Here is a 56,636-nt window from a genome sequence, read left to right as displayed (position 1 = left end):
CCTGCGGGCCGTGAGATGCCTCTTCGGTGGCACCGGAGCCTCCTCGTCCCAACTGCCCTGCGTTCGTACCTCATTCGGGGGTCAGAATACGGCAGCGGGTTGCATCTTCCTAAAGTTAGGAAATACCGTCAGTGACGCACCGCGCACTCTGCGGAACGCCGGGACTCCGGAAGCGCACCGCTCCGTCACGCCACGACGGCTGCGGCAATGCCACCGCCCGCACCCTCAACTCCCCAACCCCCGAACGGAGTCACCCATGCCCGAAATCGGAACCGCAACCGAACCCTGGGAGTACGTCCTCCACATCCCCAACGACCCCCGAGCCGTCACCATCAGCCGCCGCACCCTCCGCCTGATCCTGACGATGCACGGCCTGACCGCTCTCCTGGACACCGCCGAACTGCTGGCGACGGAGCTGATGGCCAACGCCGTACTGCACACCAAGGGTCCGGCCGCCCTGCGCGTCCGCTGGAGGGACGGCGCGTTGTGGCTCGGCGCATGGGACACCGACCCCGAACCGCCCCGGCCGACCGGACGGTTGGCGGAGCTGACCGAGGCGGAGGAGGGCCGGGGCCTGGCCCTGGTGCGGGCCAACACCCCCGTGTGGGGCTGGCAGCCGTCGTCCCGGTTCGGTCATCGCGGCAAGTACGTGTGGTGCGAACTTTCGGCCGCGTAGCTCGTTGATGACGTCGTATCGGAAGGAGAGCCGATGGTCACCTCGTCGCACGAGGCGCTGCACAGGATCTTCCAGAAGGATCCCGCGCTGCTCACCCGCGCCCTGGAGCGTGTGTTGCACGTGCCCTTCCCCGAGCCGCACGAGTTCGCCGCCATGAACGTGGACCTCACGGAGATCGAGCCGGTCGAGCGGCGCGTGGACACGCTGTTGCGGGCGGAGGCCGACGAGGGGACGTATCTCCTGGTCGTCGAGTCGCAGGGCGAGAGGGACGACCGCAAGCGCCGCAGTTGGCCGTACTACCTCAGCTACCTGTACGCGAAGTACCGCTACGAGCCGGTGCTGATCGTGACCACCCAGAGCAGTGCCACGGCCCGCTGGGCGGCGGAGCCCATTCGTCTCGGGGTGCGGAGCCGCCCCTCGATGACGGTACGGCCACTGGTGCTGGGCCCGGACAACGTACCGGTGATCGCGGACGAGGTGGAGGTGGCGCGGGACGTCACCCTCGCGGTGTTCTCGGCGATCACGCATGGTAAAGGCACGGATGCCGCTGCGATACTGGAACCACTCGCGACGGTCCTGAAGACCGAGGACCCCGAAAGCGCGATGGTGTACGCGGAGCTGGTCGAGTCAGGCCTGGTCGACGCCCAGGCGAAGAAGGTTTGGAAGGAGCTCATGATGCCGGTGAACTACTTCTTCAAGAACCCGGTCGCGGTGGCGCTGCGAGAGGAGGGGCGAGAGGAGGAACGGATCGCGGAGCGGATCGCGAGTGTGCTGCGCACCCTGGACCGGCGCGACATCGAGGTACCGGACTCCGTCCGGCTGCGGGTGAGTAGCTGCACCGACCCCGACCTGCTTCAGGTCTGGGTGGACCGGGCCTACGACGTCACCGACGCGGCCGACCTGTTCGACGACGAAGCCTGACACGACGTCACTCGGAGTCCCCCTCCCCCAACCGCTCCACATCCACCGGCGGAGCCACCGGCCGCAACCACAGCCACACCAGGAAGAACACCCCCAGCGCCAGCATCCCAAGCCCCGTCCACAGGTTGATGTTCACCCCCTCCGCCTTGTCGATCTCGGCGTCGGAGGCGGTGATGCCGGTGAGGGTGATGATGATGCCGTAGACGACGAAGAGGCCGCCGATGATGCGGCGGATGTCGAAGAGGCGGGCCGCGGTCGCGGACTTGCCCTCCAGTTCGGTGACTTCGCGTTGGACGTCGCGCTCGGAGTACTCGGACATGGTGGACCCTCCAGTGGTCAGGATGCGGTCAGAACGAGAACGGGATGTAGCAGGCCGCGGCCAGGACGACCGCGCCCCAGCCCAGCAGGGCCGGCCGGCGGTACCAGGCGTCGTCGCCCGCGGCGGGGGGCTCCTCCATGCCGGGGGAGCGGGTGCCGTAGACCAGGCCCTGGAGGTCCTCCTCCGGCTTCGGCGCGGTGAAGAGCGAGACCGCCACCATCACGACCGCGCCCGCCACGAAGCCCGCGATCGCGGAGACGAAGTTGGCGCCCTGGTCGGAGGGGATGGCGATGACGTCCTGCTTGTAGAGGACGAAGTAGTTGATCATCGCGGCGGTGGTGCCCGCGAGCAGGCCCCAGAAGCCGGACTTCACCGACGCGCGCCGCCAGAACATGCCGACGATGAAGACGACGAACATCGGCACATTGAAGAAGGAGAACAGCGTCTGGAGGTAACTCATGATGTTCGAGAAGGAGGACGCCAGGAAGGCCGTGCCGATGGAGGCCAGGACACCGATCGCCGTGATGACGCGGCCGAAGCGCACGTAGTACGCGTCCTCCCGGCCCCGTACCGCGTACCTCGCCCAGATGTCGTTGGTGAAGACCGTGTTGAAGGACGACACGTTCGCCGCCATGCCCGCCATGAACGCGGCAAGGAGACCCGTCACCGCGATGCCCAGGACGCCGTTCGGGAGCAGCGCCTCCATCAGGTACGGGATCGCGTCGTTGTACTGGAGGTCGGACCCGGCCGTGCCGATCTTCGGGACCAGGACCGCCGCCACCAGGCCGGGGATCATCACCAGGAAGACGATGAAGATCTTCGGGAAGGCGGCGATCAGCGGGGTGCGCTGGGCGGCCGAGAGGTTCCTGGCGGACAGCGCGCGCTGCACCTCCGCGAAGTTCGTCGTCCAGTAGCCGAAGGAGAGCACGAACCCCAGCCCCAGGACGATCGTCAGCCAGTTCGCGCCGAGCGGGTTGTCGCTGCCGATGCCGGTGCCGCCCCAGGCCGTCACGAAGTCGGGGCCCCGGGTCTCGGTCAACGAATCCGACAGGCCGTCCCAGCCGCCCACCTTCTTCAGGCCGAGCACCGTGATCGGGATCAGCGCGGCGAGGATCACGAAGAACTGGAGCACCTCGTTGTAGATCGCCGAGGAGAGACCGCCGAGGGTGATGTACGCCAGCACGAAGAACCCCGCGACGACGATCGACACCCACTCCGGCCAGCCCAGCAGCGCCTCGACGACGATGGCGAGGGCGTACAGGTTCACCCCGGCGATGAGGATCGCGGCGAAGGCGAACAGGATCGAGCTCAGCAGGTGCGCGCCCCGGTCGAAGCGCAACAGCAGGAACTCGGGCACGGACCGGACCTTGCTGCCGTAGTAGAACGGCATCATCACCAGGCCGAGGAAGACCATGGCCGGGATGGCGCCGATCCAGTACCAGTGGGTGGTGTAGACGCCGTACTGCGCGCTGTTGGCGGCCATCCCGAGGATCTCGGTGGCGCCCAGGTTGGCCGCGATGAACGCGAGGCCCGTCACCCAGGCGGGCAGGGAGCGCCCGGAGAGGAAGAAGTCGAGGCTCGTCTTCACCGACCGCCGGGCGGCGAAACCGATGCCGAGGACGACGACGAAATAGATCGCCAGGATCGTGTAGTCCAGCCAGTCGGTGGGGAGCCGTAGCTCGGCGGCCGTGTAGGTGGGGGTCTGCATGCGGCGCTCACTCCACTTTGGTGTTCTTTGTTTGATTGTGGTGGTGACGGGCGGGGGAGCTTGTGCTTTGATGTGTTCGGTTCTGTTTGGTACAAGCTGGCTTGATCGCTTGATGCGGTAACGATGGGGAGCTCGGCGTGAAGAAGACCTCGACCCGACTGGCCGACGGTCGTGAGCTGATCTACTACGACCTGCGCGACGACAACGTGCGCGACGCGGTGGACAAGCGGCCACTGGAGCGCACCGTCACCACTTCGGAGGTACGCCGGGACCCGCTCCTCGGCGACTCGGTGGCGATCGCCTCGCACCGCCAGGGCCGCACCTACCACCCGCCGGCGAACGAGTGCCCGCTCTGCCCCTCCGAGGGCGACCGGCTCAGCGAGATCCCGGACTCGTCGTACGACGTCGTCGTGTTCGAGAACCGCTTCCCGTCGCTGGCCGGTGACTCCGGCCGCTGCGAGGTCGTCTGCTTCACCTCGGACCACAGCGCGTCCTTCGCCGACCTCACCGAGGAGCAGGCGCGGCTGGTGCTGGAGGCGTGGACGGACCGTACGGCCGAGCTGTCGCATCTCCCCTCCGTCGAGCAGGTCTTCTGCTTCGAGAACCGCGGCGCCGAGATCGGCGTGACGCTCGGCCACCCACACGGCCAGATCTACGCCTACCCCTTCACCACTCCCCGTACCGCCCTGATGCTGCGTTCGCTCGCCGCCCACAAGGACGCCACCGGCGGCGAGAACCTCTTCGACGCCGTACTGGAGAGCGAACTGGCGGGCGAACGGGTGGTCCTGGAGACCGAGCACTGGGTCGCCTTCGTGCCGTTCGCGGCGCACTGGCCGTACGAGATCCACCTCTACCCGAAGCGCCGCGTGCCCGACCTGCTGGCCCTCGACGAGGACGCGCGCACAGAATTCCCCCAGGTCTATCTGGAACTCTTGAAGCGCTTCGACCGGATCTTCGGTGAGGGCGAGCCTCCGACGCCGTACATCGCGGCCTGGCACCAGGCCCCGTTCGGCGCGCTGGAGGAGTTCGAGGGTGTGGTCCGTGAGGACTTCGCACTCCACCTCGAGCTTTTCACCATCCGCCGAACCTCCGGCAAGCTGAAGTTCCTCGCGGGTTCCGAGTCCGGCATGAACGTGTTCATCAACGACGTGCCGCCGGAGCGCGCGGCCGAGCGACTGCGAGAGGTAGCGAGTTCATGAGCGGTAAGTACCTGGTCACGGGTGGTGCGGGTTACGTCGGCAGCGTGGTCGCCCAGCATCTGCTGGAGGCGGGCCACGAGGTCGTCGTCCTCGACAACCTCTCGACGGGCTTCCGCGAGGGCGTGCCGGCCGGGGCGTCCTTCATCGAGGGCGACATCCGCGACGCCGCCAAGTGGCTGGACGGCTCCTTCGACGCCGTGCTCCACTTCGCCGCGTTCTCGCAGGTCGGCGAGTCGGTCGTCAAGCCCGAGAAGTACTGGGACAACAACGTCGGCGGCACAATGGCCCTGCTGGCCGCGATGCGCGAGGCGGGCGTCCGCAAGCTCGTCTTCTCCTCCACGGCGGCGACGTACGGCGAGCCGGAGACGACCCCCATCGTGGAGTCGGCCCCGACGAAGCCGACCAACCCGTACGGCGCCTCGAAGCTCGCCGTCGACCACATGATCACCGGTGAGGCGGCCGCTCACGGCCTCGGAGCGGTCTCTCTCCGCTACTTCAACGTGGCAGGCGCGTACGGCGACTGCGGTGAGCGCCATGACCCCGAGTCGCACCTGATCCCGCTGGTCCTCCAGGTCGCCCAGGGCAGGCGCGACGCGATCTCGGTGTTCGGTGACGACTACCCGACCCCGGACGGCACCTGCATCCGCGACTACATCCACGTCGCGGACCTCGCGGAGGCCCACCTGCTGGCGGTCGAGGCGGCCACGCCGGGCGAACACCTCATCTGCAACCTCGGCAACGGCAACGGCTTCTCGGTCCGCGAGGTCATCGAAACCGTCCGCAAGGTGACGGGCCACCCCATCCCGGAGGTCGTGGCCCCGCGCCGCGGCGGCGACCCGGCGGTGCTCGTCGCGTCCGCGCAGGCCGCCCGCGAGCGGCTCGGCTGGAACCCGTCCCGCGCGGATCTCGCGGGCATCGTCGCCGACGCGTGGGAATTCGCGCAGCGGCAGGCCAAGTAACAGGGCCGACTGGGCCACGTAGCTGGGCCAGGTAACTTGCTGGCGCAGCCAGTTCGGTAAGTACGAAAGGTCAGGGACAAAGGGATGAGCGAGGCCGAGGCCGTAGAGGTCGCTGTCGCCCAGCGGTTCGAGGAGCTGTACGGGGCGGCACCGGAGGGAGTGTGGGCGGCGCCGGGCCGGGTGAACCTGATCGGCGAGCACACCGACTACAACGACGGTTTCGTCATGCCCTTCGCCCTCCCGCACACCACGGTCGCGGCGGTCTCGCGCCGCGAGGACGGCGTACTGCGCCTGCACTCGTCCGACGTCGAGGGCGGGGTCGTGGAGCTGACGCTCGACGCCCTGGCCCCCGAGTCGGACCGGAACTGGACGGCGTACCCGGCGGGCGTCGTCTGGGCCCTGGCCGAGGCCGGCCACGCGGTGACGGGTGCGGACGTGCACGTGTCCTCCACGGTCCCGACGGGCGCGGGCCTGTCCTCGTCGGCGGCGCTGGAAGTCGTCGTGGCCCTGGCCCTGAACGACCTGTTCGCGCTGGACCTGAAGGGCTGGCAGCTGGCCCGCCTGTGCCAGCGCGCGGAGAACGTCTACGTCGGCGCCCCCACCGGCATCATGGACCAGACGGCGTCGGCATGCTGCGAGGCGGGCCACGCCCTGTTCCTCGACACCCGGGACCTCTCCCAGAAGCAGATCCCCTTCGACCTGGCCGCCGAGGGCATGCAGCTCCTCGTCGTCGACACCCAGGTCAAGCACTCCCACAGCGAGGGCGAGTACGGCAAGCGCCGCGCCGGCTGCGAGAAGGGCGCGGCGCTGCTGGGCGTCGACGCGCTGCGGGACGTCGCCTACGACGACCTCGACGCGGCCCTGGCCCGCCTCGGCGACGAGGAGGAGGTCCGCCGCCTGGTCCGCCACATCGTGACGGAGAACCACCGGGTGGAGAAGGTCGTCGCGCTCCTGGAGTCGGGCGAGACCCGGGCCATCGGCCCCGTCCTGAACGAGGGCCACGCCTCCCTCCGCGACGACTTCCGCATCTCCTGCCCGGAGTTGGACCTCGTCGTCGACACGGCCCTGAGCGCGGGCGCGATCGGCGCCCGCATGACCGGCGGCGGCTTCGGCGGCTCAGCGATCGTCCTGGTCGACGCGACGGACGCGGACACGGTCACCAAGGCGGTCGAGGAGGCCTTCGCGGCCGCCGACTTCACGGCCCCGCGGGTGTTCGTGGCGGTGCCTTCGGCGGGGGCGCGGCGGGTTTCCTGAACGGTTGAGGGGGCGGCGGCATCGGGGATTGCCCTGACGTCGTCGCCTTGTTCCGCTGGGAGACAGCGTTGCGTCGCGAAGGTAGTCACCCTGGAGGGTGAATCTTGTGGCATGAATGGCCTACAAGGTGAACCCTGTGGGATCATCGGCGCATGACTGAGATCGCGATCAGCGCCGCCCGCTCCCAGCTCGGTGACCTCGTCCGCCGCGCCGCTCACGGCCGCGAGACCATCGCCCTCACCGACCACGGGCACGTGGCCGCGCTCCTCGTCTCACCGCAGGTGATAGAGGATCTCGAAGACGCCCTCGCGGTCGCGGACTACGAGCGACGCAAGGCGGAGGGGACGCTTGAACCCGGCATCCCCATGGCGGAGGTTCGTAAGCGACTGGGGCTCGAACCACAGTGACCTACGAGATCACCTTTGAGCCGCACGCCCTCAACGCCGCAGCACGATTCCTGGAGGAGGACCCGAGCGGCCTCGCCTTGCTCCTGGACACCATCGACAAGCTGGCCGATGATCCTCGGCCAGCGGGGTCGACCGCCTACGGCCCCCGCACCCGCCGCCTGCGCGTCGGCCAATACCGGGTCCTGTACGTCATCGACGACGACGTGATCCGCATCCTTGTCACGCATTTGGGGCGTACACCGTAGTCGGCTCGCGGGGAGTCTCGGTGCTCCCCGCCTCACCCCAACCGCTTAGTCAACGTGTACTCCGTGATCCCCGGCGGATAGTCCGGGATCACGCACACCACCTCGTAGCCGTGCCGTCGGTAGAAGTCGGGGGCCTGGAAGTCCCAGGTTTCCAGGCGGGCGGTGCGGCAGCCGCGTTCCGTGGTGGCCAGGTGTTCGGCCTTCGACAGCAGCCGGGAGCCCAGTCCCGCGCCCCGGCGGGGTTCGTCGATCCACAGGTACGTCACGTGGAGCCAGGTCGCCCAGGTGTGGCCTACCAGGCCACCCGCCAACGCGCCCGACTCGTCCAAGGCCCAGACGTGGAGGGGGAGTTCGCGTTCGTCGGGGGTGCCGCGGAGGGCGCGGAGGACGGGGGAGGCCGCCGTGTTTGTGGCGCGGAGTCGGGAACGCAGCAATTGGCTTCGTTCTCTGTCGACTTCTGTCTCCATACGAAACATGAGGCACACCATAAACGCGCCGGCCAACCAGTTCTGCAAATGGGCTTCCGCTCCCGCCCCCCGGCCGTACTCTGATGAACAGCACCGGTGGGGGCCGGTGCTGATCAGGGGGCGAGACAGTCGGGTACGGCGCCCGGAGTGGGGGTAGCAGATCCAGCACGGCGGCGGCCGTGCGGCTGCGGCAACCCCGTCCCAGGTGTAAACCGGGGAGCGCTCCGGGCGGCGTACCCGCGCCGGTCGTCCCCCGACCAGTGGGGGTATCAGTGGTACGCATCCGAGTCCTGGTCGTCGACGACCACCGCATCTTCGCCGAGTCGCTCGCCGCGGCCCTCGCCGCCGAGCCCGACGTCGACGTGTCCGCGGCCGGCAGCGGCCCCGCCGCGCTGCGCTGCCTGGAACGCGCGGCGGCGGAGGGCCGCAAGTACGACGTACTGCTGGTCGACGCCGACCTCGGGGGCCACGCCCCCGGCGCGCGTCCGGCCGCCGTACCCGTACCCGCGCCTGTCGCCGCCGTGCCGGGGCAGGAAGGCGGGGACGACGGGCTCGTCGACGGCATATCGCTCGTCGCGGGCGTGCGCTCGGGGCAGCCGAGCGTACGGATCGTCGTCCTCGCGGAGAAGGACGATCCGCGCCGGGCCGCCCTCGCGCTCCAGGCCGGTGCCTCGGGATGGGTCGCCAAGGACTGTTCGCTGTCGCGGCTGCTCACCGTGATCCGCGGTGTCCTGCGGGACGAGACGCATCTGCCGCCCGCGCTTCTCACCGGCGTACTGCGGGAGTTGACGGCCGCCCGCAAGCACCGCACGGAGAGTGAGCGGCTGGTTGAGTCCCTCACTCCACGTGAGCGGGAAGTGCTTCGGTGCATGGTCGCGGGGCTGGGGCGCAAGGCCGTCGCCGAGCGCCTGTTCCTCTCGCCCCACACCGTCCGCACGCATATGCAGAACGTCCTCGGGAAGCTCGGCGTGCACTCCACCCTCGCCGCCGTCGCGCTCGCGCGCCGCGCCGGGGTCGGGCCCGTCGACCTAGCCGGGGATGTTGTCGAACGGGGCGGTCAACTGGCGTAGCAGGCCCGCGAGTTCACCTCGCTGCGCGCTGGACAGCTCGCCCAGGATCGCCCGTTCCTGGTCGAGGAGCCCGGCGAGCGCCTGGTCCGCCCGGTCCCGGCCCTCCTCCGTCAGCCGGACGAGCACGCCCCGCCGGTCCGACGGGTCGGGCAACCGCTCCACCAGGCCCTTCTTCGCCAGCCGGTCGATACGGTTCGTCATCGTGCCCGAGGTCACCAGCGTCTGCGTGAGCAACTGCCCCGGGGAGAGCTGATACGGGTTCCCGGCGCGCCTCAGCGCCGTCAGCACGTCGAACTCCCACGGCTCCAGCTGGTGCTCGGCGAACGCCAGCCTGCGCGCACGGTCCAGATGCCGGGCCAGCCTGCTCACCCGGCTGAGTACTTCCAGCGGCTCCACGTCGAGGTCGGGGCGCTCCCGGCGCCACGCTGCGACCAGCCGATCGACCTCGTCCTCCATGACGATCAGTGTAGTGGTTGTGTCGATGTGAAGTCTCTTGACATCAAGTCTCTTGACATCGAGGTATGTGGCTACGACAGTGGGGGCATCCGGAGGAGTTGTTGAGACCGGAGGAGTTGTCGAGAAATGAGGAGCGGGAGTCAGTCATGTCCGTCAGCCCCGCCTGGGACCCCCAGCAGTACCTGCGTCACGCCGGCCACCGTGCCCGCGCCTTCGTCGACCTGCTCGCCCGCGTGCCCGACCCGCCCGTGGAGCGCCCCCGGATCGCCGACCTCGGCTGCGGCCCCGGCAACGTCACCCGGCTGCTCGCCGACCGCTGGCCCGGCGCGCACATCACCGGGTACGACAACTCGCCCGAGATGCTCGACAAGGCCCACGCGGATCACGAGGGGCCCACACCGGGCGGCGGCCGGATCGACTTCGCCCCGGCCGACGTCCGCACCTGGGCGCCCTCGGAGCCGTACGACCTGATCATCAGCAACGCCACCCTCCAGTGGGTCCCGGGGCACGTCGACCGGTTCGGTGCCTGGGTGGACGCGCTGGCCGCCGGCGGAACGTTCGCCTTCCAGGTCCCCGGCAACTTCGACTCGCCCAGCCACCGCCTCATGCGCGAACTCGCCCATTCCGACCGCTGGAAGGACCGCCTCGACGGCACCCTCCGCCACGGCGACGCGATCCACACACCCGCCGCCTACCTCGCCGCCCTCGCCGATCTCGGCTGCGAGGTGGACGCCTGGGAGACGACGTACATCCATCTCCTCCAGGGCGAGGACCCGGTCCTCGACTGGGTGAAGGGCACCGGTCTGCGCCCTGTCCTCGCCGAACTCGGCCCGGACGCCGACCCGTTCGTCGCCGACTACCGGGCCGCACTGCGCGAGGCCTACCCGCCCACCACCCACGGCACCCCGTTCCCGTTCCGCCGCATCTTCGTCGTCGCCCGCAAGCCGGGGGCGAACCGGTGATCGCCGCACTCGACCACGCCCAGCTCGCCGCCCCGCCGGGGTCGGAGGGGCGGTTGCGGACGTACTACGTGGACGTTCTCGGGATGGTCGAGATCCCCAAGCCGCCGGCACTCGCCGCGCGGGGCGGTTGCTGGTTCCGGGCGGGGGAGGCCGTTCTGCACCTCGGGATCGAGGAGGGCTTCCGGCCCGCGAAGAAGGCCCATCCGGGGCTGCGGGTGCGGGGGATCGAGGCGTACGCCGCCCGGCTCGCCGGGTGTGGGGCGGCCGTGACCTGGGACGACGGGCTTCCGGGATGCCGACGTTTCTACTCCGAGGATCCCGTGGGGAACCGGCTGGAGTTCCTGGAGCCGGGCTGAGCCGGGGTTGGGGCGAGCCGGGGTGAGCCGGGCTGAGTCCGGGCCGGCGTCCGGAATCGAGGTTGTGCAGAATCTTGACGGCGGATAGAGGTACGCCTACCTTCGCGGTGTCACTCCCTCGTTCCCCCATCGCTCCAGGGAGACCCGCATGCCCCCGTCCCCCTCCCCGGCCGCACTCCCCAACCCCGCCGAGCAGGCCGAACAGGCCGCGCGCACACGGCAGTTGCGTCGTGTAGCGCTCTCCGGGCTGCTCGGCACGGCCGTCGAGTTCTACGACTTCCTCGTCTACGGCACGGTCGCCGCGCTCGTCTTCGGTGAACTCTTCTTCCCGGGCGCCGACCCGGCCGTCGGCACCATCGCAGCGTTCGGAACCTTCGCCGCCGGTTACGTCGCCCGCCCCCTCGGCGGCGTGATCTTCGGTCACTTCGGCGACCGGCTCGGGCGGAAGTCGATGCTGTTGCTGACCATGGGCCTGATGGGTGGCGCCAGCTTTCTCATCGGGCTGCTGCCCACCTACGACACCATCGGTGTGTGGGCGCCCGTCCTGCTGATCACCCTGCGCGTGCTCCAGGGCATCGCCATCGGCGGTGAGTGGGGCGGCGCCACGCTCATGGTCGTCGAGCACGCCGGGGAGAAGCGGCGCGGACTGTGGTCCAGCTTCACGCAGATGGGAGCGCCGCTCGGCTCCCTGCTCTCCTCGGTCGTCGTCACCCTCGTCGTCGCCATGCCCAGGGACGAGTTCGCGGCGTGGGGCTGGCGCGTGCCGTTCCTGCTCAGCGTCGTACTGCTCGGCGTCGGGCTGTTCGTCCGGCTGAAGGTCGTCGAGAGCCCCCTGTTCGCCAAGGTCAAGCGGGACCGGGCCGAGGCAAGGATGCCGCTCGTCGACGTACTGCGCCGGCCGCGCGCCCTCGCCCTCGCCGCCTGCGTCGGCATCGGCGCCTTCACCGCGCAGTCCCTGCTGACCAGTTACCTCATCGCGTACGCCACCGGCATCGGCTACCCCCGGCCGCAGGTCCTCACCGCGCTCACCGTCTCCGCGTCCGTCGCCCTCGTCGTCCTGCCCTGCGCGTCCGCCCTCTCCGACCGCATCGGCCGCCGCCCCGTCGTCCTCGGCGGAGCCCTCGCCTCCGCCGCGCTCGCCTTCCCCGTCCTCGCCCTGGTCGACTCCAAGTCGCCCGGGCTGCTCATCCTCGCGGTCGTCCTGGGCCACGGCATCGCCCAGTCCGTGATGTACGGGCCGCTGGGCGCGCTGCTCACCGAGATGTTCGGCACGAAGGTTCGCTACACCGGGGCCTCGCTGGGGTATCAGCTCGCCACGCTGATCGGTGCGGGGTTCTCGCCGATGATCGCCGGGAGCCTGGTGGCTGCCAACGGGGGGTCCAGTACGCCGATCTCGCTGCTGGTGTGCGGAGGTGCGGCGATCACCGCGGTGACCGTGTGGTTCGTACGGGAGACGCATCGGGACTCGTTGGGGGACGGGGTCCTTCGGGAGGGGGTTGCCACCAAGGAAGGGGTGGGCTTGTAAGGCGGTCGGCTACGGGCGCGCGGGGGCTTGTCGCTCCCCCACTCTCGGCTTCGCTCGAGCGGGGGGACCCCCATCGCGGCGGAGCCGCATATCGGCACCGCCCCGGGCCCCTTACGGGGCGCGGGGCGCCCCGTCGTACGTACTCTTACCGCTGTGGAGGACCAGATCCTGGACGTCGACGCCGTGGACGCGCCGCAGCCGCGGCCGCAGTCACTCGTGCTCTCCTTCTTCGGCAACCACGTGCTGGACCGGGGGGAGGGCGACCTGGGGGTCTACTCGGGGAGCATCATCGATGTGCTCGGGCGGGTCGGCACGGGGGAGCAGGCGGTGCGGTCGACGCTGACCCGGATGGTGAACCGGGGGCTGCTGCGGCGCCAGCGCGAGGGACGGAAGATGTACTTCGGGCTCACCCCGCACGCGTCCGACATCCTGCGCGACGGCGGCCGGCGTATCTGGAGCATCGGCGCGGTCAACGAGGACTGGGACGGCACCTGGACCCTCCTCGGCTTCTCGCTCCCCGAGTCCTGGCAGCGGCAACGGCACGATCTGCGCTCCCGGCTCACCTGGTCCGGGTTCGGGGCGCTGTACAGCGGGCTGTGGATCGCACCGGGGCGGGTGGACGTCCGGGAGATCGTCTCGGAACTGGGGCTCGACGCCCACGTGAAGGTGTTCCACGCGCGCGCCGACGAGTTCACCGACATCGGCCTGATGATCCGCGAGAGCTGGGACCTGGAGGCCCTCGCCGCCCGCTACGTCGCCTTCGACAAGCGCTGGACCACCGCGACCCTAGGGGGTGGTGTGAAGGTCCCGCACAGCACCCCCGGCGCCCGGCACGCTCCCCCACTCTCGGCTTCGCTCGAGCGGGGGGACCCCCATCAAGGGCCTTCGTCCGGCACGCCGAGGGCACGCACCGAACACCGCGGGCACCGCACGGGACCTTCACACCACCCCCTAGCCTCCGCCGACCCCATCGCCACCCGACTGCGCCTGGTCGCCGAATGGCTGCGCATCATCCGCACCGACCCCCGCCTCCCCGTACAGCACCTGCCGACGGAGTGGCCCGCGCGCCAGGCCCAGGAGACGTTCCGCCGTATCGCGGAGGAGACGGCCGGACCGGCGGGGCGGATGGCGGCGGAGGTTCTGGAGACCACACCGCTCCGGCCGTGAGTCACTCGAAAGGCCGCCGCTAAACGGAGTCTGATATTCCGACCTCTGGAACGCCTTCTTGACCTCTCTTGACCCCTCTTGGCGACTCCTGGTGCGGGAGTGGCTGATATTGTTCTTTGGCTTTCCTTTGTGAGAGCTATATTCTCGGTTCACTTTTTGTTGCCCTCGGCGTTCCGTCCGGGGAAGTGGGGGAGTGGGGCTGTGACCAGGGGGGATCCTGGTCGGTGAGTAGCTGTTTGGTTGTACGGCGCGCTTCACAAGTTTTGTGATGCGTGTCACTTAGGCTTTCCGTCGTCCGACTGGGATTTCCTGGCGGGATGCGCCTGCGCGCGTATCTCTATTCCGTGCTTTCCCGGCCGGTCGATTTCCGCTGCATCAATTCATTCGCAATTACGGCCACGCATATCGCCGTGCCCGCGCACAGCCCCGACCGGACGACGGGGCCGCGAGCGCGATGCCGCCCATGCCCGGGCGGGCTCCAGGGGGAAACACACGTGAAGATCGCATTCCTGATCAACAACGCCTACGGCATCGGCGGCACCATCCGTTCCACGGCGAACCTGTCCGCCGCGTTCGCCGACCGGCACGACGTCGAGGTCGTCAGCATCCACTGCTTCCGGGACGCACCGTCGCTCCCCTTCGACCCGCGCGTCCGCGTGACCTCGCTGATCGAGATGCGCGAGAACAACCCCGGCTACGAGGGCGACCACCCGCTCACCAAGCTGCCCGGCACGATGTTCCCCTACACCGGCGCCACCGGGAACATGGCCTACACCGCCCTGCAGGACGAACGCATCGGCGGCTTCCTCGCCCGTACCGACGCCGACGTCGTCATCGCCACCCGCCCGGACCTCAACGGCTACCTCGCCCGCGACGGCCGCCGTCGCTACCTCCGCGTCGGTCAGGAGCACCTCAGCCTCGACCAGTACCGGGAACCGCTGCGCACCAACCAGAACAACGCCATCGCCGGCCTCGACGCCTACGTCACCGTCTCCGAGGCCGACGCCGCCCAGTACCGCGCCGCACTGCCCGACGTCACCACGACCATCGTGTGCGTCCCCAACGGTGTACAGGCTCCGGCCGTCGAACGGTCCTCCCTGGGCTCCCGGGTCATCGTCGCGGCCGGCCGGCTCATCCCCATCAAGCGGTACGACCGGCTGGTCGACGCGTTCGCCAAGGTGGCCGCCGAATACCCCGGCTGGACCCTGCGGATCTACGGCCGCGGACCGCAGAAGGAGAACCTGCGGCAGCAGATCGACCGGCTCGGGCTGCACGACCGGGCGTTCCTCATGGGCGCGGTCTCCCCGATCGAGACCGAGTGGGCCAAGGGCGCCGTCGCGGCCGTCTCCTCCGACATGGAGTCCTTCGGCATGACGATCGTCGAGGCCATGCACTGCGGGGTCCCGGTCGTCGCCACCGACTGCCCCCACGGCCCCGGCGAGATCATCAGCGACGGCGAGGACGGCCTGCTCGTACCGCTGGACGGTGACGTCGACGCCTACGCCGACGCACTGAAGCGCATCGTCGCCGACGACATCCTGCGCGAGCGGCTCGGCGCGGCGGCGATCAAGAAGGCCGACACATACGCCCCCTCCGCCATCGCCCGCCGCTACGAGGACCTCTTCGAGCAACTGTCCAAGTCACGCCGCCGCAGATGGGACGGCACGACCCTCCTCGGCAGACTCACCCGAGCCGGCCGCACCCGTCCCGCCCCGGCCGCTCCCGTGCCCACGGAGAGCGCTCCCACACCCACCGCGCACGCCCGCGCCACCGCCGACGGCGGCGTCACCGTACTGCTCGACCCGGCCGGGCTGCCCACCGGCTCCCTCGACTTCATCGCCCGACTCCGCCGCGACCCCGCCAAACGCGAGGTCCGCGTCCCCGTACAGCCGGCCCCGGACGCCCACGCCACCCTCCGGCCCGGCGAACACACCCTCGCCGAGGGCCGTTGGGACTGCTACGTCGCGCCGCGCGGCACGAACAAACGCGTCCGCCTCACCGTCCAGCTCGTCGAACAGGCCGCGCTGGTGGGCAGGCCGCCGGTCGTCGACCGGCGGGGCGTCGCCGCGTGGATCCCGTATCCGACCGTGGACGGGTTCCTCGCGCTACGCACCTGGCTGCGGACCGCGCACGCCGAGATCGACACGATCGAGGTGGGCGACGGGGCGGCGAGGGTGAGCGCGACGCTGTACGGAGGCGCTCCGCTGGGGGAGGCCGCGGTCGTCCGGGCCGTCTCACGGACCGACTCTGCCTACGACTTCACCGTGCCTGTACGGGCGGTGGGTGAGCGGGGGCTGCGGTTCACCGTTCCGTACGGGGAGCTCATGAACCGGCGCAGTGTCGAGCACGATCTGTGGGACCTGGTCGTGGTGCCGACGGAGGGGGCGGAGGGCGTGCCCGTCGGGCGGATCGGCGGGGATGTGGTGGAGCGGCGGAAGACGGATCTTGTGCCGGGTCAGATTTTCGAGCACTTCGAGCGGGGCGGGACCCGGGTGAAGCCGTACTTCACTGTGGCCAATGAGCTGGCGCTCAGCGCGAAGGATGTGGACGAGGTCGGCTGAAGGGCCGTATCGCCGTAGGGGGTGGGGGTGCGTTGGGGGCTGCGGGTGGTGTGTGGTTGCTCGCGCCCACGCGGCGGAGCCGCAAATCGATACAACCCCGCGCCCCTGAAAAGCAGGGGCTGCGCCCCATGCTTTTCGGCCCGCAGGGCCGTGTCTTTCAGGGGCGCGGGGCTGTGACATATGCGGCTCCGCCGCGATGGGGGTCCCCCCGCTCGAGCGAAGCCGAGAGTGGGGGAGCGACCAGCCCCCACCCACCCGCAGCCGCCGACGAAACCGCACCCCCCGAGCTCTCAGGCGCCCCTCAGAGACGCGACACGTTCCGCTCGTACACCAGCCGCAGCCCGATCAGCGTCAGCCAGGGCTCGTGCTCGTCGATGACGGAGGACTCGCCCAGAACCATCGGCGCCAAGCCACCCGTCGCGATCACCGTCACATCCTCGGGATCATCGGCCAGCTCGCGAACCATCCGGCCCACCACCCCGTCCACCTGCCCGGCGAACCCGTACACGATCCCCGACTGCATCGCCTCGACCGTGTTCTTGCCGATGACGCTGCGCGGCCGGGCGACCTCGATCTTGCGGAGCTGGGCGCCCTTGACGCCGAGCGCCTCGACGGAGATCTCGATGCCGGGCGCGATGACCCCGCCGACGTACTCGCCGCGGGCGCTCACCGCGTCGAACGTCGTCGCCGTACCGAAGTCGACGACGACGGCCGGACCGCCGTACAACTCGACCGCGGCGACCGCGTTGATGATGCGGTCGGCGCCGACCTCCTTGGGGTTGTCGGTGAGGATCGGCACGCCCGTCTTGACGCCGGGCTCGACGAGGACGGCGGGAACGTCGCCGTAGTAGCGGCGGGTCACCTCGCGGAGCTCGTGGAGAACGGACGGGACGGTGGCGCAGATCGCGATGCCGTCGATGCCGTCGCCCAACTCCTCTCCGAGGAGCGGGTGCATGCCCATGAGGCCCTGCAACAGGACCGCCAGTTCGTCGGCGGTACGGCGCGCGTCCGTGGAGATGCGCCAGTGTTCGACGATGTCCTCGCCGTCGAACAGTCCGAGGACGGTGTGGGTGTTGCCCACGTCGATCGTCAGCAGCATGTCCCGTCCCCGTCCCTACTCGGCCGCGCGCAGGTCGAGGCCGATGTCCAGGATGGGAGACGAGTGGGTGAGGGCTCCCACCGCCAGGTAGTCGACGCCCGTGTCCGCGTACGCCTTGGCGTTGATGAGGGTCAGGCGGCCCGAGGCCTCCAGGGCCGCCCGGCCGGCGACGACGGCCACGGCCTCCTCGCACTCGATCGGTGTGAAGTTGTCCAGGAGGATCAGGTCGGCGCCCGCGTCGACGACCTCGCGGAGCTGGTGGAGGGTGTCGACCTCGACCTCGATGGGCACCTCGGGGAACATCTCGCGCACGGCCTTGAAGGCCTGGGAGACGCCGCCCGCGGCGACGACGTGGTTGTCCTTGACGAGGGCCGCGTCGGACAGCGACATGCGGTGGTTGACCCCGCCGCCGCAGCGGACCGCGAACTTTTCGAGGGACCGCAGGCCCGGCGTGGTCTTCCTGGTGTCGCGGACCTTCGCCTTCGTGCCCTCCAGGGTGTCCGCCCACGCGCGCGTGGCGGTCGCGATGCCGGAGAGGCGGCACAGCAGGTTGAGGGCACTGCGTTCGGCGGTGAGGAGGTCGCGGGTGGCGCCGGTGACGCTGAGGAGCACCTGCCCGGCCTCCACCCGGTCGCCGTCGTCGACGTGCCGCTCGACCTCGAACTCGTCGGAGCAGGCCACGGAGAGGACCGCCTCGGCGATCCTCAGGCCCGCCACGACGCCGCCCTCCCGGGCGGTGAAGTCGGCGGTGGCGCGGGCGTCCTCGGGGATCGTGGCGACCGTGGTGACGTCCACACCGTGGTCGAGGTCCTCCTGGATGGCGACGTTGGCGATGTCCTCGACCTCCACTGGGTCGAGCCCGGCGTCGGCCAGGAGCTGGGCGAGCGCGGGGTCGAGCCCGCACTCCAGGTACTCGTCCTCGGTAAGACCGTCGTCGGCGCCGCAGCCGCAGCCGTCGCCGCAGCCGCCGCTCTGGACGAGGGGAAGATCGGGGGTGCTCACGTCTGTCACTGCTCCTGCTGGTGCGGCCGGGTAGGGGGGAAGTCTGCGGTATCCGTGGTGTGTACGGCGAGGGTCCGGTCCGGATTCAGCCGTACGACGATGTGGCGGCGCCACTCGGCGTCGTCGCGCTCGGCGTGGTCCTCGCGCCAGTGGCAGCCGCGGGTCTCCTCGCGGAGCCGGGCGGCGGCGACCAGGACGCGGGCCACGCACAGGAGGTTGGTGGTCTCCCAGGTGTCGGTGCCGGGCTCGGCCGTCTTGCCGTTCTCGGCGAGGGCGTCCCGGGCGTCGGCGTGCAGCCGGTCGAGGGCCGCGGCGGCGGTCGCCAGGGAGGCCTCGGAGCGCAGCACGCCGGCGCCCTCCGTCATGGTCCGCTGGATCGCGAACCGTACCTCTGGGGCGAGCAGCGGGTGCGCCGGGGTCTCCGCGTATGGGACGGGCTGGGGCACGCGCGCGTGGAGGCCGCTTTCGGCGTGGGCGGCGGCGATGTCGGTGACGATGCGCTCGGCGTAGACCAGGCCCTCCAGGAGGGAGTTCGAGGCGAGCCGGTTGGCGCCGTGGACGCCGGTGCAGGCGACCTCGCCGCAGGCGTAGAGGCCGGGCACGGTCGTACGGCCGTGGGAGTCGGTGCGGACGCCGCCGGAGGCGTAGTGGGCGGCCGGGGCGACCGGGATGGGCTCGGTGATCGGGTCGAAGCCGTTGGCGCGGCAGGCGGCGAGGATCGTCGGGAAGCGGTGCTGCCACATGTCGGCGCCGAAGTGCCGGGCGTCCAGGTACATGTGCTCGGCGCCCTGTTCCTGCATACGGCGCATGATGCCCTTGGCGACGATGTCCCGGGGGGCGAGCTCGGCGAGTTCGTGCTGTCCGACCATGAAGCGCGTGCCGTCGGCGTCGACCAGGTGGGCGCCCTCGCCGCGTACCGCCTCGGAGACGAGGGGCTGCTGACCCTCGGCGTCCGGGCCCAGAAACAGCACGGTGGGGTGGAACTGGACGAACTCCAGGTCGCTGACCTCGGCGCCCGCGCGCAGGGCGAGGGCCACGCCGTCGCCGGTCGACACGGACGGGTTGGTGGTCGCGGAGAAGACCTGGCCCATGCCGCCGGTCGCGAGGACGACGGTGGGGGCGTGGACGGCTCCCACGCCGTCGTGCTGGCCCTCGCCCATGACGTGCAGGGTTACACCGGCGGTGCGGCCCTCGGCGTCCGTCAGGAGGTCCAGGACGAGCGCGTTCTCGATCGTGCGCAGTCCACGCGCGCGTACGGCCTCGACGAGGGCCCGGGAGATCTCGGCGCCGGTGGCGTCGCCGCCCGCGTGGGCGATGCGGCGGCGGTGGTGGCCGCCCTCGCGGGTGAGCTCCAGGCCGCCTTCCTCGGACTCGTCGAAGTGGGCGCCGGTCTCGATCAGGCGGCGTACGGCGTCGGGTCCCTCGGTGACGAGCAGCCGTACGGCGTCCTCGTCGCACAGGCCCGCGCCCGCGACCAGGGTGTCGTCCTGGTGCTGTTCGGGGGTGTCGCCCTCGCCGAGGGCGGCGGCGATGCCGCCCTGGGCCCAGCGGGTGGAGCCGTCGTCGAGGCGGGCCTTGGTGACGACGACGGTGTTCAGGCCGGCGGCCTCGCAGCGCAGCGCGGCGGTGAGGCCGGCGACGCCCGAACCGACGACCACGACATCGGCGGCGATGGACCAACCGGGGGCAGGCGCGTGCAGTCGTATGCCTGTGGTGGTCACGAGGCGGCTCCGAAGGTCAGCGGGATGTTGTCGATCAGCCGGGTCGTCCCCACCCGGGCCGCGACGGCGAGGACGGCTTCGCCGGTGAAGTCGTCGGGGATGTCGGTGAAGTCGGAGGGGTCCACCAGGGCCAGGTAGTCCAGCTCCAGCGGCGGCTTCATGCGCAGGGCCTCGTCGAGGACGAGGCGGGTGGCGGCGCGGACGGCGGCCGGGCCGCCGGGCGCCGCTTTCGCCATGGCGTGGGCGTCGGCGGCCGCGCGGGACTCGCCGATGGCGCTGAGGGCCTCGGCACGCGCGCGCGTGGCGGGTACTTCGCGGGCACGCGCGCGTAGGGCCTCCTGGGCGGCGTGCCGGTCCCGGCCCGCGAACAGGGCCTTGGAGAGGGCGAGGGCCGTACGCCGCTCCTCGGCGGACAGATAGCGGTTGCGGCTGGACAGGGCCAGGCCGTCGGCCTCGCGGACGGTCGGTACGGCGACGATCTCCACGCCGAAGTTCAGGTCACGGACCATACGGCGGATCAGGGCGAGCTGCTGGGCGTCCTTCTGGCCGTAGAGCGCCAGGTCGGGGCGGGTGAGGTGCAGCAGCTTGGCGACGACGGTGAGCATGCCGTCGAAGTGCCCGGGGCGGGCGGCGCCCTCCAGGCGTTCGCCCATGGGGCCCGCGGTGATGCGGACCTGGGGTTCGCCGCCGGGGTAGACCTCGTCCACCCAGGGGGCGAACACCACGTCGGCGCCGGACTGTTCGGCGAGCTTGACGTCGGTGTCCAGGGTGCGCGGGTAGCGGTCGAGGTCCTCGCCCGCGCCGAACTGGAGGGGGTTCACGAAGACGGTGACGACGACCTCGCCCTCGCGGCCCGCGAGCTCGCGCGCGGTGCGGATCAGGGTGGCGTGGCCCTCGTGCAGGGCGCCCATGGTCATCACGACGGCGCGACGGCCCGCACGCGCGCGTGCGTGCAGTTCGTCGGCGGTGCGCAGCACAGTGATGGTCATCGGGCGTTCCCGTCGGTGCCGTCGGTGCCGTCGGCTCCGGTGATTCCGTTCGTCCCGTCCGCGAGTACCCCGAGGAGGTCCTCGGCCAGCTCCGGTTTGAGCAGGCCGTGGGCGAGGGCCCGGTCGGCGGTCGCGCGGGCCATCGCCAGATATCCGGCGACGGTCGCCGGGGCGTGCGCGCGCAGCTCGGCGACATGCGCGGCGACCGTGCCCGCGTCGCCGCGCGCGACGGGCCCGGTGAGGGCCGCGTCACCGGAGCGCAGGGCGTTGTCCAGGGCGGCGCCCAGGAGCGGGCCGAGCATGCGGTCGGGGGCCTCGACGCCGGCCGTGCGCAGCAGCTCCATGGACTGGGCGACCAGGGTCACCAGATGGTTGGCGCCCAGGGCGAGGGCCGCGTGGTAGAGCGGGCGGTTCGCCTCGGCGATCCACTCCGGTTCGCCGCCCATCTCGATCACCAGCGCCTCGGCGGCCAGCCGCAGCTCCTCGGGTGCCGTGACCCCGAAGGAGCACCCGGCGAGCCGCTGCACGTCCACCGGAGTACCGGTGAACGTCATCGCGGGGTGCAGCGCCAGCGGCAGCGCCCCCGCCCTGAGCGCGGGGTCCAGCACCTTCGCGCCGTACCGCCCGGAGGTGTGCACCAGCAGCTGCCCCGGCCGTACGGAGCCGGTCTCGGCGAGGCCCTCGACGAGGCCCGGCAGGGCGTCGTCCGGCACGGTCAGCAGGACCAGGTCCGCATGTCCCAGCACGTCGGCGGGGGACATGAGCGGCACGTCCGGCAGCAGCTCGGCGGCGCGGCGCCTGGAGGCGTCGGAGACCCCGGAGACGGCCACCGGGCGGTGCCCGGCGAGCTGCAGCGACGCCGCCAGCGCGGGACCCACGCGGCCGGCGCCGACGACGCCGACGGTGAGCCGCGCGGGGCGGTCCTTCGGCTCTGGTTGCTGGAATGTACTCACTCGGTGGTGGCCTTCCCGTTCCAGTCCGCACTGGGTACCGGACGATTTCTCGTCATGTTAACGCGATTGGTTCGAGGGTCGATCGGTTGTCCACAGGCTGTGGGTTTCGGTGGGGAATGTGCGCAGGTCGCAGGGGTGCGAAAACCGCATGCCCGGGGGATGCGGCGCGGGGGATGATCCGGGGATGACTGACACGGCGGAAGAGACGCCCGAGGAATCGTCCCAGAGGTCCGCGGCGATGCTGCGGTACAAACGGCGCCGGGCCGCTCACCGGGCCGCGGAGCGCGTGCTGTCGCGGACGAGCGCCCTGGCTACGATCCGGGAACGGCTGGCCGTGCTGGACGCGGCGGGGGATGTGTACGACCTGGACGAGCCGGCGGACATGTACGGCAACGGGATCGTCGAGGTTCTGGAGGAGCGGACCGCCGCGCTGCTCGGCATGGAGGCCGCCGCGTTCTTCCCGACCGGCACGATGGCCCAGCAGGTGGCCCTGCGCTGCTGGGCGGCCCGTACCGGGAACCCGGCCGTGGCCCTGCATGCCCTTTCCCACCCCGAGGTGCACGAGCGGAGCGCGTTCAGCCAGGTCAGCGGGTTGCGCCCGGTCCGGCTGACGAGCGAGCAGCGGCCGCCGACCGCCGACGAGGTACTCGACTTCGACGAGCCCTTCGGGACGCTCATGCTCGAACTGCCCCTGAGGGACGCCGGTTTCGTCCTGCCCTCCTGGGAGGAGCTGACGGAGGTCACCGAGGCGGCACGCGCGCGTGACGCGATGGTCCACTTCGACGGGGCCCGCCTGTGGGAGTCCGTCACCCACTTCGGCCGCCCCGTCGACGAGATCGCGGGCCTCGCGGACAGCGTCTACGTGTCGTACTACAAGTCCCTCGGCGCCTACGGCGGTGCCGCGCTCGCCGGCCCCAGGACGCTCGTCGACGAGGCCAAGGCATGGCGGCACCGGTACGGCGGCCAACTGTTCCAGCAGTTCCCCACCGCGCTGTCGGCGCTCGTCGGCCTGGAGCGCGAGCTGCCCCGGCTGCCGCAGTACGTGCGCCACGCGCGCGTGGTCGCCGGCGCGCTGCGCGAGGGGTTCGCGGCGGCGGGGCTGCCGTGGGCCCGCATACAGCCCGAGGAGCCCCACACCAACGAGTTCCAGGTCTGGCTGCCGTACGACGTCGATGTCGTCGCGGAGGCCGCGGTGCGGCAGGGCGAGCAGACGAACACGCTGCTCTTCGCCCGCGCCTGGGACCGGGGCGGGCCGGGGCTGGCCCTCACGGAGGTGGAGGTGCGGGCCGCGGGGCTGGAGTGGTCGGCGGAGGACGTACGCAAGGCGGTGGCGGACTTCGTGACGCTGGTGGAGCAGGTCGCAGGCGAGTAGTCGCCGGGGGCGTTGTCAGTGGTCGGGTGCACCATGAGGGCATGAGTGTGCGCATCGACATCACCGGGCTGCGGCGGGAGAGGGTGGCCGTCGTGCCCTCGCCCCTGGCCGAGCTCGGCATGGCGCTGCATGTGCTGGCCGAGCCGGGGCACCATCCGGGGCCGCAGGGCTGGGTGACGGGGGTGACCGCCCGGCTCGACGCGCACCTCGCCGACCGGATGTGCGAGGCGGACTTCCTGTGGCGTACGACGTTCTCGGACCTGTTCATGCCGTTCGCCGGGATCCCGGGCCGGGAGACCCTCCCGGGCGAGACGCTCGCCGACGACCTGGATCTGCTGGACAAGTTGACGGACGAGCAGTTCGTCGACGCCGGGATGGAGTTCGTCTGCACGCCGGGGTACGACTCGCAAGCGCGCAGCGTGCTGTCCGACCCCGAGAGGCGCGGGCTGGTTCTGGAGCTGGCCGCCGCGCGCGGGCCACGACAACTACGGTTCGCCCGGCGGCTGCTGGCGGACCCACCCGGTGTGCGGGCCTGGCTGCGGCAGTTCCTGGAGGACTGCGACGAGGCTTTCTTCGCCGAGACCTGGTCCCGGCTGCACCACCCCCTCGCGGCGGACGCCCGCCACAAGACCGAGTTGCTGCGGCACAAAGGCCTGGCCGAGGCGCTGACCGCGGTCTCGCCCTCGATCACCCTGGACGGCGTCGAGGGCGCGGCGGGGCGGATCATCGTGGACAAGCTGGTCGAGAGCCGTACTGCCACGGCCGACGGCGGTCTCCTGCTCGTCCCGACCAGTCTCGGCCGGCCCCACCTCACCGTCCTGTTCCGGTTCGGCTGGCAGCCGGTGATCCAGTACCCCGTGAGCACCGCCGAGCCCGCCGCCCCGCCCTCGGTCGAGCAGCTCGCCCTGCGCATGACCGCGCTGTCCCACCCGGTCCGGATGCGCCTGTGCCGCAACCTGGCCCGCAGCGCCTACACCACGGGCGAGTTGGCCCAGATGCTCGGCATGACACCGCCGGAGATATCCCGGCACCTGACTGTGCTGAAGAAGGCGGGGCTGCTGACGACGCGCCGCCGCGGGCGGTACGTGCTGCATCAGCTGGACGTGACGGTGGTGGCTCGGCTGGGGAGCGACTTTCTGGAAGGGGTGCTCAGATGAACCCCGGGGTCAGTCGAAGCGGATGTGCTTCACGCCGACCCGGGCCTGGCGCAGCCGGGTGCGCAGCGCGCCCTCGTTGTTCGGTCTGAGCCGCAGGCCGGACAGGACGGCGATGCGGTCCGCCGCCTTCGGGACGGTCGAGTCGTCGGTCCACAGATGCTCGGCGAACTCCGGCTCCCGCAACCGCTCCAGGCAGTGGTCGAGCCGTTCCACCACCCAACTCTCCCTGCGGAGCATGGCGTTCTGTCGTGGCCGAGTTCGCCCAGGCGGCCGACGGTCTCCGCGAAGTAGACGGGGTTGGTGACCGTCATGGGGGCGATCACCACGCCGTCGTGCTTGGTGAGGTCGAGGTCCAGGACCTCGACCACGCCCTGCCGCCAAGCGGCCAGATCCTGGCGTTGTCCATTAGCGGCCTCCGGCCGCGGGCGGCGCGCAGTTCGGGCGGGAGCATGCGGCGCAGGCCGAAGCCGGGGTGCTCGGGATCGCAGACGACGCTGCCGGGCAGCCGCCGCTGGATCTCGTAGGCCGACAGTTTCTTGATGGATCGCCGCCCCGAAGGGGCCGTTGATCCACAGGAGCATGCGCGCACCCTAGTGGGCGGGGGTCACGCGCGGGTCACATGGACGTGTTCAGTTCTGTTGGACGTGTTCAGTTCTGTCCCCCGGCCCGTACCAGCCCCGTCTCGTACGCCAGCACGACGACCTGGACGCGGTCGCGCAGGCCCAGCTTGGTGAGGATGCGGCCGACGTGGGTCTTGACCGTGGCCTCGGAGAGGACGAGGCGGGCGGCGATCTCGCCGTTGGAGAGGCCCTGGGCGACGAGGATCATGACCTCGCGTTCGCGTTCGGTGAGCCGCTTCAGCTCTATGTGCTGGGGTTGCGTGCCGGTGCCCGGCAGCATCGGGGCGAACCGGTCGAGCAGACGCCGCGTGGTGGAGGGCGCGACGACGGCGTCGCCGCTGTGCACGGAACGGATCGCGGCCAGCAGTTCGCCGGGCGGCACGTCCTTGAGCATGAAGCCGGAGGCGCCGGCCTTCAGCCCGGAGAAGGCGTACTCGTCGAGGTCGAAGGTGGTCAGGATGAGCACCTTCGGCGGGTTCGGCTCCGCGCAGATGCGGCGGGTGGCCTCGACGCCGTCCAGCTTCGGCATACGGACGTCCATGAGGACCACGTCCACCTCGGTCGACCGCACCACCTGGAGCGCCTCGACGCCGTCGCCCGCCTCCGCCACGACCTCCATGTCCGGCTGGGCCGCCAGCACCATCCGGAACCCGGTGCGCAGCAGCACCTGGTCGTCGACGAGCATCACGCGGATCGCCATCGGGTCCTCTTCCGTGTCCGTTACAGTCCGTTACAGGTGTCAATGAGTGACATGCCCGTGTCAGTGTGCGGGCTTCAAGGGCAACAGGGCGCTGATCCGGAAGCCACCGCCGGGGCGGGGGCCCGCGTCCAGCGTGCCGCCGACCATACCGACGCGCTCGCGCATCCCGATGAGTCCGTGGCCCTGACCGTCGGCGCCACCCTCCTCGTACAGCTCGTGGGGCGCGCCCTTGCCGTCGTCCTCGACGAGCAGGCCGAGGCCGTCGTCGAAGTAGACCAGCCGGACGCTCGCACCCACGTTCGGGCCGCCGTGCTTGCGGGTGTTGGTGAGGGCTTCCTGGACGATGCGGTACGCCGTCAGCTCCACACCGCTGGGCAGCGGGCGCGGGGTGCCCTCGATCTTGAAGTCGACGGGGAGGCCGGCGGTGCGGCACTGCTCGACGAGGTCGTCGATCTGCTCGACGTCGGGCTGCGGAACGTACTCGCCGACCTCCTGGTGCTCGCCGGTGCGCAGCACGCCGAGCAGGCGGCGCATCTCGGCGAGGGCCTGGCGGCCGGTGGAGGAGATGGTCTCCAGGGCCTTCTTCGCCTGGTCGGGGGCGGCGTCGAGGACGTACGCGGCACCGTCGGCCTGGACGACCATCACCGAGACGTTGTGCGCGACGACGTCGTGCAGCTCACGGGCGATCCGGGCGCGCTCGGCGGCGACCGCTACCTTGGCCTGCGCCTCACGCTCCCTCTCCAGACGGGCCGCGCGCTCCTCCAGCTGGGCGAAGTACGCGCGGCGGGTGCGCAGGGAGTCGCCGAGCACCCAGGCCAGCGCGAACGGCACGGTCAGGACCACCGCGAGCACCGCGTTGCCCAGGGTGCTCGTCTCGTCCTCGTACCAACGCACCTGCGCCAGCGACGCCGCGCAGAGGCCGCCGCCCAGGGCAAACCAGGAGGCCCAGCGGGCGCCGTTCGCCGCGACCGTGTAGATGACCACCAGCATCGCGAAGTCGGCCGGGATTCTCGGCACGTCGAAGATCAGCTGCGCGATGCCCGCGGCGGCGGCGAGCATCAGCATCTTCTCGGGCATGCGGCGCCGCAGGGCGATCGACAGGCAGAGCGCGAGCGTGATCGCGACGAACGCGGTCTCGCTCACCTTCGTCGCGTAGTCCGGGTCGATCGTTCCGACCACCAGGGTCATCCCGAGCAGGACGACAGCCCAGAAGCTGTCGACCCATGTCGGGTGCCGGCGGAGGAAGTCATAGAGGCGCTGCACGTAACCCAGCGTAGGGAAGCGGCTGGTGTGCCGGGGTCAACCGGAGGGTCGATCCGTGAGCGGGCCACGTACTCCCCAAGGTGGAGGCGCCTAGCCTGGGGCGGTGACGGATCGCCTACGAGCTCGGGAGGGTGTGTTGTCTCGCGGCTGCGGGTCGGATGGGGCTGATCGCGCCCACGCGGCGGAGCCGCATATGTCACAGCCCCGCGCCCCTGATGGGGCGCGGCCTTGGCGCACGGCAGTCGAGGAGGCGCTGTATGGGCCCAGTGGGTTCTATCTGCGTCCCGAAGGGCCCGCCGGGCACTTTCGGACCTCCGTGCATGCGTCCTCGCTGTTCGCCTCCGCCGTGGCGCGGTTGCTGTGCCGGGTCGACGGGGCGTTGGGGCGGCCCGGCGAGCTGGGGTTCGTGGACATGGGCGCCGGGCGGGGTGAGCTCGTGAGCGGGGTTCTGGCCGCGCTCCCCTCTGACGTGGCTGCCCGCACGCGCGCGTACGCCGTTGATATCGCGGACCGTCCCTCCGGCCTCGACCACCGCGTCGAGTGGCTGGCCGAGCCTCCGAAGGGGTTCACCGGGATGCTGTTCGCCAACGAGTGGCTGGACAACGTGCCCGTGGACGTCGTCGAGGTGGACGCGGCGGGGGTGGCGCGGCTGGTTCTCGTACGGCCGGACGGGAGTGAGCGGCTCGGGGAGGCTGTCGGTGGGGAGGCGGCGCAGTGGCTGGAGCGGTGGTGGCCGCTGGGCGCGGAGGAGGGGCTGCGGGCCGAGGTCGGGCTGCCCAGGGACCTGGCGTGGGCCGGTGCCGTGGCGAGTGTCGAGCGAGGGCTCGCCGTCGCCGTCGACTACGCGCACCTCGCGGGGGCCCGGCCGCCCTTCGGGACGCTCACGGGGTTCCGGGAAGGGCGGGAGACCGCGCCCGTGCCGGACGGGTCGTGCGACATCACCGCGCATGTGGCGCTGGACGCGTGCGCGCTGCCGGGAGCGCGGCTGCTGCCCCAGCGGGACGCACTGCGCGCACTGGGGGTCACCGGAGGCCGTCCCCCGCTGTCCCTCGCCACCACCGACCCGACCGCGTACGTACGGGCCCTGACGGGCGCCGGAGAGGCCGCCGAGCTCACCGCGCCGGGCGGACTGGGCGACTTCGGGTGGCTGGTGGAGCCGGTCGGAGTTCCGAACCCGCTCGCCGAGTGACGCCCTACTTGTCGATGTCCCCTACCACGAAGAACAGCGACCCCAGAATCGCCACCATGTCGGCCACCAGCGTCCCCGGCAGCAGTTCGACGAGGGCCTGGATGTTGTTGTACGAGGCCGAGCGGAGCTTCAGGCGGTACGGAGTCTTCTCGCCCTTGCTGACGAGGTAGTAGCCGTTGATGCCGAGGGGGTTCTCGGTCCAGGCGTAGGTGTGTCCCTCGGGGGCCTTGAGGACCTTGGGGAGGCGCTGGTTGATGGGGCCGGGCGGAAGTTCCGCGAGGCGGTCGAGGCAGGCGTCGGCTAGGGCGAGGGAGTTGTGGGTCTGCTCCAGGAGGCACTCGAAACGGGCGAGGCAGTCGCCCTCGCTCCGGGTGACGACCTTCAGGACGTCCTGGAGCTCCCCGTACGCCAGGTACGGCTCGTCGCGCCGCAGGTCGAAGTCGACGCCGGAGGCGCGGGCGATCGGGCCGCTCACCCCGTACGCGTGCACGGTCTCCGGGGCGAGGACGCCCACGTCCCGCGTACGGCCGCGGAAGATCTCGTTGCCGAGGACCAGGTTGTCGAAGACGTCCATCCGGGAGCGGACGTCCGCGACGGCGGCACGCGCGCGTGCGGTCCAGCCCGCCGGGAGGTCCTCCTTGAGGCCCCCGACCCGGTTGAACATGTAGTGCATGCGCCCGCCGGAGATCTCCTCCATGACGTTCTGGAGCTCCTCGCGCTCCCGGAACGCGTAGAAGACCGGGGTGATGCCGCCGAGCTCCAGCGGGTAGGAGCCGAGGAACATCAGATGGTTCAGGACCCGGTTCAGCTCGGCGAGCAGCGTGCGCATCCACACCGCGCGCTCAGGAACCTCCATACCGAGCATGCGTTCGACGCCGAGGACGACGCCCAGCTCGTTGGAGAAGGCGGAGAGCCAGTCGTGGCGGTTGGCGAGCATGATGATCTGGCGGTAGTCGCGCGCCTCGAAGAGCTTCTCCGCGCCCCGGTGCATATAGCCGATGACCGGCTCGGCGTGCCTGATCCGCTCGCCGTCGAGGACGAGCCGCAGCCGCAGCACCCCGTGCGTGGACGGATGCTGCGGTCCGATGTTGAGCACCATGTCCGTGCTCTCGGCGGCACCGCCGATACCGACCGTCGTCTCTCTGGTCTCCGTCGGGGGAGTCATGAACACAGTCTGTCCTACGTACGCTGGCGGAATGGAGACGGGGACCTTGGAAGACGACGCGGGGCGCGCGGACGACGACGGCACGGAGCGTACGGACGAAGTCGGCATTGACCGTACGAACGTCGAGCCCGTCTGGATCGGGCTGCCGCCCGGGCTGTTGCGGATGAGGCGGTTGTTGCTGGTGGTGTGGCTGGGGGGAATCACCATAGGTACGGCCGTGCTGCTGGGCTGGCTGGCCGGCCCGGTCTGGGCGGCCTTCGCCCTGCTGCCGCTGGGCCTGCTGCTGTGGGGCTGGCCGATGCTGGGCCGCAACTGGCGCTCGTGGCGGTACGCCGAGCGGGCGGACGACCTGCTGATCAGCCGGGGCGTACTGTGGCGTGAGGAGACCGTCGTGCCGTACGGGCGCATGCAGCTGGTCGAGGTGACGTCCGGCCCGGTCGAGCGGCACTTCGGGCTGGCGAGCGTGCAGCTGCGCACGGCCGCGGCCGCCACCGACGCCCGTATCCCCGGGCTCGACCCGGCGGAGGCGGAACGGCTGCGCGACCGGCTCACCGAGTTGGGCGAGGCCCGATCGGCGGGGCTGTGAGCACCGCTCCCGGCACCGAGCCCGGCACCGAATCCCCGGTCCGCGACCCGAAACCGGTCGTCGAGCACCGGCTGCACCCCGTGACGCCGCTGCGGCGGGCCTGGGCGCCCATCGCCGTGGTCATCGGCTGGGCCGTGCACGACCCGGACGGGGCCCAGCGGCAGCTCACCCGGCTGACCACGACCACACTGCTCCTCGCGATCGCGGTGGTCGTCCCGGCGGCCGCCCTGTACGGCTTCCTCACCTGGTGGTTCACCCACTTCGCGGTGACCGACAGCGAACTGCGCATCCGTACCGGCCTGGTGTTCCGCCGCACCGCGCACATCCGCCTCGAACGGATCCAGGCCATCGACGTCACCCGGCCGCTGCTGGCCCGGATCGCGGGCGTCGCCAAACTCAAACTCGACGTCGTCGGCACCGACAGCAAGGACGAACTGGCATTCCTCGGCGAGGCCCAGGCCCGCGCCCTACGGGCCGAACTCCTCGCCCGCGCGGCCGGTTTCGCCCCCGAGACCGCGCACGAGGTCGGCGAGGCCCCGGTACGGCAGCTTCTGAAGGTCCCGACGGGCGTACTGGCCGTCTCGCTCGTACTCACCGGCGGCACCTGGGCAACCCTGGTGGCCGCGATCGTCGTCCCCTCCGTGCTGTGGATGGCCACAGAGAGTGTGTGGACCGTCCTCGCGACCGCCCTGCCGCTGCTCGGAGCGGCCGGTGCGAGCACAGTGGGTCGGTTCGTCGGGGAGTACGACTGGACGGTGGGCGAGTCCCCCGACGGCCTCCGCATCGACCACGGCCTCCTCGACCGGGCGCACGAGACGGTGCCGCCCGGGCGCGTGCAGACCGTACGGATCATCGAGCCGCTGCTGTGGCGGCGGCGCGGATGGGTACGGGTCGAGCTGGACGTGGCCGGTTCCTCGAACTCCCTGCTCGTACCGGTCGCGCCGCGCGAGGTCGCCGAGTCGGTGATCGCGCGGGTGCTGCCGGGCGTGACCGTGCCGGACAGAACGGCGCTGATACGGCCGCCGCGGCGGGCCCGCTGGTGCGTGCCGCTCTGGTGGCAGGGCTACGGACTCACCGTCACCGACACCGTGTTCGCCGCCCGGCACGGGCTGCTGCGGCGCCGGCTCGACCTCGTACCGCACGCCAAGGTCCAGAGCGTACGGCTGGCGCAGGGTCCCTGGGAGCGGTTCAAGGGCGTCGCCGACGTCCATGTCGACACCGGCGCCAACAAGACGGTGACGGCCCGCCTGCGCGACGCCACGGAAGCGGCGGACCTGCTGCGCGCCCAGGCGGAACGATCCCGCACTGGGCGCCGGGAGGCCCTGCCGGACAGGTGGATGTCCTAGTAGGGCTTGGTGTTTTTGGCGCCCGGCACTGTGGCTGGGCGGGGGTGGGCGCGCTTGCCGGCGCTGACAGGGTGCCGCCTGGGCCCACCCTCCCCCACTCTCGGCTTCTCCCCCACTCTCGACTTCGCTCGAGCGGGAGGGACCCCCATGAGCGGGAGGTGCCCCCATCGCCCCAGCGGCACGACTGCCCGCAGCTGGGAGCTGGGACGTCAGGACGCCGCCGTACGCAGCCCCTGTACGTCGATCTGTTCCGTCTCGTCGTGTGCCGTGAGGTCGATGACCTGCCCGATCCCCCGGGACGCCTCGTCGACCCGCTTGAACTGCGCCTCGGACTCGGCCTTGTGCAGCGCGAGGGCCTCCTGGCCGACCACGTCGGCGAGGTCCTCGTTCTGTACGGCCTCGAAGGCGTCCGCCTCCTTCTGCGTACCGAAGAAGTCGAATCCGCCCTCGACGGCCGCCCGCCGCTGCGGCGCGGCCGGAACGACGGCCACCGCGGTCGGCACGGTGAAGTGACCGGCCGGCCGCACGTCAGGCAGCGCGGGCAGCGCGGATTCCGCGGACCGCGCCGGAACGGGAGCCTCCGGTGCGGGCGTCGCCGATACGGGCTCGGCGGCCGCGTGCTCACGCCCGTCGACCTCCTCGGACATCCCCGCCGGTTCATCCGCCTCCGCAGTGACGACAGGCACTGGCTCCGCCTCGGCCTCGGCGGAACGTCCCTGCCGGGTCCCCCCACCGGTCGGCCCGTCCGGGTCACCCTTGGGGGAACCGTCCTTGCCGGAACCCTCCTTCGACGACAGCTCCTTGACGGGGGCCTCGGCGGACTCGTCGTCGGCTTCTTCGTCGAGCTGGTCAGCGGACTCGGCCTCGGCCTCGGCCTCGGCCGCGTCCTCCTCGTCCCCAGCCACAGCCTCCGACTCGACCTCTACGTCGGCCTCGGCCTCAACCTCGGCTCCAGCCTCAGCCTCGGCCTCGCTGCCGGTGTCCTCAGCCCCGTCCTCCTCCTGTGGACCCTCGGAGTCCTCGGAGTCCTTCACCGACTCCCGCTGCTTGATCATCCGCTCCAACGCCGAGTTCGCCTGCAGGAACAGCGCGGAACCGGCCGGAGAGAACACCGCAGGGATCGACTTCTCGACCTCGACCTCCGCGTCGACGTCCACGTCGTCCGAGGCAGCCACAGTCTCACCCTTCGACGCACCCTCCCGCGCCGCCCACGGCGTCCCCTGCACGGGAACCCCCTGCGGCGGCACCGGCGAAGCCTGGGACGCGGCGGTAGGGGCCGGCCCAGCCGGCAACGCCCGCGCGTCCTCGGGGGCCGTCGCCTCGATCTCCAGCAGGCGGCGCCCCTCCAGGGCGCTGGCCCGCTCGGTCTCGGCGGTGGCGTACCGGCGCAGCAGGGCGGCGTGCTCGTTGCGGAGGTTCGCGAGTTCGGTGCGCTTGGCGCGCAGCTTGTGCTCCAGCTTGGTGCGCAGTTCGCGCGACTCGTCGAGGTCGGTCTCCAGTTCGGCGATCTTCTCCTCGTGCCGCCACTCGTCGCTCGCCCGCGCGCGCGTGAGGTCCGCGACGCGTTTGCCCGCCTCGACGTCCCAGCGGCGCATGACGGCGGCGCCCACGGCCGCGGTCGCGGCGGCGACGGCGGCGCTGACCCGGAGCACCGGCGGCTCGGAGAAGATCCAGGGCCCGAGGGCGCAGACGAGCGAGACGCCTGCGATCGCCGTGGGGGGCAGCAGCCTGTGCAGAGGCGGAGAATGGCGGTGACGTCCACGTGGCATGGCCAGAAACTTACCGCGCGTAGGCGAATGATGGAGCCCCGAGCCGTAAAAACTCAGCCGCCTCCAAGCTCTCACAAGCCCTCACTGACTCCCTCACCGCCACGCCACCAATGCGCCCACCGGCGACTCCTCTACTGGATCAACTCCTTCGAATCCAGATACACCTTGGCCACTTCGGCCTCTTTCCGGTGCGGTCGAATTCCGCAAGCGCCACCGGCGTATTCAAGAAGCCCTCCCCGAGCCCTCCCCGAGCACCCCCCAAGCCCTCCCCGGCGGGTCGTCACCGGTCGCCGAGCCGCCCGCTGATCCACTGCAACGTCGCCGGAATCTCCCGCCGCCAGGTGTTGAAGTTGTGTCCGCCGCTGTCGAGGATGATCGACGAGATCCGCGTCGGCTCCTTCCCCTTCACCAGTTCGATGAACTTCAGCGTGGCCTTGTAGTTGGTCTCCCCCTGCTTGCTGCTGGTGACCAGCAAAGAGGTGTCGGGCGCCGGCCGGTGTTTCAGATACCAGAACAGGTCGGCCTCGTTCTTCAGCCTCGTGTTCCCCTGGAAGAGATCACCGGTCGTCGCGTCGATCGGCGCCTTGTAGTACGGCGAGAGGCCCGCGCCGGCGGCGTACGTACCGGGGTGGTGGACGGCGAGTTTCAGCGCGCAGTACCCGCCGGTCGAGTCGCCGATGATGCCCCAACTCCCGGGCTTCTTGCCCACCCTGTAGTGGTGCCCCACGGCATCCGGCAGGTCCTCGGCGAAGAACGACTCGGTCCGCGGCCCGCCCGGGATGTCCACGCACTCGGTGTCGCGCGGCGGCGCCACGGTCGGCCGCAGCATGACCAGGATCATCGGCTGCGCCTTGCCGTCGCGGGCCAGCTTGTGGGCCGTCTGCGGAAAGTGCAGGCCCTTGATGAGCGCCTCGGCGGTGCCCGGGTAGCCGGTGAGGACCACGGCGGCCGGGAAGGTGCGGGTGCGGTACTCGGGCTGGAAGTACTCCGGCGGCAGATACACGTACGCGGGGCTCGCGATCCGTGTCGTACGGCCCACGATCTCCACCTTCTGGATCTGGCCGCCGACCTTGGGGCGAGCGCCCCCGGCCACGTTCACCTGCTGCGTGTCGACGACCCGCAACGGTCCGCCGGTGTCGGCGCCGTCGTGGTCGACGACCACGCCCTGGCCGTTCTCCCCGCCGAGGAGGTCGGCCCAGCTGGCGTAGAACCCGAAGGCCTGGTTCGCGGAGAGGCCGACCGCGGCGAAGACGGCGACCTGCGTGGCCAGCAGCACGCCGATCCGCCCGACGACGGCCCGCCAGCCATTGCGCGCCAGCCGCGGCCACAGCCATACCGTGCCGATGAACAGCAGCACGGCGGACAGGACCACCAACGCCAGCACCTTGTTGCTCGTAAGACCCATCGGGTAGTCCCCCGCCGCCCTTTCTTTCCCTGACTTGCCTCGGCTTGCCGCGCCTTGCCCGCTCTTGCCGCGCTCTTGCCGCGACTTGCCCTGCCCTTTGGTTCAGCTTTCCGATGGAGAGTGAACCTCCGTCCCGAAGCCACCGTCCTAGAGGGCGCAATGTCGCCGGATGCCGGAAAAGGCACCGGATCCAAGCTCTCTTGCGGAACTAGCGGAACTACGGGATGCGATGCCTGTCAGGACAGATGGGGAAATGTCGGATGGGGTTCCGGTCCGGTCGGGCCGACTCCCGGCGAGCGCCGTCCGGCGCGTGAACGACGCCGTGCGCGGCGCACTTAGGGGCGCGCTGCGCGGACCGCGCCCCGAGGCGGTGCCCGCGCTGGTCGCCCGGGCCTGCGCGTTCGTCGGGCTCGTGGACGTCGCTGCGGGCGTCTTCCCCCGCTTCCGGCACAGCAGTATGCACACGATGGCCGAGGTGCTGCCCGGCGCGCTCGGCCCGTTCGCGGCGGCCCTGTCGCTGAGCGCGGGCGTCCTGCTGCTTCTGCTCGCCCACGGCCTGCGACGGCGAAAACGGCGGGCGTGGCGAGCGGCCGTCCTGCTGCTCCCGGCCGGGGCGCTCGCCCAGTTCACCTACCGTCACTCGCTCATCGGCGCCCTCATCTCCCTGGCGCTGCTCATTCCGCTGCTGAGCCACCGCGACCAGTTCGCCGCCCTGCCCGACCCACGCAGCCGCTGGCGGGCGCTCGCCAACTTCGTGCTGATGGGCGCCGGTTCGATCGTCCTCGGCCTGGTCGTCGTCAGCGCCCAGGCTCGGCACATGGTCGGAGACCCGAGCCTCGCCGCCCGCCTCGAACACGTCATCTACGGCCTGTTCGGCTTCGAGGGCCCGGTCGGCTACACCGGCAACACGTCCTGGACGGTGGCGTTCTCCCTCGGCGCCCTCGGCCTGCTGACCGCCGTCACCACCATCTACCTGGCCTTCCGCCCCGAGCACCCGGCGGCCCGGCTCACCGCCGACGACGAGGCCCGGCTGCGCGCCCTGCTCGACAGGCACGGCGGCCGCGACTCCCTCGGCCACTTCGCGCTCCGCCGCGACAAGGCGGTCGTGTTCTCGCCGAGCGGCAAGGCGGCGGTGACGTACCGCGTCGTCTCCGGTGTGATGCTCGCCAGTGGCGACCCGATCGGCGACGTCGAGGCCTGGCCCGGCGCGATCGAACGCTTCATGGACGAGGCCAGGGCCCACTCCTGGACCCCGGCCGTCATGGGCTGCTCGGAGACGGGCGCCGAGGTGTGGACCCGCGAGACCGGCCTCGACGCCCTCGAACTGGGCGACGAGGCGGTGGTGGACGTCGCGGATTTCTCCCTCGCCGGGCGCGCGATGCGCAACGTGCGTCAGATGGTGAAGCGCATCGAGCGGCTCGGTTACGAGACCCGGGTACGGCGCGTCCGTGACCTCGGCGAGGGCGAGCTGGACCGGATCCGCCGCGCCGCCGAGGACTGGCGCGGCACCGACACCGAACGCGGCTTCTCCATGGCGCTCGGCCGCATCGGCGACCCGGCCGACGGAGACTGCCTGATCGCCACCGCCCACAGAATCGAAGGGGCGGCGCGAAGCGCCTCAGGTAGGGCGGTGGTGGGAGACGGGTGGGACGACGAGAACCCCGGCCCGTACGGCGACCTGAAGGCCGTACTCCACTTCGTCCCCTGGGGCCCCGACGGCGCCTCCCTGGACCTGATGCGCCGCGACCGCTCCGCCGACCCCGGCATGAACGAACTCCTCATCGTCGCCGCCCTCCAGGCGGCCCCCCGCCTGGGCGTCAAGCAGGTCTCCCTGAACTTCGCGATGTTCCGCTCCGCCCTGGCCCGCGGCGAGAAGATCGGCGCCGGCCCGGTCCTTCGCGCCTGGCGCGGCCTGCTGGTCTTCCTCTCCCGCTGGTTCCAGATCGAGTCCCTGTACAAGTTCAACGCCAAGTTCCGCCCCCGCTGGGAACCCCGCTTCGTCGTCTACGCCGCCTCCCGCGACCTCCCCCGCATCGGCCTCGCCGCCATGCAGGCAGAGGGCTTCGTCAACCTGGCCCTCCCCCGCGTCCTGCGCCGCCGCACGAAATCCCCGGCCCCGTGCGCCCACGTGGTGACGGACCACGGCATGAGCGAACACGGCGTACGCGCGGCCTAGCCGTATCGCCCGGCCCCCGGCTGCGGCCACACCCCGCACCACCGGGGCCTAGGCTTGGCGCATGAGCAACCAGAACCGGCGCGGCCAAGTGGCTGGGCTGCCCGAGTGGGACCGTTGCGCGGTCATGGGCGTCGTCAATGTCACCCCGGACTCGTTCTCGGACGGCGGGCGCTGGTTCGACACCACGGCGGCGGTCAAGCACGGCCTTGACATGGTCGGCGAGGGCGCGGACCTGGTGGACGTCGGCGGTGAGTCGACCCGTCCCGGCGCCACCCGTGTCGACGAGGGCGAGGAACTCAAGCGCGTCATCCCCGTCGTGAAGGGCCTGGCCTCCGAGGGCGTCACCGTCTCCGTGGACACCATGCGCGCCTCCGTCGCCGAGCAGGCCCTCGCGGCCGGCGCCGCCCTCGTCAACGACGTCAGCGGCGGCCTCGCCGACCCCGCGATGATCCCCGTCGTAGCGGCGTCCGGCGCCCCCTTCGTGGTGATGCACTGGCGCGGCTTCCTGGAGGGCGGCAACGTCAAAGGCGTGTACGACGACGTCGTCCGCGAGGTCGTGGACGAGCTCCACGCGCGCGTGGAGGCCGTTCGCGAGGGCGGTGTCGCGCCCGACCGCATCGTCGTCGACCCGGGGCTCGGCTTCTCCAAGAACGCCGAGCACGATCTCGTCCTCCTCGCCCACCTCGACCGGCTGCACGGTCTCGGCCACCCCCTGCTGGTCGCGGCCTCCCGCAAGCGGTTCCTCGGCCGCGTCCTGGCGGGGCCGGAGGGCTCCCCGCCGCCCGCGCGGGAACGCGACGCCGCCACCGCCGCCGTATCGGCCCTGGCCGCCCAGCAGGGCGCCTGGGCGGTCCGCGTGCACGAGGTGCGCGCCACCGCCGACGCGGTCCGCGTCGCCCGCGCGATCGAAGGGGCCCGGGAGCGGTGAGCTCGGCCCACACCGACGTCGAACAGGTCGAACTCGCCAACACGGCCTTCTACGAGGCGATGGAACAGGGCGACTTCGAGACGCTCTCCTCGCTCTGGCTGGACCCCGCCGACCTGGGCGTCGACAAGGAGTACCACGACCCGGCGGAGACCGGCGTGATCTCCTGCGTGCACCCCGGCTGGCCGGTGCTCACCGGCCGTGGTGAGGTGCTGCGCTCGTACGCGCTGATCATGGCGAACACCGAGTACATCCAGTTCTTCCTGACCGACGTGCATGTCTCGGTCACCGGCGACACCGCCCTGGTGACCTGCACCGAGAACATCCTCAGCGGCGGCCCGGCACCGGACGGCGGCAACGAGCTGGGGCCGCTCGTGGGACAACTGGTCGTCGCCACGAACCTGTTCCACCGCACGGCCGACGGCTGGAAACTCTGGTCGCACCACGCCTCCCCCGTACTGACCGAATCCGACGGCGACGAGGACGACGAATCACCTTCCTGAAGTGATTGGGAACACGGGACCGCGGGTATACGCGGCTTCCGACCCGTGAGCTGCCGTGTTTCCCGGGGAGAACGCTCGATGAACCCTGCCTGTACAGGGGCGCGCCCAGGCCTTCGGTGGGCGAGTGCTGTCAGTGCCCGCAGGTAGATTCGAGAGAGCTTGGGGTGTTCCCGCAGCTTGGAGTGTTCCCGGAAGAACACTGCCCGACGACTTGCAGGAGGATTCGCGTGGATCGTGTCGCGCTGCGCGGCCTGAGGGCCCGCGGGTACCACGGTGTGTTCCCGCACGAACGCGAGGAGGGCCAGACCTTCGTCGTGGATCTGACGCTGGGTCTGGACACCCGACCGGCCGCGGCCGACGACGACCTGGCGAAGACCGTGCACTACGGGATCGTGGCGGAGGAGGTCGTGGGAATCGTCGAGGGCGAGCCGGTGAACCTCATCGAGACGCTCGCCGAGCGCATCGCCCAGGCCTGTCTGAAGCACGACGGGGTCCAGGAGGTCGAGGTCAGCGTCCACAAGCCGAACGCGCCGATCACGGTCCCCTTCGACGACGTGACCGTCACCATCACCCGGAGCCGAGTATGACCGCGTTCTTCACCGAGGGTCAGAGCGACCCGACCGTACAGCCGGTGCCCGCCTCCGTCGTGCAGAAGGTGGACGAGGCCGACACGACCCTGCACAACCCCCGGCGGGCCGTGATCTCCCTCGGCTCGAACCTGGGCAACCGCCTGGAGAACCTCCAGGGCGCCATCGACGCCCTGGAGGACACCCCCGGCCTCCGCATCAAGGCGGTCTCGCCGGTGTACGAGACCGAGCCGTGGGGCGTGGTGCCGGGCAGCCAGCCTTCGTACTTCAACGCGGTCGTCGTCCTGAAGACGACGCTGCCCCCGTCGTCCCTCCTGGAGCGGGCCCAGGCAGTCGAGGAGGCCTTCCACCGTGTCCGGGACGAGCGCTGGGGGCCGCGCACGCTCGACGTGGACATCGTGGCGTACGCCGACGTGGTCTCCGACGACCCGGTGCTGACCCTGCCGCACCCGCGCGCGCACGAGCGGGCGTTCGTCCTCGCCCCCTGGTACGACGTGGAGCCCGAGGCACAGCTCCCCGGGCGCGGCGCCGTGGCGGAGCTCCTCGCCGGCATCACCCGGGAGGGCGTGTCGCCCCGCGCCGACCTGGAACTTCAACTGCCCGCGTAGTCGTTAAGGTCTAGGGGGTGTTTTGAATGTCCTGTGCGGTGCCGTCGATGTCCGGTGCGTACCCTCGGCGTGCCGGACGAAGGCCCTCGATGGGGGTGCCCCCGGTCGAACGAAGTTGAGACTGGGGGAGGAGCTACTTGGGCCTTTGGCCGGTGCGGCGGTGGGGCCCCTCCCGCTCGAGCGAAGCCGAGAGTGGGGGAGCGTGCCGGGCGCCGTGGGTGCCGTGCGGGACATTCAAAACACCCCCGGGTCGGGGTCGTCCCCGAAAGACCCGTACGGACCGCCTGGCTCATCGAAGGGGCATCGTGAAAGAGCTGCGCATCAGGACGATGGTCACGGTGTTCGTCGTGGCCGGGGTGCTGTCCTGGGCGGGAGCCCGGCTGTGGAACTCGGTGGGGACCCTGCCCAGCGTCCCGCTGGCCGCGCCCATCGTCCTCGCCCTGATCGCCGCCGTCCTCACGGCCACGGCACTGTCGATCCGCACCCGGCTCAAGGCCCAGCGGGAGCGCCAGCCGGACGCCAAGGGCGTCGACCCCTTGATGGCCGCCCGCGCGGTCGTGTTCGGCCAGGCCAGCGCCCTGGTCGCCGCCCTCGTCGCCGGGATGTACGGCGGTGTCGGCGCCTTCCTCCTGGAGCACCTGGAGGTCCCGGCCCGCCGCGACCAGGCCATCTACGCCGGCTTCTCCGTCGTCGCCGGCATCGGCGTCATAGTGGCCGCCTTCTTCCTGGAGCGCGTCTGCAAGCTCCCGGAGGACGACGACTCGAACGGCGGCACGGCGCGGGCGGCGTAGATCAACGCGCCAGTATCAGACTCATCGCCTCGGCACGGGTCGTGGCATCCCGCAGCTGACCACGCACGGCCGAAGTCGTGGTCTTGGCACCCGGCTTGCGGACGCCGCGCACCGACATGCACATGTGCTCGGCCTCGATGACGACGATGGCGCCACGCGCCTCCAGAATGCGCATAAGTGAATCAGCGATCTGCACAGTGAGCCGTTCCTGCACCTGCGGCCGCCGGGCGAACACCTCGACGAGACGAGCCAGTTTCGACAGCCCCGTGATCTTTCCCGTCTCGGCCGGGATGTATCCGATGTGCGCCACGCCATGGAAAGGCAGCAAATGGTGTTCGCAGAAGGAAACGACTTCGATGTCCTTCACCAGGATCATCTCGTCGTGTCCCAGGTCGAACGTCGTCGTGAGCACGTCCTCGGGTTGCTGCCACATCCCCGCCAGCAGCTCCCGATACGCACGAGCCACCCGCCCCGGCGTCTCCCTGAGCCCCTCCCGGTCCGGGTCCTCTCCGACCGCGATCAGCAGTTCTCGTACGGCGTTCTCGGCGCGCTTCTCGTCGAATTCGCCGATGGTGCCCTCGCCGTCCAGCGTCACGGGGTCGGTCATGTGGTGCCTCGCTTCTGAGCCTGTGACGCATACGGGTTACGCGTCTCGCATACGGCCATACGACAATGCCGCGCCCCCCAGGCTAAAACCAGGGGGGCGCGGCATTCATTCCGGGCCTGGTGAGGCGGCCGGGGTCCGGGAGCGGAGCTCTCGGCGGTCGGATCTCACCGGGTGGGCGTCAGCTCTCCGGGCGCTCCTCCGGGACGGCGTCGACGGCGGCGGTGTTGGCGGTGATCGCCGGTGTCGCGCCGTTGGCGCCGTTCGTCAGTGCGAGCTCCCTGGGGGAGAGCACCGGCGGGCGGGTGGAGGGGGTGCGGCGGGAGGAGCCGGTCCAGGCGGGCCGGGGCGGACGCTTGACGATGGGGGCGAAGATCTCGGCGATCTCCTCCTTGCCCAGCGTCTCCTTCTCCAGCAGCTGAAGCACCAGGTTGTCGAGGACATCGCGGTTCTCGACCAGGATCTCCCAGGCTTCGTTGTGCGCGTTCTCGATGAGCTTCTTGACCTCTTCGTCGACCAGCGCGGCGACCTCTTCCGAGTAGTCGCGCTGGTGGGCCATCTCACGTCCGAGGAACGGCTCGGTGTTGTCGCCGCCGAACTTGATGGCGCCGAGACGCTCGGTCATGCCGTACTGGGTGACCATCGCGCGGGCCAGGCTGGTGGCCTTCTCGATGTCGTTCGCGGCGCCGGTGGTCGGGTCGTGGAAGACCAGTTCCTCGGCGGCGCGGCCGCCCAGCATGTAGCCGAGCTGATCGAGCATCTCGTTGCGGGTGGTCGAGTACTTGTCCTCGTCCGGCAGGACCATCGTGTAGCCGAGAGCGCGACCACGGGACAGAATCGTGATCTTGTGGACCGGGTCGGAGTTCGGGGAAGCCGCCGCGACCAGGGCGTGACCGCCCTCGTGGTACGCGGTGATCTTCTTCTCCTTGTCCGACATGATCCGGGTCCGCTTCTGCGGGCCCGCGATGACGCGGTCGATCGCCTCGTCCAGCATCTGGTTGTCGATCAGCTTCTTGTCGCTGCGGGCCGTCAGGAGCGCGGCCTCGTTCAGGACGTTGGACAGATCGGCACCCGTCATACCGGGGGTGCGGCGGGCGACAGCGCCCAGGTCGACGTCGGGCGCGACCGGCTTGCCCTTCTGGTGGACCTTGAGGATCTCCAGACGGCCCTGCATGTCCGGGCGGTCGACGGCGATCTGCCGGTCGAAACGGCCGGGACGCAGCAGCGCCGGGTCGAGGATGTCGGGCCGGTTCGTCGCGGCGATGAGGATCACACCGCCCTTGACGTCGAAGCCGTCCATCTCGACGAGGAGCTGGTTCAGGGTCTGCTCGCGCTCGTCGTGACCACCGCCGAGGCCGGCGCCGCGGTGGCGGCCGACCGCGTCGATCTCGTCGACGAAGACGATCGCCGGGGCGTTCGCCTTGGCCTGCTCGAACAGGTCACGGACTCGGGAGGCACCGACACCGACGAACATCTCGACGAAGTCGGAACCGGAGATCGAGTAGAAGGGGACGCCCGCCTCGCCCGCGACAGCGCGTGCGAGCAGCGTCTTGCCCGTACCGGGCGGGCCGTAGAGCAGCACACCCTTGGGGATCTTGGCGCCGACGGCCTGGAACTTGGCGGGCTCCTGCAGGAACTCCTTGATCTCGTGGAGCTCCTCGACGGCCTCATCAGCGCCCGCGACGTCCGAGAACGTCGTCTTCGGGGTGTCCTTGGTGATGAGCTTGGCCTTGGACTTCCCGAAGTTCATCACTCGGGAGCCGCCGCCCTGCATCTGGTTCATCAGGAACAGGAAGACGACCACGATGAGGACAAAGGGGAGCAGCGACAGCAGGATGCCGACGAAAGCGTTCTGCTTGGTCGGGGAGACCGTGTAGCCGTCGGGGATCTGCTTGTTCTGGAACTTGTCCTGCAGCGTGTTCGCGAGGGTCACGCCCTGATCGCCGATGTAGCTCGCCTGGATCTTCGAGCTGCCCTCGATCTTCTGACCGTCCTTGAGCTGGACCTTGATGGTCTGCTCTTCACCGGTGGTCAGCTTGGCCTCTTGGACCTTGTTGTCATTGATCGCCTGGACGACCTGGCCCGTGTCCACCGTCTTGTAGCCGCCGGACGAGCCGACGACCTGCATCAACACGACCACGGCAAGGACGGCCAGCACGATCCACATGACCGGCCCACGGAAGTATCGCTTCACGTCCATCCATACGGAGCGGTGCCGCCCCGTCCCTCCTGCCATAGTGAGTTTGATAAAGACTGTTCTTCGGACGGTACCCCAGCATTGTCACCCGAAGCCGCATGGGAGCCGCTCGGGACTGATGGTGCACCCGTCCTCGCATGCTCCAACGGCGCGAAACCCGCTGGGGTTCCCGAGCGTCTTACAAAGACTGGCCCGTCGTCGTGACGAGGACGACACCTGCCTCGTGACGAGGGCGTTTCAGCCGCCGTAGACGTGGGGCGCGAGCGTACCGACGAACGGGAGGTTGCGGTACTTCTCGGCGTAGTCGAGGCCGTAGCCCACGACGAACTCGTTGGGGATGTCGAAGCCGACCCACTCCACGTCGATGGCGACCTTCGCGGCGTCCGGCTTGCGCAGCAGCGTGCACACCTTGAGGGAGGCGGGCTCGCGGGAGCCGAGGTTGGAGATCAGCCAGGACAGGGTCAGGCCGGAGTCGATGATGTCCTCGACGATCAGGACGTGCTTGCCCTTGATGTCGGTGTCGAGGTCCTTGAGGATCCGCACCACACCGGAGGACTGGGTGCCCGCGCCGTAGGAGGACACGGCCATCCAGTCCATGGTGACCGGGGTGGACAGCGCCCGGGCGAGGTCCGCCATGACCATCACGGCGCCCTTGAGGACTCCGACGATGAGCAGGTCCTTGCCCGCGTACTCCGCGTCGATCTTCGCGGCCAGCTCGGCCAGCTTCGCGTCGATCTCTTCCTTGGTGATGAGTACCTCTTTGAGGTCGGTACCCATGTCTTTCGCGTCCACCCGCATCACTTTCGGTCGTCCCAGGGCCGCTCCCGGACGCCCGTCGCGTACGTACGAGGGGGGCCGGGGGCCCGTGTGAGGGGCCCCGTCGGCGTCCGGATTCAGCCTTGCCGAATCACCAGTCTGCCACCCTGGCGCTGGGCGACGACCCGGCCGGGGAGATTGATGGCTCCCTGACCGCGCCAGCCGGTGATGAGACGGTCGACTTCCTCGATGTGCCGGGCGAAGAGGGAACCGGCCGGGGCGCCGGCCTCGATGGCGGCGCGGCGCAGGATGCGGCGGCGCACGGCGGGGGGCAGGGCGTAGAGCTTCGCGCACTCCAGGAGACCGGAGGCGTCCCGGACGGAGGCCTCGGCCTGACGGGCCCAGGTGTCGAGGGCGTCGGCGTCGTCGCGGGAGAGCTGGGCCGTGCGGGCGAGGGCCTCGACGACGCCCTTGCCGAGCGCCTTCTCCAGGGCGGGCAGGCCCTCGTGGCGGAGGCGCGAGCGGGTGTAGGCGGGGTCGACGTTGTGCGGGTCGTCCCAGACGGGCAGGGACTGGGCCATGCAGGCGTTACGGGCGGTCTGCCGGTCGAGTGCGAGGAAGGGACGGCGGTAGCGGCCGTCGGCCCCCGAGACCGCGGCCATGCCGGACAGGGAGCGGATGCCGGAGCCGCGGGCGAGACCGAGCAGGACGGTTTCGGCTTGGTCGTCGCGGGTGTGGCCGAGCAGGACGGCGGTGGCCCCGTGGCGTTCCAGGGCGGCGTCCAGGGCGGTGTAGCGGGCGTCGCGGGCGGCGGCCTCGGGGCCGCCGTCACGGCCGACGGTCACGGCGACGGACTCGGCCGGGTCCAGGCCGAGTTCGCGCAGGCGCAGCACGACCTCCTCGGCGCGCAGGTCGGAGCCCGGCTGCAGGCCGTGGTCGACGGTGATGCCGCCGGCCCGGATGCCGAGCTTGGGCGCCTCGAAGGCGAGGGCGGACGCGAGCGCCATGGAGTCGGCGCCACCGGAGCATGCGACGAGCACGAGCGGCGGGGGAAGCTGCTCGTGCGGGGCGGACCCGGTCGCGGAGGGTGCGGCCGTGGGGGGCGTGGGCACCGGTTGTGCGCCCGCGACGGAAAGCGCGCCCGGGGTCGCGTAGGCGGGCGTGCGACGGTCGGCGTTCGTGTGGTGTTCGGTGAGGAGGTCGTGGAGTACGCGGCGGACCGCCAGGCGTATCGCCGCGACCGCGGGGTGGGGACCCATGTCCGGTTCCCTTCATGAAATTGTCGGGGGGGGTGAGCCCGAGGTTCGGTCACTCAGAGTGTGTAGATGGTGACAGAACCGGGCCGTTCCCCGAGCATTGCACGCCTACCCATGGCTCACGGTCCCTCGGACGGGTGATTGAAGGGGCGTTTGCCTGCCGTCGGCCGGATCCGTTCACCACGCTCGCGCGCGGCTCACGAATCGGCCTTGCGATGCACCCGCGCGATCCAATCCGCCGGTTTGGCGATCTCCGCCTTGGTCGGCAGGGTGTTCGGGGAGGTCCACACACGGTTGAAACCGTCCATACCGACCTGTTCGACGACCGCCCGTACGAACCGTTCCCCGTCCCGGTACTGCCTGAGTTTGGCATCCAGACCCAGCAGTTTGCGCAGAGCGAGGTCCAGGCGCGAGGCGCCCTTCGCGCGTCGCTGCTGGAACTTCTCGCGGATCTCGGCGACGGACGGCACGACCGCCGGACCCACCCCGTCCATGACGAAGTCGGCGTGGCCCTCCAGGAGCGACATGACGGCGGTGAGGCGGCCGAGGATCTCTCGCTGGGCGGGGGTCTGCACCAACTCCACGATCGAGTGACTGTCGTCGCCCACCTCTCCCTCGGGCCGACCACCCGCGAGTGACTGGGCGGCCTCTCTGATGCGCTCCAGGACGGTCATGGGGTCGACCTCGGTCTCCCCCAAGAACGACTGGATTTCGCCCTCCAGGTGGTCCCGCAGCCACGGCACCGCCGTGAACTGCGTCCGGTGCGTCTCCTCGTGGAGAGTCACCCAGAGCCGGAAGTCGTGGGGCTGTACGTCGAGCTCGCGCTCCACGTGCACGATGTTCGGCGCGACCAGAAGCAGCCGGCCGCCGCCGTTCTCCCCTGCCGGGAGGTCACGGGTCGCCGGGGCGAACGTCTCGTACTGGCCGAGCACCCGGGAGGCCAGGAACGACAGCAGCATCCCCAGCTCCACGCCGGTGACCTTGCCGCCCACCGCGCCCAGCACGGCGCCGCCAGGGGTGCTGCCGCGACGTTCCTGCATCTTGTCCAGCAGGGGTTTCAGCAGCTCACGGAAGCCGGCGACATTGGCGCGCACCCAGCCGGGGCGGTCGACGACGAGCACCGGGGTGTCGTCGGCCGTGTCGGGGAGCATCCGCGTGAACGCGCGCACATGTTCCTCGGATGCCTTCGCGTGTCGGCGGAGCTCGGCGACGATGGCCCGGGCCTCGTCGCGGCTCACCTCGGGGCCCGGCCGCACGAGCCGGGTCGCGGTCGCCACCGCGAGATTCCAGTCGACCATCTCGGCACCACCGATACGAGTCATGTCGTCAACCGTACGGGAGCGCTGCCGCTTGGGGCAGGCCATGGGGGGTGGGGGGCCTTGGGAGGGTTGGGTACGTGCGGGTGGGTGGGGGTTGCTCGCGCCCACGCGGCGGAGCCGCAAATCGACACAGCCCCGCGCCCCTGAAAAGCGTGGGGCTGCGCCCCTTGCTTTTCCCTCAGGCTCAGCGGCAGCCACACGTCGCCAGGGTTGATGCTGCTGTGTCCAAGGCCTTCTGTGCTGCTGTCGCGTCTGTTGTCTCTGTGGCCAGGAAGGCGAAGGAGAGGAGGCGGCCTTCTGCGTCCACCACTGTGCCTGCCAGGGTGTTTACGCCGGTCAGGGTGCCTGTCTTCGCTCGTACTACGCCTGTGCCGGTGGCGTCGGGGGTGTAGCGGGTGGTGAGGGTGCCGGTGAAGCCGGCTACCGGAAGGCCGGTGAGGACGGGGCGGAGTTCGGGGTGGGAGGGGGCGGCGGACTTGGCGAGGAGGGTGGTGAGGAGGGCGGGGGTGAGCTCGTTGCCGCGGCTGAGGCCGCTGCCGTCTGCGAAATCGACGCCTTCCAGGGGGAGTTCGAGCTTCTTCAGTTCCTTCTTGATCGCTGCCGCACCGCCTTCGAAGCCGGCCGGTTCGTCCGTCGCGAGCGCGACCTGGCGGGCCAGGGCCTCCGCGATGTCGTTGTCGCTGTTGGTGAGCATGCGCTCGACGAGGGTGGAGAGGGGCGGGGAGGAGACTGCGGCGAGTTCCTTGGCGTTCTTCGTCGTCTCCCCGGGGCCCTGGGTCTTCGTCTTGATGCCCCGGTCCTCCAGGAGATCCGCGAATGCCGCGGTCGCGTCCGCCGCCGGGGCCGTGCTGCGGTCCGCGGGGCCGCTGGAGGAGTCGTTCAGGCGGGCCTCGTCGACCATCAGGGCCGTGACGGGGGCGAGGTTGGCGTTCGGGCCGATGGAGTGGATCTCGGGGCCCTCGTACAGGGACGTGTCGTAGGTGAGCGTGATCTCGTTCAGGTGACGCTTTTCGAGGGCGGTGGCCGTCTCGTCGGCGAGGGTGCGCAGGCTCGCGTAGCCGTCCGGGTCCTTGTCGGCGGTGAGGGTGGGGTCGCCGCCGCCGACGAGGACGACGTCGGCGGAGTCGGGCTCCAGGACCGTACGGGTCTCGATGCGGTGGTCGGGGCCCGCCGCGCTCAGGGCCGCCGCGGCGGTGGCGATCTTGGTGGTGGAGGCGGGAGTGAGGGCGTCGTCGGCGCCCTTGGCGTAGAGCAGCTCGCCGGTCGCGACGTCGACGACGGCGGCCGCGCGGCGGGGGCCGAGCGCCGGGGCGTTCAGCAGCGGGTCGAGGGCGGCGGCGAGGGCGTCACCGTCGGGCGCGGACCCCGCGCCGGAGGCGCCGCCGAGGCCGGACAGCACGGTGGGAGCGCTCGGCGCGGGCTTGGGCGCCCCCGCCGCCGTATCGGATGACGTACCGGAATTACGTCCGTGATCTGCGCCACCCTCGCCACCGCGCGATGCCGCCCAGTCGCGCTCGGCCGTACGCTGACCGCTGGAGTCCCAGGGACCGGCGGCGGCCACCGCTCCGGCCGTGAGCACCAGCCCCAGGGTTGCCGCGCCGGCGGTGAACTGGAGGGTCGTGAGCTTCTTCGTGTTCCTCGCGAGCTGCGAAGAGCGTGCCGTGACGGCGCTCGTGACGCGTACGACACCGGGTTTCACGGCCTGTGCGACGCGCGCGGCACCGGGCTGCACGGCGCGCCCGACGCGTACGACCCCCGGTTTCACGGCGCGCGCGACCCGCACCACATGCGGTCTCGCGGCCCGCCAGACCTTCGGTTCAGGCACGACCACCAGCCCCTTTCGCGATCACACACCTGCGTGAGGGACACTTAACCACCAGAACGATGTGTTGATCATGGAGGAGCCACCGGTGGAGTTCGACGTCACGATCGAGATTCCGAAGGGTTCGCGGAACAAGTACGAGGTGGACCACGAGACCGGTCGGATCCGCCTGGACCGTCGTCTCTTCACCTCGACCAGCTACCCGGCCGACTACGGCTTCGTCGAGAACACCCTCGGCGAGGACGGCGACCCGCTGGACGCGCTGGTCATCCTGGACGAGCCGACCTTCCCCGGCTGCCTCATCCAGTGCCGTGCGATCGGCATGTTCCGGATGACGGACGAGGCCGGCGGCGACGACAAGCTGCTGTGCGTGCCCGCGCACGACCCGCGCGTGGAGCACCTGCGTGACATCCACCACGTGTCGGAGTTCGACCGCCTGGAGATCCAGCACTTCTTCGAGGTCTACAAGGACCTGGAGCCCGGCAAGTCCGTCGAGGGCGCCGACTGGGTCGGCCGCGCCGAGGCCGAGGCCGAGGTCGAGAAGTCGTACAAGCGCTTCAAGGAGCAGGGCGGTCACTGAACACCCCTTTGCGCCTAAACCGGCGCCGCTCTCGCGGAGTTGGTTGCTCGCCATCGTGGTTTCTCAATTGATGGTTGCGGCGCGTGCGTTTTGAAGTGAGCAGGCCGCGTGTTCCCGCAGGAGCACGCGGCCTGCTTGCGTATCGGTGCGCATACTGAGGCGGAGTGAGCGGTGTCGTACAGGGAGCGCGGCGAAGTGGGAGTGACGGAACCCGAGGACCGCAAGCCGGTGTCGGACGCGGCGAGCGGTTCCTTCGTGCCGGTGCGCCTCGCGCCGGTGATGGACAGGCCGGTGGTCGACAGCGAGTCGTCGGTGACGTCCGAGTTCGCGATCCCCGCCGGGCTGGATGTACCGGCCGCCGCCACGGAGTCCGAGTCGCAGACGACCTCCGAGTTCGCCCTGCCGGAGGGGCTGGCGCCGCCCGAGCCGGTCTCCCAGGAGCCCGAGGGGTCCGCGTTCAGTACGCCTCGGACGTACGGCGCCGGTGCGCGGTTCGCGCCGGACGCCTTCACGCCGCCCAGTGGGATCCCGGCCGTCAGCCTGACCAAGGACGTGCCCTGGCAGGACCGGATGCGCACGATGCTGCGGATGCCGGTGGCGGAGCGGCCGGCGCCGGAGCGGCCGGCGCGGACGGAGGACGAGCCGGGGCCCGCCGTGCCGCGTGTGCTCGACCTGACGCTGCGCATCGGCGAACTGCTGCTCGCGGGCGGCGAGGGCGCGGAGGACGTGGAGGCGGCGATGTTCGCCGTCTGCCGGTCCTACGGCCTCGACCGCTGCGAACCCACCGTCACCTTCACCCAGCTGTCGATCACCTACCAGCCGTCGCTCGTGGACGACCCCGTCACGGCCTCCCGGATCGTACGGCGGCGGGCCACCGACTACACCCGGCTCGCGGCCGTGTTCCAGCTGGTGGACGACCTCAGCGACCCGGTGACCGCGATCTCGCTGGAGGAGGCGTACCGGCGGCTCGCCGAGATACGGCGCAACCGGCACCCGTATCCCGGCTGGGTGCTGACCGGGGCGAGCGGGCTGCTCGCGGGCGCCGCGTCCGTGCTGGTCGGCGGTGGGGTCGTCGTCTTCGTCGCCGCCGCACTGGGCGCGATGCTCGGCGACCGGCTGGCGTGGGTGTGCTCGGGGCGGGGGCTGCCGGAGTTCTACCAGTTCCTGGTGGCCGCGATGCCGCCGGCCGCGATCGGGGTGGCCCTGACCGTCGCGCACGTCGACGTGGCGGCCTCCGCCGTCATCACCGGTGGGCTCTTCGCTCTGCTGCCCGGGCGGGCGCTCGTGGCGGGCGTGCAGGACGGGCTGACCGGCTACTACATCACCGCCTCCGCCCGGCTGTTGGAGGTCATGTACCTCTTCGTGGGCATCGTGGTGGGCGTGCTGCTCGTCCTGTACTTCGGCGTGAAGGTGGGCGCCCAGCTCAACCCCGACGCGGCGCTCGGCAGCGCCGAGCGGCCCGTCTGGCAGCTCGTCGCGTCCATGCTGTTGTCGTTGACCTTCGCGGTGCTGCTTCAGCAGGAACGATCCACCGTGCTCGTCGTGACGTTGAACGGCGGGGTGGCTTGGGCCGTCTACGGGGCCATGCATGACGCGGGTGAGATCTCGCCGGTCGCCTCTACGGCGGTGGCGGCGGGGGTGGTGGGGCTGTTCGGGCAGCTGTTGTCGCGGTATCGGTTCGCTTCGGCGTTGCCTTACACGACTGCGGCGATCGGGCCCCTGTTGCCAGGGTCGGCGACCTATTTCGGGTTGCTGGCGTTCGCGCAGAATGATGTGGACGCCGGGTTGGTTTCGCTGACCAAGGCTGCGGCATTGGCCATGGCTATTGCGATCGGCGTGAACCTGGGGTCCGAGTTGTTCCGGTTGTTCTTGCCGGGCGCTGCGCGGGCTGGGCGGAAGGCTGCTAAGCGGACTCGGGGGTTCTGAGCGCCTACCAGCTCGGGGGGCATTGGTTTTTGAGCGACTGCGGGCCCGTGGGGGCTTGTCGCGCCCACGCGGCGGAGCCGCAAATGTCACAGCCCCGCGCCCCTTTGGGGGCGCGGGTGTCATCCGGCGGTGATCAGTACTGGGGGTAGTTCTGGCCCTGGTAGCCCTGGTTCTCGTTTTGCGGGTACTGGTTGCCCTGCGGGTACTGCTGGGCGTACGGCTGTTGTGGGGGCTGCTGCTGGTAGCCGTAGTCCTGGTAGCCCTGGTTGCCGTAACCCTCGTTTCCGTAGCCCTGGTTCTGGTCGTACGGCTGCTGCTGGGGCTGGTCGTTCGACGGGATGCGGCGGAGTTGGGTCGTGGCGTCGTCCGTCATGGCGTGCGCCTGCGGGTGCGGGGCCGGGGTGGGCTTGGGCTGGTTCTTCTTGGCCTTCCTGGCCTTCCAGAACTCGATGATGATCGGGACCACCGAGAGGAAGACGATCAGGAGCAGCATCGCCTCGATGTTGCTCTTGACGAACTCGATCTTGCCGAGCCAGGAGCCGAGGAGGGTGACGCCCGCGCCCCACAGGATGCCGCCGACAATGTTGAAGATCAGGAATGTGCGGTACCGCATGCCGCTGACGCCCGCGATGATCGGCGTGAACGTACGCACGATGGGCACGAAGCGGGCCAGGATCAGGGACTTCGGGCCGTGCTTCTCGAAGAACTCGTGGGCCTTGGTGACGTTCTCCTGCTTGAACAGGCGGGAGTCGGGCCGCTTGAACAGGGCGGGGCCGACCTTCTTGCCGAACATGTAGCCCGCCTGGTCGCCCAGGATGGCGGAGACGCAGATCAAGACGATTGCCAGCCACAGCGGGAAGCCCAGCGTCTTCGACGCGATCAGCATGCCCGCGGTGAAGAGCAGTGAGTCACCTGGCAGGAAGAAGCCGATGAGGAGCCCGGACTCGGCGAACACGATCAGGAGCAGGCCCCAGATACCGAACGAGTCGAGCAGATAGTTCGGATCCAACCAGCTCGGTCCGAGGGCGATCGTCGTCACGGTTCCGGGCTCCTGGGGGTGAGGAAGAGGTGAAGACCTGTGGGTGGCACCCATAGGGGTGACCAAAGCTATCAACGCGCGGTCACCCCACCAGGTTCCACCGGTTCCTCCAGAGTGCCCTGTGGGCGCACTGAGACCAAGCTGTGGGCCACTCAGCTCCCGTGGCGGGCCGCGTTGGCGACGATGGCGTCCCGCAGGTGTTCGGCGAGGCCGGGGCGCATGGAGTCGTAGAACGCCTTGAAGCGCTCGTCGGAGACATACATCTCACCGAGGCCCTGGTGCACCTCGTACGGGCAGTCGTAGAACCAGGTGCAGATGTGCTGCCGGTGTTCCTCGGCCATGGTCATGGCCGCCTCTCCGGTCGGCGGCTCGTCGGCGGACATCAGGGCGTCGTAGCGCTCGCCCCAGTCGGCCACCTCGGCCTGCATGCGTTTCCAGTCCTCCTTGGTGTAGCTCGCGGCGCGGCGCTGTGACTCGGCGTACGCCTCCGTATTGCCCCAGCGCTGTTCCGCCTCCTCGGCGTACTGCTCGGGGTCCTTGTCGCCGAAGACCTCGAACCGCTCCTCGGGCGTGAGGTTGATGCCCATCTTGCGTGCCTCCATGGCGTGTTCCACGGCCGCGGCCATCTTCTGCAGCTTCTCGATCCGGGCGGTCAGCAGTTCGTGCTGGCGGCGCAGGTGTTCGCGCGGGTCCGCGGCCGGGTCGTCGAGCAGGGTCGCGACCTCGTCGAGGGGGAAGCCGAGCTCTCGGTAGAACAGGATCTGCTGGAGCCGGTCGAGGTCGGCGTCGCCGTAGTGGCGGTGGCCCGCGTGGGTGCGCTCGCTCGGTACGAGCAGGCCGATCTCGTCGTAGTGGTGCAGTGTGCGCACCGTGATACCGGCGAATCCGGCGACCTGTCCCACGGTGTAGCTCATGCTTCCGCTTCCTTTCCCCTTCTCGGTTCTCCGTTTCTCGGTACGCGCTCCAGGCTGGGTCCTCACGCCACGTGAGGTGCAAGCCGTGCACTTCGGTAAGTCGCCGGGGTGTCGAAACGCACTGCGGGGGCGCTGTGGGCGGTTCGCAGTGCACTACGCAAAGCGTCGCCGCGCCGACCGTGCACTTGTGCAATGGCCTGCCCTTGGCGGCCTTCCTAAGGTGAGTCTCGGTCAACCGGAACAGTGGGCGAGACGCGTGGCCCGTCACGGGGGTGCGGGCCGGCGGATCGTCCATCGGCGGGGAAGCGGCGGCATCAGGACCGCCTGCGCATGTGTTGGGGCACGTGCGCAGGCTCATCCGGCCGGAGGGTTTCCGTTTCCGTGGCGGATCGGCTGGGTCAGGGCGGGGCGGCCGAGCAGGACGTGCAGGGCGAGCGCGATGTCCGCCACGGTCACTACGTCGGTGTCATGGACGCCGACCATCTTCGTGGAGAAGTCCATGCCGAGGAGGGCGGCCGCGTCCCGGGTGTGGTTGCGGATGGTGGCTTCGGACAAGGCCAGGGCGCGGGCCGCCTGCTTGGTGCTGAGGTTGTGTTCCAGCCATACGCAGAGGGTCTCGACGAGATCCCGCTGATCGGCCTGTACGGGGCGAAGCCGCTCCTGCGCCCAGGACTTGACCGCGCCGTCAGCGGCTCCCCTCATCATCAGGGCGGCGAAGTCGGGGGCGGCGATCGGGGGCGGCGCGTTGTCGTCCGTGCCCTCGGCCATGCCGCTGTCCGTGCCGTCGTCCGTGTTCGGCAGGGCCAGGATGTCGAGGGCGAGGAGGACCAGGATGCGGTCGTTGGCCGAGCCGCGGAGGTCGAGGGAGAGGATCTTTCCCGCTCTGTTAAGCCGCTGGGTGACCGTGTTCCGGTGGACACCGAGGCCGCCCGCGGCTTCGGTCGCCTTGAAACTCAAGGCGGTCGGGAGGGTTTCGAGCAGCATCTTCTGCTCGTCGCCCCGGCCCGGGAAGGCGTCGAGCAGCGGGGCCATGAGGTCGGCGGCCCAGGCTCTGGCCTCTCTTCTGGGCAGCAGCGGGGCGAACTTGGTCTCGGATCCGCCCAGACTGATCCGGTGCGGGGTCATGGCCGCGTCGGCCACCGCGGTCAGCGCCTCCCGATAGCCGTTCGCTATCTCGGGGAGACGGTGCGGTCGGCTCTGGCCCAGCAGATGGCCCTGGCGGGCCGCGATCATGTCTCTCAGGACCGTCTCCACACGGTCGTTGTCGTGGGTCGGGTCGAGAGGGTTGACGGGGGTGACGGGGTCGAGAACGAGGATGTGCTTCGGTTTGCCCGGGCAGGGCGCCACGAGGGCTTGTTCGGCCAGGGTTGTCTCACACCACCGCAGGGTGGCCTCTCGGTCCTGTGGTCCCGTGTCGACCACGAAGACGCGGGCGGTGTCCGTGTCCAGCAGCGCTTGCGCGGCCCCCGTGTAGACGACCTGGGCCAGCACCGTCTCGCCGCGCATGAGCAGTTGGAACGCGGCGTGCCGTACCGATCGCGGTGTCTCGGCCTTGGCCTGGTGTTCCCGGCGGGCCTGGTCGCACAGCCCCAGGAGTTTCGCCGCGTGCTGGATCAGCGCGGCGGCCGCGGTGTCGAAGGCGTTGGGGGAGGTGATGGCCAGGCGGGCCTCGTCATCGGCGCCGGGAGAGCCGGGGCTGAGGGACACGATCCGGGTGTGCATGGTGCCGGCCGGGGCGCCCGGCGCCGGTGCGGTGGCGGTGTGGGTTCCCGTGATGACGGCGTGGGCCAGGGCGGCCGGTGCGCTGTCCGGCGCGGCCGCGAGGACACCGCGCCGGGCCGAGGTGACGAGTACCTCGGCGTCCAGGGCCACGGAGAGCCAGTCGGCGATGCGCCGCATCGCGGTGGGGTCGGCGAGCCTGGTCGGCAGACGGTTGAGGAGACCGTCGAGATGCCCGACCTGCCGCTCCGCGAACTCGGCGCGCCGCAGCCGCAGCTCCTCGTTGACGCGGGCCCACGCGGCGGTGTCCGCGGAGGTCGTCAACAGGGGGAGCCCGAGGCTGTTGGCGACCGCCAGGGTGGTCTCGGGGAAGGTCTGGAGGCTGTGCCCGTGAGTGCCCAGCACGAGCCCGGCCGCCTTGCGCCGGGCCAGGAGCCGGATCAGGTGCTCGATGGTCCGGTCCGTGGCCCGTGACGGTTGTGGCGAGTCCAAGGGGACCAGGAACAGCGTCCCGTTCTCGATCGAGGAGTCCGTGAGCGCGTGCGGGAGGTCGCTCACCGGCCGTACGACGACTTCCGTGACCCTGGTCGTGCCGAAACGGGGGCCGTGGCCGGGCTGAAGGAACCGCAGCCGCAGCCGGGGGCTGTCATTGATCAAGTACTCAAGGGTGGGCAACTTCGTCTTCCCTCCCGCGCTAGTGCCTGTGGCCCCCCTGGGCAGATTAGTAGGCAGGGGCAACGGACAACACGTCCCCCTCTCGCACCGTCCTGGGCTCCCCATGAGGTGCGCGTCCCTCTCCCCCGGCCTACCGTCGAAGGCATGCCACTGCATCGAGAGGGCAGCCGGAACGATCGGCACCGGCTCGCCGTGAACCCCTTCTACGGTGAGGCGAACCCGGTCGGCGGCATGACCGAGGCCCCGCCCAGGCATCGGCTCCCGGACGAGCCGCTGGCGCCCGCCACCGCGTATCAGCTGGTCCACGACGAGTTGATGCTGGACGGCAACTCCCGGCTGAATCTCGCCACCTTCGTCACCACCTGGATGGAACCGCAGGCCGGGGTCCTCATGAGTGAGTGCCGGGACAAGAACATGATCGACAAGGACGAGTACCCGCGCACGGCAGAGCTGGAGCGGCGGTGCGTGGCGATGCTCGCCGACCTGTGGAACGCCCCGGATCCGGCCACCGCCGTGGGCTGCTCGACCACCGGCTCCAGCGAGGCCTGCATGCTCGCCGGGATGGCCCTCAAGCGGAGGTGGGCGAAGCGGAACGCCGACCGGTACCCCTCGGCGGACGCCCGGCCCAATCTCGTCATGGGCGTCAACGTCCAGGTCTGCTGGGAGAAGTTCTGCACCTTCTGGGAGGTCGAGGCACGGCAGGTGCCCATGGAGGGTGACCGGTTCCACCTCGATCCGGCGGCCGCCGCCGCGCTGTGCGACGAGAACACCATCGGGGTCGTGGGCATCCTCGGGTCCACCTTCGACGGGTCGTACGAGCCGATCGCCGAGCTGTGCGCGGCGCTCGACGGGCTCCAGGAACGTACGGGCCTGGATGTGCCCGTGCATGTCGACGGCGCGTCCGGCGCCATGGTCGCTCCCTTCCTCGACGAGGATCTCGTGTGGGACTTCCGGCTGCCGAGGGTGGCGTCGATCAACACCTCCGGGCACAAGTACGGGCTCGTCTACCCGGGGGTCGGCTGGGCGCTGTGGCGGTCCGCCGCCGAGCTGCCCGAGGAACTCGTCTTCCAGGTCAACTACCTCGGCGGCGACATGCCCACCTTCGCGCTCAACTTCTCCCGTCCGGGCGCCCAGGTCGTCGCGCAGTACTACACCTTCCTTCGGCTCGGCCGCGCGGGCTACCGGGCTGTCCTGCAGTCCACGCGGGATGTCGCCCTCGGGCTCGCGGACCGCGTGGCGAAGTTCGGCGACTTCCGACTGCTCACCCGGGGCGACCAGTTGCCCGTCTTCGCCTTCACCACCGCCGAGGACGTCACGGCGTACGACGTCTTCGATGTGTCCCGGCGGTTGCGGGAGAAGGGGTGGCTGGTGCCCGCGTACACCTTCCCCGAGAACCGGCAGGACCTGTCCGTGCTGCGTGTGGTGTGCCGCAACGGCTTCTCCGCCGATCTCGCCGAGCTGTTCGTGGAGGACCTCGGTCTGCTGCTGCCCGAACTGCGCCGCCAGCCGGGCCCCTTGACCCACGACAAGGAGACCGCCACGGGCTTCCATCACTGAGCGGTCTCGAGCTGAGTCGGCCAAGTATGGGGTGGTGAGCAGGTGGCAATCAAGGACACGCGAGCGTGTTCTGGTGGTGCGGGAGTGAGTCTCC

Annotated in this window: 51 protein-coding genes and 1 pseudogene (1 of these 52 running past the window's edge); 27 read left to right on the top strand and 25 right to left on the bottom strand. The window is 70.5% G+C overall.

Going from position 1 to position 56,636, the window contains the following annotated elements; translation table 11 throughout:
- Positions 1-33, bottom strand: the start of a protein-coding gene (locus F3T56_RS34420; protein ID WP_149829265.1) for a helix-turn-helix domain-containing protein. The gene continues 819 nt to the left of window position 1, outside the view; the window shows 33 of its 852 coding nt (coding positions 1-33); the start codon lies at positions 31-33; the stop codon falls past the left edge of the window.
- A 223-nt stretch (positions 34-256) separates the two neighbouring features.
- Here F3T56_RS34420 and F3T56_RS34415 point away from each other — a divergent pair, with 223 nt between their 5' ends.
- Positions 257-676 carry an ATP-binding protein gene (locus F3T56_RS34415; RefSeq protein WP_149829264.1) on the top strand — a complete coding sequence of 140 codons (420 nt, stop codon included), beginning with the start codon at positions 257-259 and terminating at the stop codon, positions 674-676.
- Positions 677-709: 33 nt separating this feature from the next.
- Positions 710-1,597: a hypothetical protein gene (locus F3T56_RS34410; protein ID WP_149829263.1), complete on the top strand. Its 888-nt coding sequence runs from the start codon at positions 710-712 to the stop codon at positions 1,595-1,597.
- Positions 1,598-1,604: 7 nt separating this feature from the next.
- Here F3T56_RS34410 and F3T56_RS34405 read toward each other — a convergent pair whose 3' ends face one another.
- A complete protein-coding gene (locus F3T56_RS34405) occupies positions 1,605-1,916 on the bottom strand; it encodes a hypothetical protein (protein ID WP_149829262.1) in 312 nt (103 codons plus the stop codon).
- Positions 1,917-1,944: 28 nt separating this feature from the next.
- Positions 1,945-3,624: a sodium:solute symporter family protein gene (locus tag F3T56_RS34400; RefSeq protein WP_149829261.1), complete on the bottom strand. Its 1,680-nt coding sequence runs from the start codon at positions 3,622-3,624 to the stop codon at positions 1,945-1,947.
- 137 nt (positions 3,625-3,761) lie between these two features.
- Between F3T56_RS34400 and galT the strand changes: the two genes are divergently transcribed.
- The 5 genes from galT (at position 3,762) to F3T56_RS34375 (ending at position 7,688) form a co-directional block, all read left to right on the top strand.
- Positions 3,762-4,823, top strand: coding sequence for a galactose-1-phosphate uridylyltransferase (galT, locus tag F3T56_RS34395; protein WP_149829260.1), 1,062 nt, complete (start codon positions 3,762-3,764; stop codon positions 4,821-4,823).
- Complete coding sequence (galE, locus tag F3T56_RS34390; RefSeq protein ID WP_149829259.1) at positions 4,820-5,782, top strand: UDP-glucose 4-epimerase GalE; 963 nt, start codon at positions 4,820-4,822, stop codon at positions 5,780-5,782. Before galT ends, galE begins: the two co-directional genes overlap by 4 nt.
- Before the next feature lie 84 nt (positions 5,783-5,866).
- Positions 5,867-7,036, top strand: a complete 1,170-nt coding sequence (gene galK / locus F3T56_RS34385) for a galactokinase (protein ID WP_149829258.1) — start codon at positions 5,867-5,869, stop codon at positions 7,034-7,036.
- A gap of 152 nt (positions 7,037-7,188) precedes the next feature.
- Positions 7,189-7,443 (top strand): type II toxin-antitoxin system Phd/YefM family antitoxin, encoded by a 255-nt coding sequence (locus tag F3T56_RS34380; RefSeq protein ID WP_149829257.1) that lies wholly within the window; start codon positions 7,189-7,191, stop codon positions 7,441-7,443.
- A complete protein-coding gene (locus F3T56_RS34375) occupies positions 7,440-7,688 on the top strand; it encodes a type II toxin-antitoxin system RelE family toxin (protein WP_149829256.1) in 249 nt (82 codons plus the stop codon). Before F3T56_RS34380 ends, F3T56_RS34375 begins: the two co-directional genes overlap by 4 nt.
- Before the next feature lie 32 nt (positions 7,689-7,720).
- Here the strand turns inward: F3T56_RS34375 and F3T56_RS34370 are convergent, their stop codons facing one another.
- Positions 7,721-8,176, bottom strand: coding sequence for a GNAT family N-acetyltransferase (locus F3T56_RS34370; RefSeq protein WP_172639277.1), 456 nt, complete (start codon positions 8,174-8,176; stop codon positions 7,721-7,723).
- Between the two features lie 251 nt (positions 8,177-8,427).
- Between F3T56_RS34370 and F3T56_RS34365 the strand changes: the two genes are divergently transcribed.
- Positions 8,428-9,225, top strand: coding sequence for a LuxR C-terminal-related transcriptional regulator (locus F3T56_RS34365; RefSeq protein ID WP_149829254.1), 798 nt, complete (start codon positions 8,428-8,430; stop codon positions 9,223-9,225).
- Here F3T56_RS34365 and tamR read toward each other — a convergent pair.
- A complete protein-coding gene (gene tamR, locus F3T56_RS34360) occupies positions 9,184-9,681 on the bottom strand; it encodes a MarR family transcriptional regulator TamR (RefSeq protein WP_149829253.1) in 498 nt (165 codons plus the stop codon). The genes F3T56_RS34365 and tamR overlap by 42 nt on opposite strands.
- Before the next feature lie 146 nt (positions 9,682-9,827).
- Between tamR and F3T56_RS34355 the strand changes: the two genes are divergently transcribed.
- The 5 genes from F3T56_RS34355 (at position 9,828) to F3T56_RS34330 (ending at position 16,252) form a co-directional block, all read left to right on the top strand.
- Positions 9,828-10,643, top strand: a complete 816-nt coding sequence (locus F3T56_RS34355; protein WP_149829252.1) for a trans-aconitate 2-methyltransferase — start codon at positions 9,828-9,830, stop codon at positions 10,641-10,643.
- Positions 10,640-10,999 carry a VOC family protein gene (locus F3T56_RS34350; protein ID WP_149829251.1) on the top strand — a complete coding sequence of 120 codons (360 nt, stop codon included), beginning with the start codon at positions 10,640-10,642 and terminating at the stop codon, positions 10,997-10,999. The genes F3T56_RS34355 and F3T56_RS34350 overlap by 4 nt, the downstream gene beginning before the upstream one ends.
- A gap of 148 nt (positions 11,000-11,147) precedes the next feature.
- Positions 11,148-12,524, top strand: a complete 1,377-nt coding sequence (locus F3T56_RS34345; protein WP_149829250.1) for an MFS transporter — start codon at positions 11,148-11,150, stop codon at positions 12,522-12,524.
- A gap of 153 nt (positions 12,525-12,677) precedes the next feature.
- The gene (locus F3T56_RS48525) at positions 12,678-13,691 is read left to right on the top strand and encodes a PaaX family transcriptional regulator (RefSeq protein WP_246204194.1); all 1,014 of its coding nucleotides are present in this window, start codon (positions 12,678-12,680) and stop codon (positions 13,689-13,691) included.
- Between the two features lie 494 nt (positions 13,692-14,185).
- A complete protein-coding gene (locus F3T56_RS34330; protein ID WP_149829249.1) occupies positions 14,186-16,252 on the top strand; it encodes a glycosyltransferase family 4 protein in 2,067 nt (688 codons plus the stop codon).
- 301 nt (positions 16,253-16,553) lie between these two features.
- Here the strand turns inward: F3T56_RS34330 and F3T56_RS34325 are convergent, their stop codons facing one another.
- The 5 genes from F3T56_RS34325 to F3T56_RS34305 are packed head-to-tail and all read right to left on the bottom strand — an operon-like array spanning position 16,554 to position 22,016.
- Positions 16,554-17,351, bottom strand: coding sequence for a type III pantothenate kinase (locus F3T56_RS34325; protein ID WP_005475764.1), 798 nt, complete (start codon positions 17,349-17,351; stop codon positions 16,554-16,556).
- Between the two features lie 15 nt (positions 17,352-17,366).
- A complete protein-coding gene (nadC, locus tag F3T56_RS34320; RefSeq protein WP_149829248.1) occupies positions 17,367-18,353 on the bottom strand; it encodes a carboxylating nicotinate-nucleotide diphosphorylase in 987 nt (328 codons plus the stop codon).
- 5 nt (positions 18,354-18,358) lie between these two features.
- Positions 18,359-20,074, bottom strand: a complete 1,716-nt coding sequence (locus F3T56_RS34315) for an L-aspartate oxidase (RefSeq protein WP_149829247.1) — start codon at positions 20,072-20,074, stop codon at positions 18,359-18,361.
- Entirely contained in the window at positions 20,071-21,063 is a 993-nt protein-coding gene (gene panC, locus F3T56_RS34310; RefSeq protein ID WP_149829246.1) for a pantoate--beta-alanine ligase, read from the bottom strand. The genes F3T56_RS34315 and panC overlap by 4 nt, the downstream gene beginning before the upstream one ends.
- On the bottom strand, positions 21,060-22,016 hold the full coding sequence (locus F3T56_RS34305; protein ID WP_149829245.1) for a Rossmann-like and DUF2520 domain-containing protein: 957 nt from the start codon (positions 22,014-22,016) through the stop codon (positions 21,060-21,062). The genes panC and F3T56_RS34305 overlap by 4 nt, the downstream gene beginning before the upstream one ends.
- Positions 22,017-22,200: 184 nt before the next feature.
- Here F3T56_RS34305 and F3T56_RS34300 point away from each other — a divergent pair, with 184 nt between their 5' ends.
- Together F3T56_RS34300 and F3T56_RS34295 are read left to right on the top strand one after the other, a co-directional pair.
- Complete coding sequence (locus F3T56_RS34300; protein ID WP_149829244.1) at positions 22,201-23,388, top strand: threonine aldolase family protein; 1,188 nt, start codon at positions 22,201-22,203, stop codon at positions 23,386-23,388.
- Positions 23,389-23,429: 41 nt separating this feature from the next.
- Entirely contained in the window at positions 23,430-24,545 is a 1,116-nt protein-coding gene (locus F3T56_RS34295; protein WP_149829243.1) for a DUF5937 family protein, read from the top strand.
- Between the two features lie 9 nt (positions 24,546-24,554).
- Here F3T56_RS34295 and F3T56_RS34290 read toward each other — a convergent pair.
- The 3 genes and pseudogenes from F3T56_RS34290 to F3T56_RS34280 form a co-directional block, all read right to left on the bottom strand.
- Positions 24,555-25,126 (bottom strand): annotated as a pseudogene (locus tag F3T56_RS34290) (ATP-binding protein).
- Between the two features lie 67 nt (positions 25,127-25,193).
- Positions 25,194-25,865, bottom strand: coding sequence for a response regulator transcription factor (locus F3T56_RS34285; protein ID WP_149829242.1), 672 nt, complete (start codon positions 25,863-25,865; stop codon positions 25,194-25,196).
- Positions 25,866-25,925: 60 nt separating this feature from the next.
- Complete coding sequence (locus F3T56_RS34280; protein WP_149829241.1) at positions 25,926-27,128, bottom strand: sensor histidine kinase; 1,203 nt, start codon at positions 27,126-27,128, stop codon at positions 25,926-25,928.
- A gap of 193 nt (positions 27,129-27,321) precedes the next feature.
- Between F3T56_RS34280 and F3T56_RS34270 the strand changes: the two genes are divergently transcribed.
- Positions 27,322-28,317: an SAM-dependent methyltransferase gene (locus F3T56_RS34270; RefSeq protein WP_149829239.1), complete on the top strand. Its 996-nt coding sequence runs from the start codon at positions 27,322-27,324 to the stop codon at positions 28,315-28,317.
- A gap of 4 nt (positions 28,318-28,321) precedes the next feature.
- Here the strand turns inward: F3T56_RS34270 and F3T56_RS34265 are convergent, their stop codons facing one another.
- On the bottom strand, positions 28,322-29,482 hold the full coding sequence (locus F3T56_RS34265) for an NADH-quinone oxidoreductase subunit D (protein WP_149829238.1): 1,161 nt from the start codon (positions 29,480-29,482) through the stop codon (positions 28,322-28,324).
- Positions 29,483-29,513: 31 nt separating this feature from the next.
- On the opposite strand from F3T56_RS34265, the gene F3T56_RS34260 reads away from it, so the two are divergent.
- The gene (locus F3T56_RS34260) at positions 29,514-30,068 is read left to right on the top strand and encodes a PH domain-containing protein (protein WP_246204192.1); all 555 of its coding nucleotides are present in this window, start codon (positions 29,514-29,516) and stop codon (positions 30,066-30,068) included.
- The gene (locus F3T56_RS34255) at positions 30,065-31,414 is read left to right on the top strand and encodes a PH domain-containing protein (protein WP_149829237.1); all 1,350 of its coding nucleotides are present in this window, start codon (positions 30,065-30,067) and stop codon (positions 31,412-31,414) included. Before F3T56_RS34260 ends, F3T56_RS34255 begins: the two co-directional genes overlap by 4 nt.
- A gap of 209 nt (positions 31,415-31,623) precedes the next feature.
- Here F3T56_RS34255 and F3T56_RS34250 read toward each other — a convergent pair whose 3' ends face one another.
- On the bottom strand, positions 31,624-33,183 hold the full coding sequence (locus F3T56_RS34250; RefSeq protein ID WP_246204190.1) for a coiled-coil domain-containing protein: 1,560 nt from the start codon (positions 33,181-33,183) through the stop codon (positions 31,624-31,626).
- A gap of 280 nt (positions 33,184-33,463) precedes the next feature.
- Entirely contained in the window at positions 33,464-34,588 is a 1,125-nt protein-coding gene (locus F3T56_RS34245; protein WP_149829236.1) for an alpha/beta hydrolase, read from the bottom strand.
- Between the two features lie 253 nt (positions 34,589-34,841).
- Here F3T56_RS34245 and F3T56_RS34240 point away from each other — a divergent pair, with 253 nt between their 5' ends.
- The 6 genes from F3T56_RS34240 (at position 34,842) to F3T56_RS34215 (ending at position 40,178) form a co-directional block, all read left to right on the top strand.
- Positions 34,842-36,764 (top strand): phosphatidylglycerol lysyltransferase domain-containing protein, encoded by a 1,923-nt coding sequence (locus F3T56_RS34240; protein WP_172639274.1) that lies wholly within the window; start codon positions 34,842-34,844, stop codon positions 36,762-36,764.
- A 61-nt stretch (positions 36,765-36,825) separates the two neighbouring features.
- Positions 36,826-37,692, top strand: coding sequence for a dihydropteroate synthase (folP, locus tag F3T56_RS34235; protein ID WP_149829234.1), 867 nt, complete (start codon positions 36,826-36,828; stop codon positions 37,690-37,692).
- Complete coding sequence (locus tag F3T56_RS34230) at positions 37,689-38,192, top strand: nuclear transport factor 2 family protein (RefSeq protein WP_149829233.1); 504 nt, start codon at positions 37,689-37,691, stop codon at positions 38,190-38,192. The genes folP and F3T56_RS34230 overlap by 4 nt, the downstream gene beginning before the upstream one ends.
- Before the next feature lie 227 nt (positions 38,193-38,419).
- Entirely contained in the window at positions 38,420-38,779 is a 360-nt protein-coding gene (gene folB, locus F3T56_RS34225; RefSeq protein ID WP_149829232.1) for a dihydroneopterin aldolase, read from the top strand.
- Positions 38,776-39,387: a 2-amino-4-hydroxy-6-hydroxymethyldihydropteridine diphosphokinase gene (folK, locus tag F3T56_RS34220; protein WP_149829231.1), complete on the top strand. Its 612-nt coding sequence runs from the start codon at positions 38,776-38,778 to the stop codon at positions 39,385-39,387. Before folB ends, folK begins: the two co-directional genes overlap by 4 nt.
- A gap of 305 nt (positions 39,388-39,692) precedes the next feature.
- Positions 39,693-40,178, top strand: coding sequence for a DUF3180 domain-containing protein (locus F3T56_RS34215; RefSeq protein WP_149829230.1), 486 nt, complete (start codon positions 39,693-39,695; stop codon positions 40,176-40,178).
- 1 nt (position 40,179) lies between these two features.
- On the opposite strand, the gene folE is transcribed toward F3T56_RS34215, so the two are convergent.
- The 6 genes from folE to dacB all read right to left on the bottom strand — a co-directional run bounded on the left by folE (position 40,180) and on the right by dacB (position 48,141).
- The gene (folE, locus tag F3T56_RS34210; protein WP_149829229.1) at positions 40,180-40,785 is read right to left on the bottom strand and encodes a GTP cyclohydrolase I FolE; all 606 of its coding nucleotides are present in this window, start codon (positions 40,783-40,785) and stop codon (positions 40,180-40,182) included.
- Positions 40,786-40,963: 178 nt separating this feature from the next.
- Complete coding sequence (ftsH, locus tag F3T56_RS34200) at positions 40,964-42,982, bottom strand: ATP-dependent zinc metalloprotease FtsH (protein WP_149829274.1); 2,019 nt, start codon at positions 42,980-42,982, stop codon at positions 40,964-40,966.
- Positions 42,983-43,216: 234 nt separating this feature from the next.
- Positions 43,217-43,777 carry a hypoxanthine phosphoribosyltransferase gene (gene hpt / locus F3T56_RS34195; protein WP_149829228.1) on the bottom strand — a complete coding sequence of 187 codons (561 nt, stop codon included), beginning with the start codon at positions 43,775-43,777 and terminating at the stop codon, positions 43,217-43,219.
- 95 nt (positions 43,778-43,872) lie between these two features.
- A complete protein-coding gene (tilS, locus tag F3T56_RS34190; protein WP_149829227.1) occupies positions 43,873-44,994 on the bottom strand; it encodes a tRNA lysidine(34) synthetase TilS in 1,122 nt (373 codons plus the stop codon).
- Between the two features lie 194 nt (positions 44,995-45,188).
- Positions 45,189-46,313: a zinc-dependent metalloprotease gene (locus F3T56_RS34185; protein WP_149829226.1), complete on the bottom strand. Its 1,125-nt coding sequence runs from the start codon at positions 46,311-46,313 to the stop codon at positions 45,189-45,191.
- 181 nt (positions 46,314-46,494) lie between these two features.
- Entirely contained in the window at positions 46,495-48,141 is a 1,647-nt protein-coding gene (gene dacB / locus F3T56_RS34180; RefSeq protein ID WP_149829225.1) for a D-alanyl-D-alanine carboxypeptidase/D-alanyl-D-alanine endopeptidase, read from the bottom strand.
- A gap of 79 nt (positions 48,142-48,220) precedes the next feature.
- Between dacB and F3T56_RS34175 the strand changes: the two genes are divergently transcribed.
- Complete coding sequence (locus tag F3T56_RS34175; RefSeq protein WP_149829273.1) at positions 48,221-48,712, top strand: inorganic diphosphatase; 492 nt, start codon at positions 48,221-48,223, stop codon at positions 48,710-48,712.
- Between the two features lie 201 nt (positions 48,713-48,913).
- Positions 48,914-50,638 (top strand): threonine/serine exporter family protein, encoded by a 1,725-nt coding sequence (locus F3T56_RS34170; RefSeq protein ID WP_172639275.1) that lies wholly within the window; start codon positions 48,914-48,916, stop codon positions 50,636-50,638.
- Positions 50,639-50,771: 133 nt separating this feature from the next.
- On the opposite strand, the gene F3T56_RS34165 is transcribed toward F3T56_RS34170, so the two are convergent.
- The 3 genes from F3T56_RS34165 to F3T56_RS34155 form a co-directional block, all read right to left on the bottom strand.
- Entirely contained in the window at positions 50,772-51,677 is a 906-nt protein-coding gene (locus tag F3T56_RS34165; RefSeq protein WP_149829224.1) for a DedA family protein, read from the bottom strand.
- A 152-nt stretch (positions 51,678-51,829) separates the two neighbouring features.
- A complete protein-coding gene (locus F3T56_RS34160) occupies positions 51,830-52,591 on the bottom strand; it encodes a MerR family transcriptional regulator (RefSeq protein WP_149829223.1) in 762 nt (253 codons plus the stop codon).
- Between the two features lie 354 nt (positions 52,592-52,945).
- Entirely contained in the window at positions 52,946-54,967 is a 2,022-nt protein-coding gene (locus F3T56_RS34155; RefSeq protein ID WP_246204188.1) for a helix-turn-helix domain-containing protein, read from the bottom strand.
- A gap of 162 nt (positions 54,968-55,129) precedes the next feature.
- Between F3T56_RS34155 and gad the strand changes: the two genes are divergently transcribed.
- Entirely contained in the window at positions 55,130-56,542 is a 1,413-nt protein-coding gene (gene gad, locus F3T56_RS34150; RefSeq protein ID WP_149829221.1) for a glutamate decarboxylase, read from the top strand.
- The last annotated feature ends 94 nt before the right edge of the window (positions 56,543-56,636 follow it).

Origin of the sequence: Streptomyces tailanensis, from assembly GCF_008386495.1 — a bacterium.
GTDB classification, from domain to species: Bacteria; Actinomycetota; Actinomycetes; order Streptomycetales; family Streptomycetaceae; genus Streptomyces; species Streptomyces tailanensis.
This window is presented reverse-complemented; position numbering and strand designations above follow the sequence as displayed.

Excerpts from the sequence above, each read along its gene's own strand:
- F3T56_RS34185 (WP_149829226.1), bottom strand. The coding sequence starts at position 46,313 with ATGACTCGTATCGGTGGTGCCGAGATGGTCGACTGGAATCTCGCGGTG.
- F3T56_RS34355 (WP_149829252.1), top strand. The coding sequence starts at position 9,828 with ATGTCCGTCAGCCCCGCCTGGGACCCCCAGCAGTACCTGCGTCACGCC.
- F3T56_RS34400 (WP_149829261.1), bottom strand. The coding sequence starts at position 3,624 with ATGCAGACCCCCACCTACACGGCCGCCGAGCTACGGCTCCCCACCGAC.
- F3T56_RS34250 (WP_246204190.1), bottom strand. The coding sequence starts at position 33,183 with ATGCCACGTGGACGTCACCGCCATTCTCCGCCTCTGCACAGGCTGCTG.
- F3T56_RS34260 (WP_246204192.1), top strand. The coding sequence starts at position 29,514 with ATGGAGACGGGGACCTTGGAAGACGACGCGGGGCGCGCGGACGACGAC.
- galE (WP_149829259.1), top strand. The coding sequence starts at position 4,820 with ATGAGCGGTAAGTACCTGGTCACGGGTGGTGCGGGTTACGTCGGCAGC.
- F3T56_RS34325 (WP_005475764.1), bottom strand. The coding sequence starts at position 17,351 with ATGCTGCTGACGATCGACGTGGGCAACACCCACACCGTCCTCGGACTG.
- ftsH (WP_149829274.1), bottom strand. The coding sequence starts at position 42,982 with ATGGACGTGAAGCGATACTTCCGTGGGCCGGTCATGTGGATCGTGCTG.
- folP (WP_149829234.1), top strand. The coding sequence starts at position 36,826 with ATGAGCAACCAGAACCGGCGCGGCCAAGTGGCTGGGCTGCCCGAGTGG.
- F3T56_RS34380 (WP_149829257.1), top strand. The coding sequence starts at position 7,189 with ATGACTGAGATCGCGATCAGCGCCGCCCGCTCCCAGCTCGGTGACCTC.
- F3T56_RS34265 (WP_149829238.1), bottom strand. The coding sequence starts at position 29,482 with ATGACTCCCCCGACGGAGACCAGAGAGACGACGGTCGGTATCGGCGGT.
- F3T56_RS34410 (WP_149829263.1), top strand. The coding sequence starts at position 710 with ATGGTCACCTCGTCGCACGAGGCGCTGCACAGGATCTTCCAGAAGGAT.
- F3T56_RS34285 (WP_149829242.1), bottom strand. The coding sequence starts at position 25,865 with ATGGCGATCCGCGTGATGCTCGTCGACGACCAGGTGCTGCTGCGCACC.
- F3T56_RS34270 (WP_149829239.1), top strand. The coding sequence starts at position 27,322 with ATGTCACAGCCCCGCGCCCCTGATGGGGCGCGGCCTTGGCGCACGGCA.
- F3T56_RS34300 (WP_149829244.1), top strand. The coding sequence starts at position 22,201 with ATGACTGACACGGCGGAAGAGACGCCCGAGGAATCGTCCCAGAGGTCC.
- F3T56_RS34345 (WP_149829250.1), top strand. The coding sequence starts at position 11,148 with ATGCCCCCGTCCCCCTCCCCGGCCGCACTCCCCAACCCCGCCGAGCAG.
- gad (WP_149829221.1), top strand. The coding sequence starts at position 55,130 with ATGCCACTGCATCGAGAGGGCAGCCGGAACGATCGGCACCGGCTCGCC.
- F3T56_RS34240 (WP_172639274.1), top strand. The coding sequence starts at position 34,842 with ATGTCGGATGGGGTTCCGGTCCGGTCGGGCCGACTCCCGGCGAGCGCC.
- folK (WP_149829231.1), top strand. The coding sequence starts at position 38,776 with ATGACCGCGTTCTTCACCGAGGGTCAGAGCGACCCGACCGTACAGCCG.
- F3T56_RS34405 (WP_149829262.1), bottom strand. The coding sequence starts at position 1,916 with ATGTCCGAGTACTCCGAGCGCGACGTCCAACGCGAAGTCACCGAACTG.
- F3T56_RS34295 (WP_149829243.1), top strand. The coding sequence starts at position 23,430 with ATGAGTGTGCGCATCGACATCACCGGGCTGCGGCGGGAGAGGGTGGCC.
- F3T56_RS34370 (WP_172639277.1), bottom strand. The coding sequence starts at position 8,176 with ATGGTGTGCCTCATGTTTCGTATGGAGACAGAAGTCGACAGAGAACGA.
- galK (WP_149829258.1), top strand. The coding sequence starts at position 5,867 with ATGAGCGAGGCCGAGGCCGTAGAGGTCGCTGTCGCCCAGCGGTTCGAG.
- F3T56_RS34245 (WP_149829236.1), bottom strand. The coding sequence starts at position 34,588 with ATGGGTCTTACGAGCAACAAGGTGCTGGCGTTGGTGGTCCTGTCCGCC.
- hpt (WP_149829228.1), bottom strand. The coding sequence starts at position 43,777 with ATGCGGGTGGACGCGAAAGACATGGGTACCGACCTCAAAGAGGTACTC.
- tamR (WP_149829253.1), bottom strand. The coding sequence starts at position 9,681 with ATGGAGGACGAGGTCGATCGGCTGGTCGCAGCGTGGCGCCGGGAGCGC.
- F3T56_RS34415 (WP_149829264.1), top strand. The coding sequence starts at position 257 with ATGCCCGAAATCGGAACCGCAACCGAACCCTGGGAGTACGTCCTCCAC.
- panC (WP_149829246.1), bottom strand. The coding sequence starts at position 21,063 with ATGACCATCACTGTGCTGCGCACCGCCGACGAACTGCACGCACGCGCG.
- folE (WP_149829229.1), bottom strand. The coding sequence starts at position 40,785 with ATGACCGACCCCGTGACGCTGGACGGCGAGGGCACCATCGGCGAATTC.
- F3T56_RS34160 (WP_149829223.1), bottom strand. The coding sequence starts at position 52,591 with ATGAGCTACACCGTGGGACAGGTCGCCGGATTCGCCGGTATCACGGTG.
- tilS (WP_149829227.1), bottom strand. The coding sequence starts at position 44,994 with ATGGGTCCCCACCCCGCGGTCGCGGCGATACGCCTGGCGGTCCGCCGC.